Consider the following 57,671-nt stretch of genomic DNA (forward strand, 5'->3'; position numbering starts at 1 on the left):
GTTTAAAGTCGGTGCGTTGCTGGTCAATTTGGGTCATGGCATATTCGCGACATTTTTCACGAAATTCTGCCAGGTTTAATTTTTTACCCGGCTTGCCGTGTTTTTTCTCTACCTGCAGTTCAATTGGCAGGCCGTGACAGTCCCAGCCCGGTACGTAAGGCGCGTCGAAGTCGCTTAAGGTTTTTGCCTTAACAATAACGTCTTTTAAAATTTTATTTACGGCGTGACCAATGTGAATTTGCCCGTTCGCATACGGAGGGCCGTCGTGCAGAATAAATTTTGGCTTGCCCGCTTTAGCTTTACGAATTTGACCGTACAGGTCAGTTTCATACCACTGCTCCAGCATCTTTGGCTCGCGCTGAGCCAGGTTACCGCGCATTGGAAATGCTGTTTCTGGCAAGTTTAAGGTGTGCTTGTAATCACTCATGGGTCACTGTTTCCATTTCCGCATAGTTACTGACTCCGGCACGCTAATGCTTCACGTGCGCGGGCGGCATCTTTTTCAATTTGTTCTTGTAAGTGCTGCAACGACGCAAAGCGTTGCTCATTACGTAATTTGGCCACCGGTGTGACCGTCATCTGCTGACCGTACAGATTGCCTGAAAACTCAAACAAATGCACCTCCAGCTGTACTTCGTCGCCATTTAATGTTGGCCGGGTTCCCAGGTTGGCAACGCCGGAATGTATTTCTTCGTCTTTACCAAACTGAGCTGTTACTGCAAATACCCCATGTAATGGGCTTTTTAAACGTTTTAACGGCACGTTTGCGGTAGGAAAACCAATAGTCCGGCCATTTTTGCGTCCATGTACGACTTTTCCGCATATTTGATAAGGCCGCCCGAGCATTTGTTCGGCCTGTTCAAAGTCGCCTTCTTCTAGTGCCTGACGAATAGCGGTACTGCTAACGCGTTGTTGTTGCTGACGATAACTGCGGGTATCGACCACCTCAAACCCCAGTTCTTTACCGGCTTTTTGCAGTAGCTCGAAGTCACCTTCTCGTTTATAGCCAAAACGAAAGTCATCGCCCACGACCAAAAACTTAACGCCCAACTTACCCACCAGAGTCTGTTCAATAAACTCGCGGGCTGGCTGGCTGGCAAACTTCTTATTAAATTCAACAACAATATGCCGGTCGACATTTTGCGCCTGTAGCGCGAGATATTTTTCGCGCCAGTTGGTTAACCGTGCAGGCGCTTTTTCAGGCTGGAAAAGCTCTTGCGGTTGAGGCTCGAAGGTCATAACCGCGGAAGGCATACCTAACTGTTGAGCTTTTTCACGAACCTGACTCAGCACCGCCTGATGCCCCAGATGAACACCATCGAAGTTACCTATGGTCAATACGCAACCACAATGTTCAGCTCTGAGATTATGAGTACCGCGAATCAGTTCCATGCCCACACAATCTTAATGTTTTCCGGAAAAGACACGATTATAACTGATACCGAGGTGATAATCAGTACTCGCGCGCACGGAAATGTCTCGGTCTCATGCCAGTGATAACCAACACGCCAATATAAATGGCAGCGCCGAATCCTATCACCTGAGCCAAAAGCCAGGGCCGCTCAACCAACGAGCTGGTACGCCAAGCGTCAATGTCCGGGCTTAACCACAGCACACCCGCTATCATCGCAGTTGTTGCGAGAAGTACCTGTAGAATAAAACGCCCGGTGCCGGGTTGTTTCTTCAGAACCCCTTCTCGCCATAAAGTAACACCCAATAACCCGGCGTTAATAGCCGCAGACGCCGCCGTTGCCAGTGCCAACCCGACATAGCTGAATGGAATAGCCAAAGCAATGTTAAATACCATATTGGCTGCCATAGCAATAATGCCGTACTTAACCGGGCGCTTAGTGTCCTGGCGGGAGTAAAAGCCCGTTGCCAGAACTTTTACCATCATAAAACTTAGCAACCCGGTGGAATAGGCCATAAGACTGTACGATGCCATACGCGCATCGTCCGGGCTGAAGGCGCCGTGCATAAACAACACCATAAGCATCGGCTCTGCTAATACAAAAAGCCCCGCCATGGCCGGTACACCCAGTAATAGCACCATGCGAATACCCCAATCCAGCGTAGCACTAAAGTTTTCAGTCGATTTATCCACATGACGTGATGAAAGCGCGGGCAAAATAACCGTAGCAATGGCAATGCCAAACAGGCCCAGCGGAAACTCCAGCAATCGGTCGGAGTAGTACAGCCAACTTATGGAACCGGTCATTAAAAAGCTGGCAATGAGGGTATCCAGCAGTAAGTTGATTTGGCTAACCGACACACCAAAAATAGCCGGCAGCATTAGTTTGCGAATTTTGGTAACGCCCGGGTCTTTCCAGCCCCACAGTGGTTTAACTAATAACCCCGCTTTTTTCAGAAACGGTAGCTGAAATAACAGCTGGATAAAACCACCGAAAAAGACGCCCCAGGCCAGTGCATATTCCGGTTGCTCAAGCTGCGGAGCCAACCAGATAGCCGCCGCAATAATAGCTACATTCAAAAATACCGGTGTAAAAGCGGCTACGGCAAACTTGCCCAGCGTATTGAGTATAGCTCCGGCCATAGCGGCAAAACTGATAAACCATAAATAAGGAAAAGTAATGCGGAGTAAGTCGCTGGCAAGGACAAACTTTTGTCCCTGCGGGCCGTCATTCCACCAGTCTAAAAACCACCCCATACCAAAAAGCGCAGCCACAACCGGGGAAGCTACCACACCGAAAATGGTGACCACCGTCACAATGGTGCCTAAGGTGCCCGAGACCCGGGCAATAAGTAATTGCTGATCGGGCAGTTCTTTGCCCTGCTTGTACTCCGTGAGCACCGGCACAAAAGCCTGGGCAAAAGCGCCCTCAGCAAATAGCCGACGTAAAAAGTTGGGAATTTTATTAGCAAAAAAGAACACATCTGCCGCAGCGCCGGCTCCCATCAGGTTAGCAATGACCACATCGCGCACTAAACCCAATACGCGCGAGATCAGGGTCATCGCGCTGACGATAAAACCTGAGCGGAGTAAAGCTTTTGACACGAGAGATCCTTTCGGCTGACAGCTAAGTTTCTGTTTTTGATTGTAACTGAGACCAATGACGGATGCTATTTTATCAAAACGTCAGTTAAAGCACTGAGTTTTTCCCTTTTCACTGTTGACTTTTACAGCAGAAAAGGCATAATCTGCGGCCTTTATAAGAGAAGCGTTCTGTTAATGAATTTAGGAGTTCACCTTGGCTAACATTAAGTCTGCTAAAAAGCGTGCGATCCAGGCCGAGAAAAATCGCCGCCACAATGCAAGCCGTCGTTCAATGATGCGTACTTACCTTAAACGTGTAAACGCAGCTATTGAGACAAAAGACAAAGAAGCAGCAAACACTGCAATGAAAGACGTAGCTCCAATGCTGGATCGCTACGCGACTAAAGGTCTTATCAGCAAAAACAAAGCGGCACGCCATAAGAGCCGTTTGAATGCTAAGATCAAAGCACTGTAAGAAGAATTACTCACCTGGGCTTAGGCGCAGGGAACGAAAAAACCGGCTCATATGCCGGTTTTTTTATATCTGTAATAACAGTAAAGTTGCGCTATTTAGCTTAATTTTACTTCGTGTAAGCCTTAACGCCCTTTTTACTTTTGGTGATTTTGCTCATAGCTGCTCGGGCTTTTTCCTGTTCAGCTTCCAGTGTTGGCTGAATGTCCGTAAGGTATTTATCTGCTTCAGCAACGACAGTTACCCACTGCTCGGATTTTTGCCAATTGTCAGGAAGATGGTTGAGGCTTTTAATCAGTTCAGCCAGCGTTACATTAGCAGATTCAAATTCTGAATCTGCTATCTCTTGCTTCAGCTGGTCGCTTAGCTCTGTTAACTTTTCAGGCTGCATCATCTCTTTCGCACTTACGCGCCTGAAGCCTGTTGCATCTGGCTCATAGCAACATCACGTTGCTCCATGGGTATTTGATCCCAGGCACCTTTTATATCAATCATTAACCGTGCTACTTCATCAATAATCTCAATATCCAGTTCAATCGATGCGTCAGCAATACGCGTGCTCATATACATATAAAGCTCACGTAAATTACCGGCAGCATCAGAGCCTGCGGTGTCATCCAGGCTATAGCGCAAAGAGTCGACAATAGCCTGAGCCTTACTTAGATAATGACTTTTCTTTTCCAAGTCTTTTCGCTGAATAGCACCTTTGGCGTAATTCAGATTCTCTAACACACCCGCCATCAACATCTGTACCAGTTGATAAGGGTCTGCCCCTGCTACGCGAGTTTGCAGAGAACCTTTAGTGTAGCCTTTCAATTTGGCATTCATACGATATTACCTCTAATTAATCATTGTCTCTAGTGAACCCAGGAAGGTTAGAAAGCTGAGCACTTACCGCATTTCCGCGGCTTTGTAACTGGCCTACTAAAGAATCCAGTGCCTGATATTTCGCGCGCAACGTTTCTTCCATGGATTCCATACGAAGCTTGAGATCTTCACGGCTTTCAGCTACGCGATCCAGGCTTTGGTTAATAGTATCCTTGCGCAGTTCTAACGAACCACCACCACCAACGTAACCATCTAAAAAGCTATCCATACGGGAAGCCAAACCATTTTCACCGCCAAATACAGACTCTAAAGCTGCCGGATTGTTTTTCAACACTTCGCTAAAGCTCGTGACTGGATTTTCCGCTTCTAGCTTTCCTTCTTTATCCAGACCAAAACCCAAATCAAACAACGTTTGGCCTCCCTCGCCAAATGTTGAGGTCAACACATTGTTTAACTGGCCCTTTAAATTACGAACCGTTGCATCGCCCTGAAGCATGCTATTCTCGCCACCAATCTCATTTAAAGAGGCAACAGCACCGTTATAAGCTTTAACAAACGCATCAATTGATTTTTTAACGCCATCTTCGTCACGTGCAATAGAAAGTTTAGCCGTTTCTGCATCTTCGCTTTCTTTAACCGCGGTTATGGTTGAGCCCTGAATAACATCTTCAAATATATTGGTATCGTTTTTTGCCTGTATACCATCAATTTCAATAATCGCATCCGTTGCTTTATCTGCTGCAGCGATACTCATACCGCCGGCGCCACCGCCATTAGCCTGCGTAGAAATCGCATCGAACTCAGCGTTATCATTCGTAACAGTTAAGTCGTTGCCTTCGCCACTCACATTTGAGCGAAAAATCAATTTAGCTTCGGTTCCGGTATTAATAATATCAGCCGTTACACCAAAGTTATCCTGAGAAGAATTGACAGCCTTACGAATATCTTCCAGGCTTGAACCTGCTTCTATATTAAGCGTGAAGCTTTCGTCACCAGCACCAAAAGTCAATGAGCCTGCGTTGGTGTTTACTTCATCTTCCGAATTTGCAAACGCGCCATCCGCAGATACTGCTCGGCTTCCCTTTGCTAACTGAGTCACAGAAATATCAAAATTACCTACACCGGCATCTTCTGTACTCTCAACGGTTATAACATCGCCTGACTCAGGTTGTTTAACGGAAGCTTTCATGGCGCTGAATAATTCGCCACTCGACAATTTCTCTGCGGCTTCCTGAAGCTTTGATAATACCGATTTCATTTCACCAACTGCAGACAATTCTACCTGCAACCGTCCTTCTTGTTGGTCAAGCCGGTTTTGTTTTGGAACTCGTTCTGCGTTAAGTGTCGCACTAACGATACCTTCCAGGTCTAAACCTGAACGAGCACCTAATGATGAAACTAATGGCATATCGTCACCTCTTTAAATTTCGTTATCGAACAATAATCCTGCCCGACTTTCTTGGTTATCGGCCATATCTTCTATAGCTTTAGCTAACTTAACCGCAAGCTCGGAAGGTATTTGCCGAATTTTCTCACCGCTTTCGGTGTCCATAACCTCGACAACCGGCGGATCGCCTTTTTCGTCAAAGACAAACTGCAGACTGGTGTTACGAATCGTCGGAGATTTATTTATCTCTGCAACCATCTCTCCAACATTCGGTTCTTCCGACTGCGGGTTTAACTGAGCTTTATCTGTACGTTCAGCTACCTTGTCCTGTACCTCACTGACGGCATCGATCACATCTTGCTTTTGAGGCTGTTGTGTCTGAACCGATCCTTTCCCTGTTGAGAGGAGGCTGAAATCGCGGGTATCCATTGATATATCCGCCATAATAATCACCTGTTCCCTATCAAAACATCAATTAAGTTGTTAACGGACCATGAAAACATCTGTCCTTGTATGTTATCGGTATAGACTACTATAAACTTTAGTTTTTATTTGAAGTTTTTTTAACCAATACTTTTTTCGGGCAAAAATTTTCTTTCACGCATAAAAAAACGGAGCCGAAGCTCCGTTTTTATACACTATTGAGTTAACTCGGGGATTAGCCCAGTAACTGCAGTGCTGCCTGTGGACGCTGGTTTGCCTGCGCCAGGATAGTCTGTGATGCCTGCTGTAGAATCTGAGCCTGAGTCAGTTTAGCTGTTTCAGCAGCAAAGTCCGCGTCTTTGATTCGAGACTTCGCGCCTTCCAGGTTTTCAGCAATGTTCGATTGGTTACGAATCGTTGACTGGAAACGGTTCTGAACCGCACCTAAATCTGCACGTTGCGCATCAATCTGAGCAATCGCCGCATCAATCGTACCTAAAGCGTCTTGAGAGCCGTCATAAGTACTGATGTCGATTTGGCCAACTTGACTTAAAGTTGAAGCACTAGCACCAAATATCTCAGCTTCATCAGCTGTTCCATCGTTAGTGATAGAAAACGCGTCACGTGACTCTAGTTGTAACTCAGCATCTACAACTACACTTGTGTTAGTACCATCGACCGCAACTCCAGCGCCAGTAGCTCCAGCTAAAGTAACTGTGTTACCGGCTACGCCACCCGTAATTTGAACACCGTTAACATCTTCGGCATTGATGGTTAACTCACCATTGTCAACGGTTGCGTCAATACCGGCTTTACCCAGATCTTCTGACAACTTAGTCAGTGAGCCGTTGTATTTAGCCAGATCAAAGCTCTCATCACCAATGCTTAATGTACCAACGTCGGTGCTCTGGAAGTTAGTGATTTTAGCTTCAACTTCTGTCGAAGCAGTAACACCTGTGCCTGCACCATTAACTTTACTAACAATATCCATTGCTTTGTCAGTAGCAGTTACGCCGATAACTGCGTTACCGTCTGGGCCACCTAAAGTGATATCACCGGCAGTCAAACCCACGGTGAAGTCAGCTTGAGCTGCTGCTGTTTGTGTTCCCAAAGTAGTACCCGCACCAGTAACTTTGTTGTTACCGATAGCGTTTGACGCAACGTCACGAAGGCTAACAGAGATAGTTTCGTTTGCATTCGCGCCTACTTGGTATTTTTCAGTACCGAAGCTACCGTCAAGCAAGTTTTTACCACCAAAGCTGGTTGTTTCTGCAATACGAGTTAACTCTTGTTGCAGGTTACCAATTTCTTTTTGCAGTGCGCCGCGGTCAACATCAGAGTTAGAACCGTTAGCTGACTGAATAGACAGTGTACGCATACGTTGCAGGATAGTCGTTGACTCATCCAGTGCACCTTCTGCAGTTTGCGCCATAGAGATAGCGTCGTTTGCGTTACGGTTACCCTGGTTCAAGCCGTTAACTTGTGAGCTCAAACGGTTTGAAATCTGTAAGCCCGCAGCATCATCTGCAGCGCTGTTGATACGGAAGCCTGACGACAAACGTTGAAATGCTTGGTCAAGCGAGTTACCTGAGCTGATCAGCTGACGCTGTGCGTTCAATGAGCTGACGTTAGTGTTTACATATAAAGGCATAATAATGCTCCTCAGTTTCTGGCCTAAGCTTGGATTCAATCGTTGTTGCCAAGCTGGAGGAAGTGTTCGGCTTCGTGTTTCGCCTGGTTAAAGTTTCCTCTCACAAAGGGTATCGGCCGGGGTTTGGGGAGCTTTAGGATTTTTTTGAAAAATTTTGAATTTTTTATGTGGGCTAGATATTTGTTGTGTAGCCTGACATGAATGTCAGGCTACACAACATTGGTCAGATATAATCGAACAGGCTCAAGCGGCTGATACGAGTAAACACCTGTTGAGCGGCTGAGTAGATCGTTTCATTTTTCACTAAGTCGGTCATCGCTTCGGAGTAATCTACGTCAGAAATATCCGACCGCGCCTTTTTATTCACTATTTCGATATCAGCGTTACTGAGTTTAGCATTGTCCATAACATTCAAACGTGCGCCCACCGATGCTTGCGTATCGGTCAGGTCACCAATGACTGTATTAAAGTCATCAAGGGCAAAGGCTATTTCGCTTTCATGGAAACCTTTACTTTCAGGCCCTGACTCTTCCAGAACGTCGGCTAAATCACCCAACTGAGTCAATAAATTACGGGAAACCGGCTCGCCTATACTGTAACTAAAAGAGTCTCCGGCTGCTGGCATATTATCTTTATCCAGCTCCAGACTCATACCGTTATATTCAACTTTACCATCAGTAATCGTTCCCGCTACCACTGGATTCACACCGTCATCAATCTCATAGGTATCCGGACCCGTAAAATTAACAGTAAAGTTCGTGGGATCACCGGCTGCAATACGCGCTTCAGTATCGGCAATTAACGTATTACGATCGGTTACCTCTACTTTTTCAATATAGTCATTGCCACCTGTCAGTTCAAAATCGACTCGCTTAGACACATTTGAAAACGCCTTATTCCCTGGGTCATTAGCTGGCAGATAAAGGGTTGGAGACAATTGAATAGTGCGCTGCCCCTGGTCACCAACATATTGGTACGACTGCGTCGCATCATCAAACTCCATCGGCTTGGTTCGGTTCTGGTAACCCGCAAAAATATATTCACCCGATTCATCCTGCGCATTAGTTAAGTCGAAAATTGAGCTCTCAATATCGCGCAATTCAGCAGCTATGGCTTTTCGGTTCGTCTGGTCGTAGCTACCATTACCCGCTTGTACCGCCAGCGTACGGGCTTTCTGAATAGCATCCGTAATGCTGTTTAATACACTTTCTTCACGGCGCAAATTGTTTTCCAAAGTTACGGAGTTACGTTCAAACTGTTCGTTCTGACCAATTTTTTCATTCAGCGCCAACACTTGCGAGTTACCAATAGGGTCGTCTGCAGGACTTAATATCTTAGTCTGCTTAGTCAGCATCAGTTGAATTCTATCTAGCTGACTTTGTGAGGTTTGTAAGCTGTCCAGACCGCGCTGAAAAAATAAATTTGTACTTAATCGCATAGTAATTACCTCAAGGACGTCAGCAACGTCTCAAAAATAGCCTGTGACGTTGTAATGATTCGGGCAGACGCAGTATAAGCTTGCTGATACTGAATAAGATTAGCCGCTTCTTCTTCTAAATTCACACCCGCTTGCGATTCATAAAGCGCCTCAGTTTGTGACCTAATTGCTTCGGCTGAATCACGCAACACTCGATTTTGGCTGACTCGACTTCCCACATCCGATACCAAACGACCGTAACTTTCATTGAAAGTCATAGTGGGCTCGGCTTCTTCACCACCAGAACGACGAACCAGCTGCTGACGCTGCAAGTCGGCCATAGACTGCCCGTTGCTGTTGTCATCAAAGCCGTTGGTGTTGTACTCAATGATGTACTCATCACCTACCGCTGGCTCGCCATTAATATCGACTTCATAGTCAGGGTCGGCTAAACCGGCTTGACTTAAAATACCGTTAAGATCGGTCGTTCCAGTAACAGTACCTATACTATTACCATCTTTATCGAAAACTTCCAGGTCATAAGCATTACCTGTCTGGCCGGTTATTTCTATACGAGCCGGAGCACTGCCAAGTAAGGTGTTATTAGCGGTATCGTAATAATCGTCCGGGGTGTTAATTGAGTTAATTTCAATACTCGCAGCACCTTGATTATCCAGCCCGTCTTTCACCCGAATAGGGTTAGCCAGAGCAATGTCTTCGGGTCTTCTTATTGCCAGGCTAATTTCAGACGCCGCACCTTCAGCCGGCTTTGCCAGGAACTGGTCGCCAGCGTTCGCAGCCCCGGAAAGATCTAAAGAAACTCCCAGCTCAACAATATCCACTGTGCCGGGCGATGCCTGAGTGACAGTAATCGTATCGGCACCACTGACGACGGTGCCGTCGCTGTTCACCGGAACTATTTCATATTCGTCCGGGTTACCTGTTTTGGTAATACGTAAATTTTCTGACGGAAAAGATTTGCTGTTTCCTTCCAACACGCTGACGCTAATTTCGCCAGTACCGCCATTATCAGAATAAGGCAGCGCTTGTGACTCCGTTTTAGCTAGATCAAAAATTTTACTGCCTAACTGATTATCCAGGTCCATGCCTTTCTGGTTTTGAGTATTCATTGAGTCGGCAATACGAATTGCCAACTGCCCCAAACGTTTTTGGGTGGGCATTAACACTTCATCGCGATATTCCAGATAACCACCGACAGAGCCACCGACTTCATCGGTTGGCACGTAAAACTCACTGATACTGCCGCCGCTGTGCTCTTTTCTTAGCACCATCTCTAAGCGTTCAGTATCTGGGTTACTTTTCACTGCAACGGCATTAAAGCGACCATCTTCTAAAACCAGTGGCTGTCCATTTTTTAAATTAACAGCAATAGCACCGTTCTTTTGCTCAACCGTGCTGAACTGCACTAACTCGGCAAGCTCTCGCAATTGCTCGTCACGCTTGTTCAACAGGGCGTTGATATTGCCATTAGCGGAGTTTTCGCCACCTGACGACTGAATTTTCGAGTTTAGCTCGGCTAAGTTTTCTGATATCGAGTTAATACGGTCAGTCGATAGCTTTAGTCTGTCGTTGATAATGCTTTTTTGATCATTTAGATAGCTGGAAAAGTCATTAAACTTAGTTACCATAGCGTCAGCTTCGGCAAGAACTAACTGCCGGGCAGTAACTGAGCCAGGGTCATTATTTGCGTCCTGTAAAGTGTTAAAAAAGCTCTCTACAGAAGATGCTACGTTAGTGGTACTGTCACCCAGTAAGGTGTCCAGCTGCTCAGCCTGTTGAAGGTTAGCTTCGTAGTAACTGACCCTGGAGATATCGGTGCGTAACTGGCGATTAGCAAACTGATCAATCATCCGCTCCACGCGCACACGCTCAAGTCCACCGTATGAAGACTCGAAGTATTCAGTGCGCTCGCGAACATAACTGTCCGTGTTCGTATTATTAATGTTTTTACCGGTGGTTTGCAGGCTTTGCTGATGCGCTAATATGCCGTTCTTACCGATATTTAATAAGTCAAAACTCATTAATGACTCTCCAGTTACTCTGTGACCGTTATCGGCACCTAGCAAATATTATTTAGTATAGGCGGCAATTTTTTGCCGCCTGCGGCACCACTAAATTTCTTTATCTACAAAAGCCGGGTTGTTTAACACCGACTGAATCTTCTGTGCATATTGAGGGTCGGTTGCGTAACCCGCACTTTGTAAAGCCTCCGCATACTGAGCCGGATCATCAGCTACTTGTAGGGCCTGCTGGTAACGCGGATGCTCCTTTATAAAGTCAACGTAGTCCTGCAAGCTCTGTTCCACATTAGCGTATGAACGAAACGCTGCGCGCTCTTTGCGGGCGACTTCACCATCGAACTCCAGGGTGCTGACATGAGACTTGTCACCGTCCCAGCGCGTATCCGCTTTAATGTTGAACAGGTTGTTACTGGAACCGCCGTGACGCCCTGGTACCAAACGCTTGCCCCAGCCGGTTTCCAGTGCCGCCTGTGCCATCAGAACATCCGGATTTAAACCGGCTTCTTTGGCGATTTTCTCGGCATGAGGCTTTAGCGCAGCAATAAAGCTTTGCGGGGAATTAAAAGTCGCATCGCCATCGCTCAGCTTGGCGGTATTCACTCGCTGATTCCCGTAATACAGACCCGCATCAATGCCGCCCTGGTCACTGACTTTCTGCGAGGCGCTGTTCATGTCGGCGCGGTTTTTCATGCGCGGGTCGTCGAGGTTCGCGCCATTGCGATTCATTGACGCCGGAACATAACTGTCGTCACCGCCTAACTGCTTTACCATCAACTCAGCCAAGCCCAGGGTTCCCTGGCTGGACAGTTCTGAAGTCAGCTGCTGGTCATACATATCGCGGTACATATTGGTGTAACGACTGTCCAATAAATTGTCTTTCTCAAACACCGCATTGGCCTTACGCATACTGCCCATGACCATGTTCAGAAATATGGCTTCAAACTGCTGCGCGGCTTCCATCAGCGCTTCTTTATCACCTGGTTTAAACGCACGCTGACGCAGCCCGTCCAGGCTGTGCGTATCCATAGCGTGTTGCGCTTGTTTTAGATGAGAATCTGAAACCGTCATAATATTAACTGCCGTTAAATAACGATGAGTTCACCGGATAATGCACCGGCCTGCTTTAATGCTTCCAGCACGGCAATCATGTCGCCCGGGGCGGCACCAATTTGATTCACCGCTCGCACTAAATCATTCAATGTTGTACCCGGCTGGAATACAAACATGCGTGCATCTTCCTGATTTACGTCAATAATGCTCTGAGGAGTAATCGCTGTTTCGCCATCGGCGAATGGATTCGGCTGATCGACGTTCACATTCTCAGCAATGGTAACCTGCATGTTACCGTGAGCCACGGCTGCCGGTCTCAACTCGACGTTCTGACCCACGACAATGGTGCCGGTACGCGCGTTCACAATGATTTTCGCTGACGCAGATGCCTGCTGAACTTCCAGATTTTCAAGCGTCGACATATAGCTTACGCGTTGGCTTAAATCTCGGGGAGCTCGCACCCGAACCGAAGTCGCATCAACGGCCTGGGCTGTACCATCGCCAACTAAATTGTTAATGGTTTCAGCCATGCGCTTCGCGGTCGTGAAATCGGACTGATGCAAATTAAAGGTAAGATAATCGGAAGAGCCAAAGCCAGAGCGCACTTCACGCTCAACAACGCCACCATTAGGAATACGACCGACAGTCGGCGTATTAATAACTATACGAGAGCCGTCGTTACCTTCAGCCCCCAGGCCACCTACAATAAGACTGCCCTGCGCTACCGCATAAACTTCCCCATTGGCGCCTTTTAAAAAAGTCTGCATCAAAGTGCCGCCGGTCAGACCATCGGCGCTGCCGACAGAAGACACCGTCACATCAATTTTTTGTCCGGGTTTAGCAAAGGCCGGTAACTCCGCATGCACGGCAACTGCCGCGACATTATCAATTTTTGGACGTTCATTTGCCGGAATATTAATACCGAAGTTGCCCAGCATGGTACGGAAAGTCTGATCGGTGAAAGGCGTTTGTTCTCCGGTACCAGGCAGACCGACTACTAAACCATAACCAATTAGTTGGTTAGAACGAACTCCCTGAACCGAAGCAATGTCTTTTATACGCGAAGCCTGTACCGGTGCCGCAAGCATTGACAATAAACTTACCGCCAGCGCAAAAATTTTAAGCGTTCTCATACCTTACTCCTTAGAATGGCCATATCGGGCTGTTAAAGAAGCGAGTTAACCACCCCTGCTCCTGAACCTGAGCCAGACTACCGGTACCCGAGTATTCAATGCGCGCATTGGCGACACGGGTTGACGGGATTTGGTTTGCTGCTGTTATATCCTGGGGACGGATCATGCCGGTTAAACGAATGTACTCGTCACCCGTATTAATGCGCATCCACTTTTCACCACGAACAATTAAGTTACCGTTTGGCAGCACTTTTATAACTGTTACGGTAATTTCACCATTCAACTGATTACTTTGGTCTGAGCTGCCGTCACCACTGAATTCTCGAGTGCCATTAATACCGGCAGACAGCGGATTACCGCCGACGGTAATATTACGTCCAAACGCCGTGGGTGCAGCTAATTCAGCTGTACTCTCTTTTGATGTTTCCGTTGTAGCCGTTTTGCTGGCTGTCGTTTGTTCCCGCAAAGTGACCGTAATAATGTCACCTAACCGGCGAGCTTTAATATCGGAATACAAATTATCCGCGTAAGCATCCTGAAACAGAGAACCCGTTGGCACCACAGGCTGAGCACGCTCTTCCGGCAATACGGGTGCGTAATATGGGTCATCCGGCATGGGTTTATGCGGCGTTTGCACACAACCGGCTAAAACCAATGCGGTTAAAGAGAAAAGTAAAGAACGCATAAAGTCACCCGCTATTATTTAATGACGACAACAATTAAAGCTGCTGGTTAATGTAACTCAGCATCTGATCCACAGACGAAATCACTTTAGAATTCATCTCGTAGCCGCGCTGGCTCTCAATTAAGTTCACCAACTCTTCAGTCACATTCACATTCGAAGTTTCCAGCGCGCCCTGAATGGTGTTACCCATTCCGTCAACACCCGGAACCGCCTCTAAAGGAGCACCACTTACTGCGGTTTCTTTATAAAGGTTCTGTCCCATAGGTTGTAAACCGGCCGGGTTAATAAAGTTAACCAGGTTAATCTGACCAACCACTACGTTATCCGGGTTACCAGGCTGCGTAACAGTAACCTCACCTTCTTGTGAAATACTGACCGACATAGCGTCTTCCGGTATCTGAATAGCAGGCTCAATGGTATAACCATTACCCGAAGTCACAATTTCCCCTTCTTCATTTAAAGAAAATTGACCATTACGGGTATAGGAAATATTGCCATCCGGCATTAGCACCTGAAAGAAACCTTTTCCGTCAATCATCACATCAAGCGAATTGTCGGTGGTCTGCACGTTGCCCTGGGTATGAGACTTTTGCGTTGCAACAACTTTGGTACCGGCGCCCAGCATTAAACCATTAGGTAATTCGGTGTCCTGTGCAGACTGACCGCCCGGCTGGTTAATATTCTGGTACAGCAAGTCTTCAAACACTGCCCGACTCTTTTTAAAGCCAATAGTGCTGGAGTTCGCCAGGTTGTTGGAAATAACTGAAATATCGCGCTGCTGCGCGTCCAATCCGGTTTTACTTATCCATAATGCTGGGTTCATGGTCTTTCTCCTGGGCTAAACTTAGCTCATTCTCATCAGCGACTCAGAACGCTGAGCATTCTCGTCGGCCGTTTTCATTAATTTGACGTTCATTTCATACTGGCGCTGCAAGGCAATCATGTGCGTCATTTCTTCGACACTATTTACATTACTGCCTTCCAGAGCGCCAATTTGCAGTTTTACGTTGGCATCGGCGAAAGCTTGTTGGTCGTCTTTTAACTTAAACAGGCCATCGTTGCCTTTTTCCATATTACCGTTCGGCGGGTTTACTAATTTAATGCGGTCAATCACTTCCATCGCGTTCGCCGGAGCTCCCATCGGACGTATAGAGACATTCCCGTTCGCTCCAATAACCAGATTATCTATCGGCATAGGAACAAATATGGGGCCGTTATTGCCGAGCACTGTCTGCCCTGTTGAGTTTTTCAACAAGCCATCAGTGCCGACTTCAAGGCTACCATTGCGGGTATAACGTTCATTACCGCTGCCATCGTCGACTGCAATCCAGCCCTGATCTTTAATGGCAACATCCATGTTCCGGCCGGTTGTTTGTATTGCTCCACTGGCAAAATTTTGCCCGGGGCTTTCCGTCATAGAAAATACCCGAGTTGGCAAACCTTCACCAAAGGCCTGCATGGCCCGCGCCTGTTGCAAGTCGCCTTTAAACGCCGTGGTATTGGCGTTAGCTAAGTTGTTGGCACGAACAGCGACGGCGTTCATATTTTCCTTCGCGCCGCTCATTGCTACCCATAGCATCTTGTCCATAGCTGACCTCCAGCCAAAATTTTGTCATCTGCGGTTTATTATTAAGACAATGCAGATTTCGTGCCAAAAACAAAAAAGACGCCCGAAGGCGTCTTTTTAAGCTAATAACCGAGAAGTTATTATCGAATCTGAAGAATCGTCTGGTTAATGGTGTTGTTAACTTCTAACGAACGCGAGTTCGCCTGGAAGTTACGCTGGGCGGTAATCAAATCAACCAGTTCTTTGGTCAGATTAACGTTAGAGTTTTCCAGCGCTGAAGCTTCAATACCACCGAAAGTTCCGGTATTTGCTTCACCAGAAAGCGGCTCGCCAGAGTCAATACTTTCACGCCACTTGGTACCGCCAATTTGCGTTAAGCCCTGCTCATTGGCAAAGCGAACAATAGCAACCTGGCCTAAGTATTGAACATCACCATTTGAGTAGGTTGCCGCAATAAGACCTGACTTGTCGATATCAACGTTAGTCAGACGGCCTACGGTGCTACCGTCCTGATCCAAAGCAGTTACTTCAAAATCTGACGCAAACTGAGTCGGCGTTGTGGTTCCTGTTAAATCCTGAAAGTTAAACTGGATAGTTTGCGCATCAGCACCATTATTCAGGTACGGGTCGCCATCAACGTTGTTGCCTGACAAGTCGATTGAGCCTGGGTCAAAAGTATTCTGGCCTGCCGCGACATCCGGATCACCACTGCCTAAAAACTCTACTCGTAAACCGGCATAACCATTGACCGACGCATCCGGCGAGGCTGTTGCTGTGCCTGTAGGAGTCATGTCAATTTCGTCACCATCAAAAGTCGCGTAGACATCCCACTGGTTATTATCGCGCTTCACATAATAAGTAGACAACGTATGCGATTCACCTAATGAATCATAAACGGTAGCCGATGTAGAACTTTGGTAAGTACTTGGTGTTTCCGGATCAAACGGATTCGCTGCGCCATCAATTGGCGAACGACGCGCATCGACGTTAAATGCGGTAAATACATTATCAGTGCTTTGCGGCGCACCGGCGACATCAGGAATACGAATTGGCTGAGTGGTTGCCAAAGCAACTGAGGAGTTAGTGCCGCTATTACGGTCAACCTGATACCCTTGCAAATAGTTACCCTGGTTATCCACAATAAACTTATCGTCGTTCAGTTTGAACGCTCCTGAGCGCGTGTAAGTCATATCGCGAGAGCCTAAACCGTCTGTAGTGGCAAAAAAGCCGTTGCCTGAAATCGCCATATCCAGCGAGTTTTCCGTGAACTCTAATGTGCCCTGACTAAACTGCTGAGCCACTGATGACGTCAAAACACCGTCACCCACTTTCGTATTACCGGCGTTGAAAATACTGGTCGCATAAACGTCAGCGAATTCCGCACGCGACTGTTTAAAGCCGGACGTTTTTACGTTTGAAATATTATTAGCGGTTACATCTAGATCTTTCTGAGATGCGTTGATACCGCTGAGTGCAATTTTAAATGACATAAGTCACCTCTCTTGTTAGCTAATTTCAGTTACATCAGAAAGCTTGATGCCACCTAATCCTTTAAGATTCAAAACCACACCGCGGTCACCGCCGGTGCTGACACTTTGTACACGAGCGTGCATCTGTATAGGCAATTCTTCAGTTTTGCCACCAACTTGAGCATTCACCGAGAACGAATAATTACCAGCAGGCGCTTCGTCGCCGTTAGCCATTTTTCCATCCCACTCAAACTCTTTCGTGCCCTGGGGCATATCGCCAATCTCAATGGTCTTGACCGTAGCACCGGTTGAGTCCTTGATATTAATCTTCACGTTTTGTGCAGACTGGGGGGTTGCAATCATGCCTGTTACGCCGGCTCCGGTTTCCAGGTTAGCCTGGTCAGTCGGTACCAACACTTTACGCCCGACCATAGTTGACGCTTGCAACGCCTGATTTGACGTCATATCACTGGCGAACTGGTCAAAACGCTCTGAAAGCCCGGTTATTCCCTCTGCCATAGTAAAGTTGGTCATCTGAGCAATCATCTGGTCATTTTCGACCGGCTTAGACGGGTCCTGCATGCTAAGCTGCTCGGTTAACAGCCTGAAAAAATCTTCCTGCTCAAGCTTGCTCCGCTCATCTGGATCAGCATATCTGGCATCGTCTTCCTTCTTCCATTTCATATCATCTATATAGGAATTACTGCTTACGCCTTCCATTTGTTATCTCCTGCTTATCCTTGACCCAGACGTAATAAACGCTGTGTCATTGTTTTGGCAGTGTCCGCTACCTGCACGTTGGTCTGGTAGGAACGCGAAGCCGAAATCATATTGGCCATCTCTTCCATGGTGTTGACGTTGGGGCGGTAGATATAACCGCTTTCGTCCGCCATGGGATGGTTTGGTGCATATTCAATTTGCAGTGGGTCCTGGCTTTCCACTATTCCCATAACTTTAACACCCGCTTCCTGACCCGCCTGAGTCTGGTTCGTCAGGCTGTTGCCCTTGTAATTGCCGCTGGCATCGGCTAACGCGGTCGCAAAAACTGGGTTTCTGGCTCTGTAAGTTTCATCAATACTGCTGCTAATTGAGTTAGCGTTTGCCAGGTTACTGGCCGTTGTATTCAGCCGTACAGACTGCGCACTCATGGCAGAACCGGTCACATTAAAAATATTAAACAGACTCATGACTTATTATCTCCCTTGTCCGCCCAGGGCTTTCTTCACACCGCTGATGCGGCCGTCAAGAAAGTTCATGGTCATTTCATACTCCAATGCATTTTGGGCATACAAGTTTTGTTCCAACTGCACATCAACGGTGTTGCCGTCGCCGGTATCCGGTTGAGATGGAGTGCGGAACTTCTCGGTTCCCTGGGGTTTTACTTCAACGCTGAAATGCTGTTCGTGAGTACGCGCCATTTTGTGGTTTTCCATACCGCGTTGCGCTTGCTGCAACGCTTGCTGGAAGTCCAGGCCTTTGGCTTTATAGCCGGGGGTATCGGCATTGGCAATATTGTTGGCAATAAGCTCCGCCCGCTGAGTGCGTACACCCAGCGTGTGTTGCTGTATTCCCATAAGCTTGTCCATGGAAAGTGCCATATTTTTGTCTCCACAGTGTTCGATAGTGAAGACAATGCAGGAAGTGTGCCAATTTAAAGAGGGGTTATTACTTTTTCAGGCGGATATTTCCTGTAGGAAACTATTTTCTTCGGTAAATGATACCTGGCTGGCAGCGGATCATCTCAAAATCCTCAGTAAGTCCGGAAATAGACTCAGAAGCACCAAGGAAAAGATAACCGCCGGGGTTCAGCGATTGCCGGAATTGGGCAATAATTTTCCGCTTTACTTCAGGGGCAAAGTAAATAAGGACATTGCGGCAAAAAATAACATCAAATTTGCCCAGCAGAGAATAGCTGTCCAGCAAGTTCAAATGACGGAAATGAATAAACTGTTTAAGCTCGTCTTTTACTCTCATGGAGCCGGCTTTCGTTTCGGCGTCCGTAAAAAACTTCTTTCGCCGTTCAGCCGACAAACCACGCGCAAGTGCCAGGCTATCGTACTCGCCAATGGCACACTGCTCGAGTACCTTATTGGAAATATCGGTTGCTGTTACTTTTATGCCAGCTCTTAGCCCACCCGGGTTCTTCGCCTTATACTCTAAGTACGTCATGGCAATAGAATAAGGCTCCTGCCCCGAGGAACAGGCGGCAGACCAAATCTTTAAAGGCCCGGCGTGATTTTTATATTCAGGGAGAATACGGTCATTCAAAATTTCAAACGGGTAAGTGTCACGAAACCATAAGGTTTCGTTGGTTGTCATGGCATCAATAACAGCCGCCCGCAAAGCCCGTTCACTTAGCTTCATTGAACGTTTTACAAGCTCCGCCAGCGAATCGATATTAAACCGGCCCATTAAAGGGCCTAACCGACTCTTCACCAGATACAGTTTACTCTCACCCAACACGATACCGCATTGATGCTCAAGGAACTGACGAAATTCCTGATACTCCGATAAACTTAATTCGCGATTTATCACGTTATATAAACAACTTCCGTTTCAGTTTCATTCGTTTCGTAGCCTGACGTTTAACGTCAGGTTCAATATTCTTACCCGGCACCTAAGTTTGCTACGAGACCGTAGCCTGACGTTCACGTCAGGTCGAATATCGCACCTGATGCAATAGCATCAGGCTACGCAATAACTTCTGTATTAAGCCATTTTTGTACGGCGGTCGCCAGTTCATCGGGATGAAACTTAGCAATAAAGTCATCGGCGCCCACTTTCTTCACCATAGCCTGATTGAATACACCACTCAATGATGTATGCAAAATAACATGGATATCACGTAAATCTGGGTCAGCTTTTAACTCGGCGGTAAGCGTATAACCGTCCATAACCGGCATTTCTACATCGGAGACCAAAACGGGCACATGAGGATGCACTAAGCCCCCCACTTCCTTGGCTTTATCTTTTAAGTAATCTAACGCTTCTTTACCGTTCTTTTTAACTTCGAGCGTAATACCCAAAGACTGCAATGCACGTTTTATCTGGTTACGGGCAACCGAAGAGTCATCCGTAATCAAAATGGTTAAATCTTCTTTTGCAACATTGATAGGTGCATTCGCAACTTCTTCGCTGACATCCATATTAGCCGGCATAATATCAGCTAAAATGCGTTCCACATCAATAATTTCAATTAATTCATCTTCCACTTTGGTCACCGCGGTAAGATACGCATCTCTTCCGGTACCTTTGGGCGGCGGCATCACATCTTCCCAGTTGATGTTAATGATGCGATCAACCCCTTCAACCAAAAAGCCCTGAATGGTTCGGTTGTACTCAGCAATAATGACGAAACGATTCTGAATATCGGTTAGCGCCCGACCACCGGTCGCCATACTCAAGTCAATAATAGATATAGCCTGACCACGGATGTGCGCAATGCCACGAACCAGAGGGTTACGATTAGGCATTGCGGTAAGTTTAGGGCATGGCAATACTTCGCGTACTTTAAATACGTTAATGCCGAAGCGTTGTTTCCCATTTAGGTGAAACATTAATAGTTCCAGCCGGTTTTGACCGACCATTTGTGTGCGTTGATTCACTGAATCGAGAATGCTAGCCATTGTTCACTCCTGTTATGTGGCAGGCTACTTCTACTTCGGCACGGTATTTGCTTACATCTACATTAACCATACTGAAACCATCGAACTGCCGATCTTTTGACGTTATACCGTTTTTTTCGGCACTCGAACAGATAACCTTAACGGATAACATCAGGAATTTTTATGATAGTACGTAAATCGCTGCTGATCAGTTCGATTTTTTTTATAACTTGTGGCATTAATTCCGTTAACGCAAAAACGAGCGGTTCAGATGAAAGTCTGCGCTTTAATTACAAAGCGTTACAGGAACTGGCTCACAATTATGTGGAACAACGGGTTTCAGCGCCGGATAATGGTCGTGTGGAAGTCGTTGCCAATAACCTCGACCCGCGCATGGCTCCCAAAATTTGTTCGCAGCCACCAAAAGTAGGCCTGGCAACTAACGCCAACCTCGACAGCTACACTACCATTGAAATTGAATGTGTAGGCAAAACTAACTGGCGCACCTATGTGCCTGTTCGAATTTATCGCTACAAAAATGTTGTTACCGCAGCCTCACCTATGGCTCCGGGTCAAATGATAAGCGAGAGTGATTTAGTGTTTTCCGAAGTTGACCTTAACCGGGTTCGCTCAAATGTGTTTACTGACATGACGGCTTTAGTTGGAGCCCGCATTAAAAAGCGCATTGCTGCAGGTCAGGCAATAAGTGCCAGCGATACATGTCTTGTATGTGAGGGGCAAAGCGTTACAATAGTTGCACAAGATAAAACGTTGCGAATTACTGCCGCCGGAAGAGCCCTGGCTGATGGTCTCAAAGGTGAATCGGTTGTTGTTGAGAACGCACGGTCGAACAAATCAATACAAGCGGTTGTCACAGGACTAAACGAAGTGACTGTTAATTTATAAAATGCTTAATCAGAACCTGACGTGAGCGTCAGGCTACGTACTAAAATTTTTATTAAAGTATTTTTAAGTGTGGTCGATAAGTAACCGAGACATATTATCTAGCGAGGCTAAAAACCATGTCAATTAACATTAACAATGCCGGGCTGAAAAATGCCAACATTGATAGCAAATCCAGCAACCGTCAAGTACAGAGCGATGCTCCGGCTAAGCCTGCTGCGGTTTCGCAAAAAGGTGGTGAGGCCGTTTCGTTAACCAGCGAAGCGCAACAACTGAGTGGCTTACAGGAAAAAGCAATGAACAGCAGCGGCATTGACCAGGCCAAAGTTGATAAAATTAAAGCCGACATTGAAAGCGGCTCGTACAAAATTAACGTTGAACAACTGGCCAATAAACTGGCTCAGTTTGAGTCTGACCTGTTCAGTAACGGCAGCAACGAATAATGACCGTGTTGGCGCCTGTTAACGATATATTACAGGATATGGCAGACTCGCTGGAAAACCTTGCGTTGTTACAACAACGTGAGCTTAATGCCATTGTCGAGCGCCAACACGCTGATGTTAATGCTATTGCCGACGCCAAAGAAAAAACGCTTATCCATATTAGCGAACTCGACCAGCAATTGGCTCAACACCCTGACAACGAACAGTTAAAAGACGACGCGGACTTAGCTGAAGCGGTTGCTGCTATTAAGGCCACCCTCTCTGACGTTCAGCATCAAAGTCAGGTTAATGAACGCGTGGTGCAGTCAACGCTAAACAGTATTGAGCAGTTAAAACAGTCCATTTTACAGTCCGCACGAAAAGATACCCTTACCTACAATAGTAAAGGTAAAATCCGTTAAAGATTTTGCCAGTCCAGCCGTTATAACCATAAGTACTTTGTTCAATCAGAGGTCGTTATGGCTAAGCATTTACTCTCTTTAGCTCTACTTGCATCTGCGCTGTTATTAAGCGGCTGTAGTGCTTACAACAAAATTGTGTACGATCAAAAGCACGTTGAATGGGAAACCCAAACCCCAAGTGAATTTCCAGTGCTGAATGCGGTTGGCTACGCCCCTATTGAAACTCAGCAAGGCGAAAATGCACAGCTAAAAGACTTAAACGCCATGCGCGCCTCTAAGTTAGCCGCTTACCGCGAGCTTGCTGAACAAGTCTATGGCCAACGCATCGCCGGTAGTAGCTCGGTGGAAGACTGGGCCTTAAACCGCGACAGTTTTCAGGCCTCTGTAGACGGAGTGATTCGTGGTGCAGAAGTGGTTAAGACCTATACTGTTGGAGACTACTACGCGACTGAGTTGCGTCTTGATTTCGAAAAGGTTCACCGCCTGTATCAAAGCACCAACCGTCAGCAGAAAGTGAAACGCGTTGTCTATTATTAAGCGCCACTTTTATTGAGTTAAACATGGCAGGGTTTTTGCAGTTAATTCCGATAGTAAAGTAACGACTAAAAACTGACACTTGGGATGCATTAACACCATGAACTGGAAAACCCTGCTACTTATCATCTCTGTTTTCTTTATTGCTATGCCAAGCGAAGCGCGTTGGGTGGAAGCTCAGGGCACTGCCCGCATTATTAATGGTGACACCAATGCCGCACGCGAAAAAGCCATCGAAAACGCCCTTCAGCAGGCATTGTTAACCTCTGGTGGTAACATCTCCAGTATTCAGCAAGTGGTTGACGGCGTTTTACAAAACACCGAAACCCAGTGGAATAGCCAGGGCAATGTTGACCAGGTGACCATAGTTCGCGAAGAAGTTCGCGACGACCGCGTTATTGTTCTGCTTCGTGCGGACATCTGGAACCGCGAAGGCGACTGCACCCGCAGCAGCTACAAAAACTCCGTGACCGTTGTTCCTTTTGAACTACGCGACCGCGCCCATGGTACCTGGGGACAAATTTGGGAAATAGGCAAAGTAGCGGCCGAGCGTTTAGCCCGTGAATTAGGCGGTGTTGGCAGCCAGTTGCAGATTGCCCACACCCTGCACCGTCACGCCGGTTTAGACCGGGCTCTCAGCGGCCTGAACCTGGAAGAATTAGGTCGTATGTCCCGCAGCATTGGTTTAGCCAACGACAGTCAGTTTGTTATTTTCGGCATGTTCGACGACCTGGCCATGATGGATACTAAATCTAGCTGGTTTTGGTCCAGCGACCCCGATCGCCATTACGCATTAACACTTTACCTTCTCGATGCCACCACCGGGCAGCTAGTAACCCGTGCACGAGTTGAGAACACCCAACCCTGGACCTTTGATCGCACCACCAATGTGGATGTTGCTACTGCACAATTCTGGAATGAACCTTTTGGTGCAGCACTGGATAGCGGCCTGCGCGACTTAGCTTCCGGCGTAAAAGAACAGGTGGTTTGTAAGCCGGTGCGCGCCAGAATTATTGCCGTTGATGAAAACACCGTTCAATTCAACTTAGGTGAAAAGCACGGCGTACACACCGGCGATAAGCTAAAAATTGTGCAACCCAGCCATTTTACCGATGATCAGGGACGTTATCGTCAGAAGTGGCAGGTGAGTGAATTTGAAGTTGAGGTGTCCCAGGTGCAGCAGTCCACCGCCGTCGCTAAGTTGACGAAAGGGAACATGCTGCACAACGTTCAGGTGAACGACTGGGTGGTACCGGTTAACTGAGGGTGAAACCAGCGACAGCTTCTGGCATAATTCGCGGCACGTCCCCGTAGCTCAGCAGGATAGAGCAGCCGCCTCCTAAGCGGCAGGTCGCAGGTTCGACTCCTGCCGGGGACGCCATGTCTATTAATTCCGGGTAAAGGGGATCTTCAATAACCCCCAAAGTTTAGTGGTGAGTTTTGCGTCGCGGTATTCGTTCAGGCCAATATCGACATTGTCGGAGCCTGCCTTTGGCTTTGCAGTGAAGCTACGAAAGAGATGATCCCACCAACTGACACTGAAACCGTAGTTACTATTGGTTTCTTCTTTTTCTGTACTGTGGTGAATGCGGTGCAGCTCCTGGGTAATGAGTACTTTGCGCACGAGCTTTTCCACAGGTTTGGGCAGTGCCACATTGCCATGATTAAACAAGGAGCAGGCATTAAGAATAATCTCAAATACAATAACGCCTAACGCCGGAGCGCCCAACGCAAGAATGGCGGCCGCCTTTATGAAAAAACTCAGCACAATTTCGGCCGGATGAAATCGCAACCCGGTGGTAACGTCGAAGTCCGGATCGGCATGGTGCACCCGGTGCATTCGCCATAATAGAGGAATGCGGTGGAACAATCGGTGCTGCCAATAGATAACGATATCCAGTAAGACAATGCTGACTCCCATCGCCAACCAAAAGGGCATTTCTGTGCCCGCCTTGCTTAAGTAATGGAAAAGCCCCCAGCCGTTTTCTGATGCGACAAGCGCCACTCCGGTCAGGCCAACGGGCGCAATAATTCTCAGCAATACCGTATCGACGGCAACTATGGCGAGGTTTGCCGGCCAGCGCTGTTTACGGCTATAGCGGGGCTTGCGCTTAGGCGAGAAAAATTCCCACAACACCATAATAAGCAATACGCCAAGAAAAATAGTTAAGCGCCAGGCCGTTTCAGACATTGGTGCTCTCCGGCTTTGCCCCTGGCTGTTTCAGTGTGCGGTAACCGGCAACAATGCGGGTTATTGCGGTAAGCCAGCAGGCGGCAGCGAATATATAGGCCAGTACGGAAAAGTGCTGTGGCCATAAACAAAACGCCACAAAAGCTAAAATGGTTTCAAAACCTTCGGTTAAACCGCCCATATAATGCAGCGACTTATTCGGATATTCCGGGTTTTCAATACCGCGCTTTCCGGCAATGCAGGCAAAGGCCAGAAAGGTAGAGCCAGTCCCCATAAAAGTGACTAACAACAAGCCTGAGGCAATGGCGTTCTGTTCGGGCGACGCCAATAAAAAACCAAATACCACAGCACTGTAAAAAATGAAATCCAGCACAATATCGAGAAAACCACCGGCATCGGTTAACTGAGTGCGCCTTGCTACGGCGCCGTCCAGACCGTCGCACAGGCGGTTTAGTAAAATAGCGGCCAGCGCGAATTCATAAAGCTCAAAAGCTAAAAATGGCACTGCCAGCAAACCGATGATAAAACCCGTTATGGTGACCTGATCAGCGCTAACGCCGACACGAACTAATAATCGCGCCGGGAGGTCGAGAATTTTTCGGGTTGCCGGAAGTAGCTTAGGGTCAAACATTAGCGACGTCTCCTTTTACCTCAGTGCCATGTATTTCAAGCACACGACCGCAAGCATCGGCGCCGTCATGGGTGACTAATAAGGTTGGCATTTGTTTGTCTTTGAGTTGTGCAAAGGTCCACTGCCTGACTTCTTCTCGCAGACTGGTATCTAATGATGAAAACGGTTCGTCCAGTAACATAGCCTGCGGTTCTGCTAATAATGAGCAGATTAATGCGATTCGCGCATACTGCCCGCCGCTTAAGCTGTCGGGGTAAACAGCCCATTTATCCGTTAGCCCCAGATTGTTCAGCATGGCGAGAGCTTTGTCTTTTTGTTGCTGACGGTTTAATAGTGAACGGGGCTTTTGCGCAAAATAGCAGTTCTCTTCAACCGTTAAGTGCGGAAATAAACCACCTTTTTGAAACATCATGCCCAGTTGGCGTGCGGCAATTGAGTGCTCGCCGATATCTTCGCCGTTTAACCTTAACTCGCCCTGAATATGAAAGTTAGGCAAGGGTTCGCCAAGCACCCAGCGCAGCAAGGTCGACTTCCCCACACCACTGGAGCCCATCAGCGTGACAATTTCACCTTTTTCGACCGTCAGTTCATTCAGACTGAATAAAGGCTCAGTGCCATTTTTTGTGCGCCTTTTTATTTCGAGGTTACGAATGTTCAGCATAACTTTTTGTCCTGATGAGTCCGACAGCAATAAACACCACCAGTGGCAGTAGCATTTGTAGCAGCGCATAAAGGCTGCCAATACGCCAGTCCCCGCCGCTGGCAACGCTAACAGCTTCGGTGGTTAAAGTGGGCGTTAAGCTCTGCCCCAGCCATTGCGTTGGCAGGTACTGAGCAATACTAACCGAAAAGGCGACCGCAAAAGCCACTGCTATGGGCTGCTTTAGCATGGGTAGCATAATTCGCCACCAGGCGGCCCGGTAGCTATACCCCAAACTTTGAGACCGGGTTAGCCACTGCTCGTTAAAGCGGGTGTAAGCCCCGTGCAAAACCAGGTAGGCGTAAGGCAGAGTATATACAGCATGTGACCAGAACACCCACCACGGCTGCCAGCCACTACTCAATTGCCCGCCAACTAGCCGTTGCCAACCAAGCACCAGAGGCACCTGCGGAATAAACAAAGCCACAAGCACCGGCCAGTAAAACGAAGCGGCGGCTTTCTGTCGTTGCCGTTGTAGCAGAACAATTGCAGCTACCGTACCAACCAACGCACTGAGCAGCGCCAGCCATAAGCTATTCACTGTTGGCTCTGCTAAGTAAGCCCACTCCGTTTGCCAGCGCTCAAGGTTTAATTCAGCCGGCCACAAGTTTGGGTAAAACCAGTGTGTCGCTAAGCTCTGCATGGCTAAAACAACAATAACCCCCAACGACAGTACACCCAGAAGAATCCAGGTATAACGGCTGGCTTTATGTGTGTTGAGTTTTGCCCGTTGGGTTACTTTTTTACCTAGTACGAAGCGACGGTACAGAGCATAATGCCGCGCATTGATTAGCAGAAGTACCAAAGCCATAACCATTAAAACCCATGCACCGGTTATTGCCTTAACCTGACTACCGGCAGAGAACTGAAAACTCCATTCATACACACGCTGCGCAAGCACGCCCGGTGTGTTACTGCCCACTAACAGCGGAATATCGACCACTGACAGCGAGTAAATAATGACAGCCGCCATAGGCAGCGTTAAACGCCGTAAAAGTTCCGGCGTAACAATGCGCCACCAGGCTTGCCGTTCGCTGTAACCATAGCTTTGCGCCTGCGTCATCCATGAATTAACGGGCAACTGTTTTAGCTGAGCCGATATCATTAGTAGTAAAAATGGCAGCTCTTTTAAAATTAGAACCACCATAACCGTCACTAACGACTTTTCGGATAATGGCCAGCTTGCCGGTGGTGCCGGGAACACTCCGCTGACGCTTTCCACTAAACGTATCAGCCAGCCGGACGGGCTCATTAACAACATAAGGCCGACCGCAAAGGCCACATGCGGAATGGACAAAAGTGGAGACAGGAGTTGCTGCAGACGAACGTTTTTTAATAATACCGGAGCCATCCACAGCGCTAAATAGCAAGCAACTAGTGGCGCGGCTACGGCGAGTATAAGGCTTGAAGCTATTGAATCGTAATCTGCCAGCAGCTCAGTTAAGGCTACTAAGTTGACGCCGGTTTCAGGGTCAAATGACCTAATCAGCAGAAAAAGCACACCACTGCCAACCGGCAGAATAATGAGCAATAACCAGACAACTACTGATAACGTGCGGACCATTCCCGCTCCAGATACTCCTGCCAACTGGCATGAAAGTCGTCGGTGGGTTCCAGCAGCGAAGAGCCTTGCGCACTTTTAAGAACGGAAGGATCACCCCAGCGATTGATATCGGCTTTTCGTTGCTGCGCTTTTTCAGACAATAAAAACTCGATAACCGCTTTCGCGGTTTCGGGGTTATTGGAACTGTTCGGCACCGCCAAATAATGGTTATTGGTTATGGCTTTGTCTGACAACGTATGACGCTCAACGCCCGCAGGCAACCGACCATGATTTACCAGGGTTTTATAATCATTGGGATTAAAGCTGACCGCCATCAGTAACTGGCCATTTGCCAGATATGATATTTGCTCACCAGCTGAGGAAGGAAAATTCTCGCCCTGCTGCCATAACAATGGGTGCAGTTTGTCTAAATAGCGCCATAAAGGCTCTGTTAGTTCATTTGCATTGGTGCTATTCACCGGCTGCTGAAATAGGTCGCGCTGTTGCGGACACAGAGACAACAACAACGATTTTAATAAGGTAGTGCCATGAAAGTCCGGCGGTTTGGGGTAGCTGATGCGCCCTTTATTTTCCCGGGCGGCGTTAAGTAGGCTCTCGGCGCTCACCGTTTTTTTGGCGAAAAGCCCGGGGCGGCTAATAAGGTTAAATTGCCCAACGCCCCAGGGCACTTCCAGCCCATTCACCGGTTCGCCGAAGTCAGTTTGCCAGTTAAGCTCCGGGTTAATATTATTCATTGCCTTAATTTCACCGGCAATGGAACGCAAAGCGCCAGCTTCTTTAAGTGCATGGAAATTTTCACCGTTTATCCAGATAATATCCGCATTGGAATGACCGTCGATAATCTGCTTAACCACCTCAGAGGCGTCCGCCACTTTATTATGGCGCAGCTGAATGCCCTGCTCTTGCAGTTCTTTTTGCGCCCAACGTAAGTAACTGTTTACTTCCGGCGAGCCACCCCAGGCATAAAAGTTAACCACTTCTGCCTTTAAAGGTAAGGCGGAAAAAAGTGTCACTAGCAATAAACTGATGGCAGCAGTAAAACGCATTTTAACTCCGGCGCCAGCGATGAAACTTCTCAACCCATGTTAGCAACTTCTGCGGCGCATTGGCGCGCTTCCACTCACCGGCCACATATTTATTCGCCTCCGCCAGGGTCGGATAACTGTGTATGGTGCCCAGTATTTTATTCAGGCCAATGCCGTATTTCATGGCCAGCACATATTCAGCCAGCAGCTCACCGGCCTGCGGGCCAACAATATTCACACCCAGCAATTCGTCTTTACCGGGTTTAGTCAGTACTTTCACCCGGCCGTAGGCGCTGTCATCGGCAATGGCGCGATCTAGCTCGCCTATATCATACTCAGTCACTTCATAAGGTTTATCGGCTTTCTTCGCCTGCTGCTCGGTTAAACCCACGTTGGCGACCTGCGGCGAGGTATAGGTTACCCAGGGAATGACAGAGTAATCTGCCCGGAAAGTTTTGAAAGGATCAAACAAGGCATTTACCGAGGCATACCAGGCCTGGTGCGAGGCAACATGGGTGAGCTGATAAGGCCCTGCTACATCGCCACAGGCGTAAATATTAGGGAAGTTGGTTTGCAAAAGCTCATTGGTACTGACTGTTTTATTGGTTTGCACGCCAAGCTCTTCCAAACCAAAGCCTGTTATATTCGGTTGCCGCCCCAGCGCAATTAGCACCTTGTCGAAGGGTATCTCAACGTCTTTGCTCTGGTCGGCATTCTGGTTATCAACACTTTCGTTATCAACCGTCTGCTCAGCAATAAGCACCGACTCGCCATTATGTTGTTCAAAACGCAACGCTTTGTGGTTCAGCCTAATATCAATGCCTTCTGCCGTTAAACGCCGCGTTAGCAGTTCTACTGTGTCGGCATCTTCCGGGCCCATAAGCCGCTCGGCCATTTCCACCTGAGTAACTTGTGAACCTAAACGCTGAAACGCCTGAGATAACTCACAACCAATAGGCCCGCCGCCCAATACCAATAAGCGTTTAGGCAGTTCATCTAACTCCCAGAGCGTGTCTGAGGTTAAATAGTCGACCTTATCCAGCCCTTCAAAATCTGGCACTAACGGCTTCGCCCCGGTCGCGATAATAATACTGCGAGTGGTTATGCGTTTGGTTTCACTCTTACCTTCGACATTGCTGGTCACTTCAACTTCCCAGGGTGAAACAATGCGCGCATCGCCTTGCTCAACGTCTACTCCCAATTTGGTGTAGCGCTCAACCGAGTCGTGCGGCTCAATGTCTTTTATAACTGACTTCACCTGTTGCATAACCTGTTTGAAATCAACCGAGACCTCACCAACGTGAACCCCCGCACTTGAGGCGTTACGCGCATTATGAGCAAGTTCGGCCACATGAAGTAAAGCTTTTGAAGGTACACAACCGGTATTCAGGCAGTCACCACCCATTTTGTGCTTTTCAATTAAGGTAACCTTTGCTTTTACTGTGGCCGCTATGTAAGCACTGACTAACCCTGCTGAACCGGCGCCAATAACCACCAGATTATTGTCAAAAGACTTAGGCTTTTTATAGCCTTTAAAGGCTTTACGACGTTTCACAAAGGCCAGTACCGCTTTGGCAATTAACGGGAATATGCCCAATAGTACGAAAGCACCGATTAAGTCGGCCGAGATAACGTCACCCAGGCTGGATATCTGCGCCAACTGAGTTCCCGCATTAACGTACACAGCGGTACCCAGCAGCATACCCACCTGGCTTACCCAGTAAAAAGTCCAAGCTTTTATTTTGGTCAGACCCATAACCAGATTAATAACAAAGAACGGGAACAGAGGAACCAACCGCAGGCTGAGTAAGTAAAACGCGCCATCGCGCTCCATTCCGCGATTAATGGCGGTTAAGCGATCTCCAAATTTTTCCTGAACCCAGTCGTGCAGAATAAAGCGGGCACTTAAAAAGGCCAGAAAGGCACCGAGAGATGCTGCAAAGCTTGCAAGCAGCAAGCCCCAACCCAGCCCGAATATAGCGCCCGCGCCCAGAGTCAGAATAGTCGCACCGGGCAATGATAACGCCGTGCTAGCCACATAAACAACAAAATAAATGGCGAATACCTGAAATGGGTAATCAACAAAAAGCTGATTAAGCTGCTGTTGCTTTTCTTTCAAAACATCAAGAGATAAGTACTGCGTCAGGTCGAACGCAAACGCACTGATAAATAGTGCAACAATAATCAACAGCAACAACAGCTTTTTCAATGACATAAAGATTAATCCAGTCGTTTCTGAGCGCTAATATACACTCTGTTTTTATCACGTTTGCCTAAAGCTACAACCGTAACCACAAGCTCGGAATCTCTTACTTGATAAACCAATCTATAACCCAGTTTTCGCAATTTCACTTTGTAACAGTTATCCATTCCCTTTAAGCGAGACGCCGGGACATGAGGTGATTCAAGCCTCTGCTTGAGTCTGGCTTTAAATTGCGCCTGAACATCCTTGTTCAACTTTTTCCATTCTTTATAAGCTGAACGTTTAAACGTCAGCTTATAACTCATCGATGTTCACCTCGACTTCATCTTCATGCTGGCGTTTTTTAACTAACTCCAGTAAATCCCTATCTTCCAGCTCTTCCATCAACGCTTCATAGGTTGCTGCCGGAATGCAATAAAATGCGGGCTGATTCCGATTCAGTACAGCCACCGGCTCACCGTGACTCTCTTCAACAACCGCCATTGGGTTCTTTTTCAACTCACTAATGCTAGTTGAGTTGCGTGCATAAATGGGTCTAACCGTTTTCATAAGACCTCCTAAAAGACTTTTAACAGGTCTTATTATAGGTCATTTAATCTGCTTTTCCAGTTTTAAAATTTGTAATCAACGCTCAAACGCGCGTGTCTTGGCTGCGACGGAAAGGCCAGGGTTGCACCAAAATAACCGCCTTCAAATACCGGTGACCAGTTGTCCTGATCTGTTACATTAAACACGTCAATACGGGCGCTTAACTGTTCATTAAAGCGATAACGTGCGTTCAGGTTTAGCGTATGCTGGTCGCGTATAAATACCGTTTGCAGGTAATCTAACGGGTAGTGCTTGGTATAGCTTAAATCGCCACCTACCGACCATTCGGACGTTATCCGCCAACCGGCAACTGCTGACGCCTGTACTTCGGGAATGCCCTGTAATTGCTTGTTTGACGCAGGAAACGCGGTGAAATTAGGCGAGCCAACACCTGTACCTTCAATAATATCGGAGCGTGAATCATCAAACACATCAGCCACCTGACCTGTACCCTGCGATGCCGTAGAGTTGTCATAGTGCGCATCAATATAACTGGCTGCAAGAGTTAACCAGTAACCGGTTTCGTGCGTTCCTGTGGCTGAAGAGAAATGCCATTGAGTCTCGAAACCCTCGGTGCGAATACCGCTGTTAGAGCCATCACGGTTGCGTAAGCTTCGCTTCTGGTCAAAGACCACAGCATCCGCGTACCAGCGGGCATCACTTGGCGCGTATTTCACACCCAGTTCATAAAGCGAGTTCTCTGTGGCAAAGTTTTGCGAATCAATTTCACCGTCGGCATTTAATACCGTACCGCCCGCCATCGCGTTAGACGTAGAGTCACTCTCATATGCGGTTGCGTAGAATGTCAGATCCGGCGTCCAGTTATACTGCGTTGATAAACTCATCGCCGTTAGCCAGTCACTGTAGGTATCGCTTGCCGCCTGAACACCCTGTGGTGGAATTGGGTCTTTTGCGTCCACGTCGTAATAATCGGCTCTGACGCCACCGGTAACGCGCCATTTGTCCGTAATATCCAGTTCATGCTGTGCAAAAATGCCCCATTGGTAGCTTTTTGAGTCGGTGGTGTCTGACGTAATAAAATCGCCCGCGCCATCGCCGTCAATATCGTACTGGCTACCCGGTGATACCCAGAGAGCCGGACGCAGCTCAATTAAACGCGCCTTTTGTTCATTGGTTAACGGAATACGCCGATTGCTGAGCGGGCCCGTCAAGTCAATAGGGTTATCCGCCTCGGTTGAAAACTGGCTGTAACCCAGTACATCGTTAATTCGTAAGTTAACGCCTACTACCGTTTTCTTGTTTATGTGCAGCTCGGTGCGGTTTTCAAAGGTGTGAGCGTCATCAATAATTTCAACAAAGCTGTTTTGGTTAATGCCTTCGCGAGTTAAATACTGATAATACGTGCGGTTAACCAACACCATGTCATCGTTCAGCCAATGCTGAAGCTTTGCGTGTAACAGAGTAGTTTCAGCGGTATTAGTGTCGAGCGGGTCGGTTAACGTGGTACTGCGGTCAATTCGAGCCTCTCCGGTTGGGCTGACAACAGCCCCGGCCCCCGGAACCCTCGAACCATTTGGCTGAACACCCTGCCCGGTAATGTACAAATTATGATCTATCAGGTTTTGCGTCGGCCGGTTAATGCCTGCGTTGTCTGTCCAGTCAACATCGTAATACTCTAAGGAAATATCCAGCAGCGTGTCGTCGTTAGGCGCAAACTTATACGCCAGCAAAAGGTCATTACTGCGGTGCTGATGAAAGTCGTAAAAACTGTCTTCATCCACATATTCGGCGCTTACTCGCAGCCCTTGCTCGCCCTCTTTTAACACCCAATTATGGTCTAGCTGTAACCGGTACTGCTCCCACTCGCCAAATTGGGCTTTCAAGGTTGAGTCCGACTCAGTCAGACGAGCGGTTTTGGGCTGCAAATTGACAAAACCGCCCACGCGTTGTGTGGTGCCCAGCATGACCGGTGGCGCGCCTTTAACAACAGCGATACCTTCAATGGCGTTAAACGACATGGGAATACCAAGCCCATTGTTACCGGCCTGACGGCGCATGCCCGCTTCAAATAACTCGCCAAGCTGGCCGCGAATGGTCGGCAGCGAAGGATTACCAAAACCCGCCGCAGCAAAACTGTTAGGCGCAAAGCGCGCAATATCATGTAAGTCATTAATGGCAGCTTCTTCCATTAACGACGCACTAATAGCCGTGGCAGCGCGGGGGATTTCCTGCAGGCTTTCCGCTAAACCGAACAAACCCTCGGTTGTTTCTTCCGATGGCAGCACGACACTTCCGTCATCGCGACCAATAACTTCAATAACTTCCATTGGTTTTTCTTGTGCCACCGCCGTTAACGGCAAGAACCCCAGCCACCACCACTTTTTCATTCTTGTATTTCCTTATTAAACCAAATGACTTACTAAACGAAACTAAAAGCGTTATTTGTTGCGCCAGTCAGTTACGTTTATCGCCAGAAATAAGATCGTTCTTCTGAAGATATTAACCTTCAGAAATCAATGGCAAAGGCTCAAAACCTTTACTCTTGAAACGCATCACGCATAATAGTCAGTATTCACTACTTAAGCCTATAGCGGAATGACAAAAACAACAGGAAACCCAACTCAAACAACGGAAGCTCTTAACGAACTACTAGAGCAAGTTGCCCGGGGTACCGAACTGCACTTTGAATCAGGCCTTTGCGGCCACTGGACCTTAATGGCCAAAGAGCCGGGAAAAGTAGCGTTTCATGTTGTCACAAATGGAGACTGCTGGTTTGGTTTACCAGGTTCTTCGGTCGAACCAATAAAACTAAGTGCGTCAGACATTATTTTCGTTAATAAAGACGTTTCTCACTTTCTGAGTAAGACTCAAATTCCCTCTGACATAAGCGAATCCGATATTCCCAAGTATTGTCAGCGCGACCATGAGCAATCTGGTGTTGTTTGTTACGACGTTAACTCCGCTCCAGGAGCAAATGATACTCTCTTTCAACTTCTCCCTCCCTGGCTCATTCTAAAACAAGCAGACCAACATCAGCAGCTATCACATATTATTGAATTAATCAGAGCTGAGACAATTAATCAGTCTCCCGGATACCAAACCGTGATTAGTCGGCTAAGTGACGTTCTCTCCCTGAATCTGCTGCGGCAAGTCATTGATGAGGATGAATCTCTTCGAGGCCCTTTAGCTGCTCTGAGTGATCGCCAGTTGCGTACAGTCATTATGGCCGTGATTAACGAGCCGGGCGCGGACTGGACTGTAGAACGACTGGCAGAACTCGCTTATTTATCAGTCAGTGCGTTTGCAGAAAGGTGTATAAAGAAAACAGGCGTAACCCCCAAAAAACTCGTCGACCAACTCAGGTTACAACGGGCACGCATAATGCTAAGTAGCTCGCAGCTATCGATGGACTTGATTGCAGAGCAACTTGGCTATCAATCGGCAACAGCCTTCAGCCGCTTTTTCAAAAAGTATGCGGGTCTCTCCCCTGCAGAGTACCGCCACCAAACTTACTATTAGTTAATTCGTCTTAGCACGCAAAAACACCTGTCTTCATGACTAAAACAGCGGGAATTGGTTTAGTCTACTTTTATTTTTGAGCTTTTATTCTATATTCGTACTCACAACATTAAATACAACTTAAAAGCGCAGGAGTAAAATATGAGTGACTTTAAACTGCATGACAAAGAATCAGCCCCCGAGGAAAGCAAGAAGTTACTAGAAGGCTCTGAAAAAGCTTTCGGTATGATCCCCAATTTGCACGCTGTCATGGCTGAAGCACCCGGTATTCTGAACGCTTACCAACAAGTGCACGAGCTTTTCGTGAATAGTAGCTTTGACAAAGACGAGTTAACGGTTGTCTGGCAAACCATCAATGTTTTCAACGAATGCCATTACTGCATTCCAGCTCATACTGCTATTGCAAAAAATATGGGGGCCGATGATTCTATTACTGACAACATTAAAGCCGGTAAGCCCTTAGGCGATGACAAATTGGAAGCACTGCGCCAGTTTACTCTAGTCATGCTTGAAAAGCGCGGTAACGCCGACGAAAGTGAGCTTGAGTCTTTTTATAACGCCGGCTACGGACAGCGTCAGGCCCTTGAGGTTACTTTGGGAATTGCTCAGAAAACGATGAGCAACTTTACAAACCACATTGCAAATACACCTATAGATGAACCATTTAAAAAGTTCGCCTAGCCAGATGCGATGGCACCAGGTGAAACACTAAAACCAACAACGGAAACAACTATGAGTCAGTCACTAGAACAAAAATTTCCGTGGGCGCTGTTGGCGCTGCGGGTCGGTATTTTTATTGTTATGTTTGTGTGGGCGCTGGATAAGTTTGTGAACCCGGGGCATACCGCCGCAGTGTTCGAAGGCTTTTATGGAATAAGTGGTTTGTCTTCGACTTTAGCTGCTGTACTGGGCGGACTTCAAGTGGCTCTTTGTCTGGCTTTTATTGCTGGATTATGGAAAACGATAACCTACGGTTTAATATTAATTATGCATGCCGTGTCGACTTTTTCCTCATTTCCACAATACCTGGACGCCTTTAACAACCTTTTGTTTTTTGCGGCATGGCCAATGTTAGCCGCTTGTATCGCACTCTTTATGCTACGCGAGTATGATACCAAACTGAGCCTTTAAGATGGAGCGACTATGCGAGTCATATTTTTTGTTCTGGCTATGAGCTGGCAAGTGGCTGCATCCGCGCAGTCATTTGACCCGTCCCATACCGCCTTTACTGATGTTCTGAATGATCATGTTGAGGTGTATGATGACGGTTTAAAGTCTGCGGTTAATTATCGCGATTTGGCTAAAAACCGTCAGCCTCTGGACAATTATCTCGCATCGCTGTCTGCAGTTGAGCCCGTACAGTATGAAAGCTGGACGCAGGAGCAGCAACTGGCCTTTTTAATCAATGCATACAACGGTTTCACCCTGCAGCTTATTATCGACAATATCGATAAATTTGAGTCCGGCGAGGCTGATTCTATTCGCAATTTAGGCGGGCTATTTTCCAGCCCATGGGAGAAGTCGTTTTTTACACTACTAAGTGAGAAGCGTACTTTGGATTGGGTTGAGCACGAAAAAATTCGGGTCGATTTTGACGAGCCCCGCATACATGCCGCTTTAGTCTGCGCAGCAGTAAGCTGCCCTAAGCTGCGCGCAGAAGCCTTTACTGGTAAGAATCTGGAGGCTCAGCTAGAAAACCAGATGGTCACTTTTTTAAGCGACCGAGATAAAAACGGTATTGATGATAAAGGCATTTATCTGTCGAAGATTTTTGACTGGTACCGGGAGGATTTTGACGGGCTTCGAAACTACCTGAGAACCTATTCAGGGGCTCTTTCCGATGGTTCAGGTAACGGTGATAATATGAACTTCCAGTCTTTAGATATTCGTTTTGTTGATTATAACTGGAAGTTAAATAACTTAGAAAACCGCTAAAAATGTCAAACTGTTAAATTTCCGTTGACCCAAACCCAATGTGGTGACGTAATAGCAGGCAACATTACTTTAAGGGTGTCTTTATGAAAGCGTTACACGGTTTATTTATTCTTCTGGGTTTATTATCTGTCGTGCTGCTGGCTATATCAGGGCCTTTATACAAAAGCGGAACAGCCGAGCTAGGCACGGCATTCTTATTACTGCGCTGGGCTGCTTATATTGGTGCGGCAACCTTCGTGCTTAACATTATCTGGTACTTTATTCGTCGCCCACAAGGGCTGGTTGCTGGCCTTAGTGGTTTAGCCATTATTGCCGGAGGCTTTGCTTTTTATATGCCTTTCAGTCAGTACCTGAAAGCACAGAATGTCCCTGCCATTCACGACATAACAACTGACACACAAAACCCGCCTGAGTTTGTTGCCATAGCCCCGCTACGTGCAGATGCATCCAACCCGGTTAAATATGCCGGAGAAGAGACCGCGAAAAAACAGCGTCAGGCTTATCCTGAGTTAAGAACTTACGAGTCACTGGAGTCGCCGAATGAACTCTTCTCGGCTGCATTGTTGGCTGTCGATAAAATGGGCTGGGAGTTAGTGGAAAGCTCAGAAACAGAAGGCAGAATTGAAGCTACGGCAACCACTACTTGGTTTGGTTTTAAAGACGACGTAGTGATAAGAGTTCGCAGTACAGTAGATGGTAGCGAGTTAGATATTCGCAGTAAGTCACGTGTGGGCCGTAGCGATGTGGGCAAAAATGCTGAGCGCATTCGTGAGTTTATGTCTTTATTGAAGCCCGAATTACGCTAATAGAAAGTATTACATTGGAAAGTATTGGGCCTGACACAAAGCGTCAGGCCCTTTCTATTTATGGAGCCTTGCGAAGTACCGGTTGCCCATAGTTTTCGTCCAGCTGTCTAACCGCCGACTCCGGAATAAATACCTGAGCCACACTGGCTACTTCTTTGGTATTGATATTCACTAGTCGGGCGTTAGCCATAACGCCATCCCGGTGATGAGACAAAGTACCGACCAATACATGAGTAATTGGCATAATCTCATCGAGTTCCAGATAGTCACGAGTTAACGCAAAGTCACCTTTTGGAGTCACCCGGATAAAGTCAGTCGCTTTAAAGTCGAGAACGCTTAGCTCACGACTGTGTAGCTCCTGCACCAATTGCTCTGACAGCACCATACTTAACGGTGAGCTTTTGTCATATTGGCCAGTTACTCCAACTAAATTGGTTATACCCACCTTCGCGCTATTCAACCGGATGCTGGCGTTCTTGACCAACTGTTCGGCAAGCTCAGCGCTGTATCTGGCACTGTATGGCTGAGTATAAATTTCTTCTGCTGCCGCTTTATCTTCCTTGCTCACTTCAGTTTGCGTGACCTCATGCTTAGCCGGCAACACAGTGCAAGCACCGAGAGATAACGCAGTAAAACTTAAAAGAATGAATAACTTCATGACAGTGACTCTCTCTAATTACGCTGTAAACGACCGTTAACTAATTCAGTTTGCTTATTTGGCCAATACAAATGCTTAGGAACATAGCGGTTAGCCGCGGCTAACACTTCTTGATTACGACGGTCGACAATACGCAAATTAACCATGGTTCCGGCATCCTTACGAGACAGAGTTCCCACCAGAACCCAGTCAATTTCAGGATGTTGTTCAAGCTCATCTACGTCACGGGAAAGCAGCGTTGCCCCCTCTTCTGCGACAGAGATGTAAGATTGGGCACGAAACTCAACCAGGCTTAAATTACGCTCTTTAAGATGCGCATAGATGCTTTCGCTTAATTGATGGCTGAGTTCGTTTAACGAGTCACCCGCTTGCGGCTGCTCAAGCGTTTCCGCCAGCACCCAGCGAGTTACACCTATGTAAGACCCATAGTGAGAATGATTGTCGTGCGAAAGCTGACTCGCGAGCTGCTCTGCTAAGTCGTCGCCGATAGCTTCGTGGGGGTTGTTAGCATGGGCTGAAACAGAGTTAGCTGTAAACAGAGTCATTGCGACGAAGGCATAAAACGTAGAACGAAGAAACATAAACGCACCTGAATTAAAACGCTAATGTTTCTTTATCGGCAGACAGGGAGGAAGATTTAGTTATTGTTTCACTGCAAACGGCTTTTCCGTTCTTCTATCAACTGGATGAACATCTATTAAGTATCCATCATAATAAACAAAGGTCATTATTACAGTGATGATTTCGTCTGCAGCTTCATATGCCAGTGTAGTAGCTTCTGAGCAAGCGCCTGACGAGCAAGGCGCTGGCGGGACTTCATCGATGACACCAGAAGACCTGCTTTTTTTAATAAATTCTGATTCGCTCACCAACACAGCGGAACTATCAAGTTCAAATGTTTGACTGGTAATAACGTCTCTTTCCCCCTCCCAAACAGCCACAGTGGCTTGGTCAATTTTTTTGTCATGAAAAATATCACTGCAAGCTGTTTTTTCACAAGATGGAAGTCCATCCGAGCCGGCATTTGCAAAACTGACTAACAATATACTAAGTGCAGTTATTATTAACGGGTGAACTTTGAGGGACATATGACTCTCCTTGTACTAATAGCTAAATGTAGAAAAATCTTTGATTTAGCGTAGTTCTTACGGCGGCCTTTTCAATAAAAACATGTTAATCACTGGTTTAGGCTTGGCTCACTATAAAAAGCCAAGCCTATTACTTCTCTTAATTAAGGTGTTTATTGAAAAACTGGACTAGTCGAGGGTAAAGCTCAAATTTATTTTCTTCCTTTTGAAAGCCATGCCCTTCTTCTCTAACTAACGTTTTATAGTTAATACCATGCTTATCAAAAGCTTGCGTAAGCTGTTCAAAATGACTCATAGGCACTCGAACATCTTCGCTACCGTGAACCAAAAACACAGGTACCTTAATATTGTCAGCTTGATAAACTGGTGAATTAGCTCTCAATTCGGATTCGTTTTCGCCAATAACCTCACGCAAGTATTTAACGCCGGAATCTGATTCTGGTATGTCTCCATCCTCATACATTAATGGAAGAGAGTACACTCCTACATAGCCAACAGCGCACTGATATAAATCAGGCTCCCTGATCACACCCATTAAAGACGAGTAACCACCGTAGCTTGCTCCGTAAATACAGATTTTGCCTTCGTCTGCGTAACCATTTTCTATCGCCCAATGCGTTGCATCAGTCACATCATCTTGCATTTTTCGCCCCCATTCGCCGTATCCAGACTCCAGGAACTCTTTTCCGTAACCACCTGAGCCACGGAAATTTATTTGTAATACGGCAAAGCCATTTGCTGCAAAATACTGGTTCTCGGTGTTAAACCCCCAATAATCACGAACACCGTGTGGCCCGCCATGAACTTTTACAATTAGCGGTGCAGGCGCATCGCTCTTTTTCTTCGGCATGGTCAAATATCCATTCAGCTCGACGCCATCTCGTGCGTTAAAGCGAATAGGTTGCATGTTGGCCATTTGGCTCGATTTTAAGTTCTCCAACCGCGCAGCGATAAACTTCGCTTCCAAGGTCTCGGTATCAAACAAATAAAATTCACCAGGATTCACATCAGAACGGGTATAAATAACTGCTTGCTTCTGATCTTTTGTTGCGCTTGTAATAGTTACGCGTTGCCCACCAAAGGCCTTACTAATTGATTGCAATAATTTAGTTGCTTTACTGCTCTCGATATATTCTCGGGTAAAAGTATCGGGCACAAACTCAAAACCAACCACGTTACCATCCAAGCCCTTAACCACACTATTCACATCAGAATTTGAATCATGGGTTAGCTGCTCAATCGCACGCGTTTTCGTGTCAAACTTATAGACTTCCTGCACATTTGAGTCCATGTCCGAAAAAATATACGTATAGCGATTGTCATCGGAAAAGCCAGCAAACCGCAGCGTATCGCCGGGTACAAACGAGTCAATGGTTAACCGCTCCCAGCTATCGCCTCCATATGGTTTAAAATATAAATTCGAACTACCTTGGCCAAACTCATCATCACTTGACTCTTCGTACGCGTAACCTAGGCGCAAATTACCTTCGTTGTCAGCGAACAACTGCTGTGAATTATCTGGCTGATCAGCTATATAGCGTATTTTTCCCGTATGGATATTGATAATATGGGATTTCGGCTGACCTTTGTCACGCCAAAAGTAGCGAGCGATCAAAATATGATCCGGGTCGTTAGGTAATAAGCTTAATAGTTCAAAGCCCGCAACATCCCAGGTGAAAATTTCTTTGCGCAGACGCCCATCAGCATTTGCCGCATATAAATTCGGGAAGCCTTCGCGGTCATCATACAAACCAACTCGCGTGCGAGCTTGAAAGATAAACCGCTCATCAGTGACCCAATAAACTTCTGAGATTCGTTTGTTTTCACCGACTTCGAAGCTGCTAATTGGTTTGTTAGTAGCACGGTCAATCACGACTAGTCGGTCACGATCACCAGCATCAGAGTTAATCAGGTAATACTCACCAGTTGGTGAAATTTTAAGCTCATTGTAGACAGTATTTGAAAAAAAATCTTTTACGTTTACTGCGTTGGGTCGGTCTTGTTGTTCCGCATGTACAACTGTTGGCATGAAGGCAAGTGACAAAAATCCCACTATAAAAACCATCGTTATAACTCTAATAATCGTCATTAGTTACTCCACGATCGAACGACAATTAAAAAAGCCTAGTTTCGAAAAAATCCGAAACCAGGCCTTTTACTCGCTAAACTCTTTAAATTAACAGAGCCTCACTTTGTTTTCTAACACTCAACTTCCTAGAAGTTTTGAGTATAACGTAAGTAAGGTACACGACCCCACGGATTGTAGATTTCGGAATCGTAGCTAGTACCGAACAACGATGCATCAGCTGGAGCACGGTCAGTTAAGTTGTTAACACCAAAAGAGACAGTCGCATCCCATGGTGTAGCATAATTAACTTGCACGTTGTGGACAGTCCAGCTTGGAATGTTATAAGTATCGATGTACGTAGTACCATCTGTGTACTGGATGTTCCAGTTTACAGAAAAGTCACCAACGGCCAGTGCGTTGTTCAATGACGCGCGTAGTTCGGGAGCCCCGTACTTACCAGCATCGTTTTCACCACCATTGGCCGAGTAGTTATTTACATAACTAGCCTGGAAGTTGTTGGTTAAAGTACCGAAACCTAAGTCAAAGTTAGTGCGTGTGGTGAAGTCAAAGCCATCAGTCTCAACGCTACCGATGTTAACCATACCTAACTGTGCACCAACTATTGCGTTGTCCACATCGTTACCAGCAAACGCGACACCAACACCCAATGATGGGTCAGGAATAGTCGTACCTTGCTGGAATTGGCTGATACCTGATGGACACAAGGTACCTTCACCACGTAAACAGTTAGCAGCTTGTTGTAAACCGATGCTACTGATGCTGTTAGTGATTTCAATATCGTAGTAATCAACGCTCATGTTTAGCCAATCATTGGCTTCCCAGACGATACCTAAGCCTAACTGTTCTGAGTTCTCTGATTCGAGGTTTACGTTACCTAAGCTATAGGTATTAACCTGGACACTTGAATCGCCAGTACAAGGTGCACCATTTTGAGCAATACACGTCGCTTCATCGTTGGTATATGCAGCACTAAACGCTGGTTCAGAAGTCAAGTCGCTCAAAGTAGGAGCACGGAAACCTTCGCCCCATGAACCTCGAACCAATACGCTGTCGGTTGGACGCCAGCGAACCGCTACTTTCGGAGAGAAGTCACTACCGTAGTCACTATAGTCATCGTAACGACCTGCGACTTCAATATCAACTGAATCCAATACTGGGAACAACATTTCTCCATAAAGCGCAGTTACATCACGTTCGCCCCCTGCTGATGCACCTGATGAACCAGACACCTGACCCGCTGCAGACAACAAATCATACTTATCTTGGTACTTTTCTTCACGATACTCAATACCGAAAGCAGCAGAAGAAACGCCAGCAGCCATCTCAAACATGTCAAAGTTTGTGTTCGCGTATAACTCTTTAACAGTCGAGAACATGTCACGGCTAGTTGTAGTAGTCATACCCAATGCAGATGGATCACCTTCAACGGCGTTACCTGTATCTGGGTCATAAACAGTAAATGGGTCGTAAATGTTATAAGTACCGTCAGCAATTAACGGTTGCGCCAGACCTGCAACAACATAGTTATTACCTAAGTTGATTGCACGTGACGTTACATAACGAGCACCGAAGTCAAGGCCGACGTTACCGATCATACCTTTAAAACCACCATCGAAGCTGGTCGTGGTGTTTTCTACGTTGTTGTCACGCGGGCCTAATGCCGCAAAACGATGATACAAAGACAGTGTTTCGTCAGCAATGCTCTGATAATACGGATCAGCTGCATTCGAGTTGTAACCGTCTAAATTACCTGGGTGGTTCGGGCTATCTGGAGTAATCTCGATAGCGCCACCTGGCCACGGTGAAGAAGGTAGTGGTGCAAAACGACCAAAACTTTCTACTTTGTTCAAGCTCCCGCTGAAATACACATTCCAGTCATTGTTGATCTGATAGTCACCACGACCAAATAGTGAAGTATTCTTTACACTAGTCAAATTCGCAGAACTTGCAGCATGGTTAAACCCACAGTTGTCATTGGGTTTCATGAAGAACAAGTCACTGTCATCACCATTGGTACATAAGCCAGGTACCGCAGTACCGAATTCGGGGTGTTCTAAACGGTTATTGGCACCAACACTAGGGGCATGCCCAGTGACTGGGTCTTTAATACCAAAGTTATTAGAATAGTTCGAACCTGGTGGATTTTCTGGATCATACCAGTAGTCGCGGTCACGAGTGAAAATAACGTCACGTTTGTTCATTGAAGCACCAAGTAATACGCGGCTCTTCGCGTTTGAGCTACCGATTACTATGCTCATTTCTTCAGTGTCACCACCGTCGTTAGTCGGGCGACCAACACCGTAAGTAACACTGACACCTTCGAAGTCCTTACGTGTAATGACGTTCACAACACCACCGATTGCATCAGAACCGTATACAGCAGAAGCACCGTCACTCAATACCTCAATACGCTCAACTGCTGCCATAGGAATAGAGTTCAAATCCTGCCCTGAGCCCAAAATAGGTGAGGTCGGTGCACGGCGCCCATCTATCAAAATAAGCGTTCGACCCGCGCCTAAACCACGTAAACTCACTTGCGCTGCACCACCACCAGAACTACCCGAAGTAGACTGATAAGAACCGAACGAGTTGAAGTTAGTATCACGCATATAGTCAGCAACAGAAATATCACCGCTGGCTTCAAGCTCAACACGATCAATTACCGTTACCGGCAATGCACCTTCCATATCAGTACGGTTCAAACGCGAACCAGTAACCTGGATACGCTCTACTTCTTCTTCCGCATTCACGTCTGTTTGCGCGTCTTGCGCAATTGCTAATGCAGGAAAACCTAAAGACGCAGCTACTGCTGCTGCCGTTAAGCTTTTACGAAATGTCATATTTTTCATGAGTAAAAACTCCCTGGAACGTTTTTATTATATCGCTTCTTTTATAGAAGCTGTTTAGAATCTAACAGGAAGTTAAAAGGTTGTAAACTTTTAGTGTTAATTTTGTTGTTATTGTTTGGTAAGTGTTAAACAAGGCTTCAAATAAGCCTTGTTGTTTTTTTCATTTAGAGGCCGTAACGCAACTACCAACCACTCCCGTTTCAGGAAAGGCGACGGTCTGAACCGTTACATTTTTAAAACCCGCGCTTTCGAAAAGTGCTGCAGTATTAGCTATATCACCTAATTGCTCGGTTGCTCTTAGCAAACTAACCAACCGGGCTTTGTGTTCATTTATCGCGTTGATATAACCCGAAAGTACTCTGTGCGATTCGTCTGACTTACCCTCTGCCGCGGCCTGCAACGCGTGTTTTGTTGCCGGAACGAAGTTCATAGCCTGAAAAGCGCCGTATCGCTCATATTTTTTAGCGAATTGGTTTAGGTTGTGTTGTTCCTGTAGCGCAGATTTTGGCAAATTATTGGGGCCATGTTTTAACAAAGCTTCCTGAAGCGGCATTACCGATTTCTTAAGTTGTTTAAGCACAGAAGGGATAAATTCAAACAGTGCTTTACTATTTTTATAGATATTCGATTCGGTTGAGTGCACTAAGGCAATAACACTCCCGCCACGCTTAAGCTGCAGGTATAAATTTTCAAGCCCGGTTTGCATATCACCATATTCAAGACCAAAGTGAGAAACGAAAGTGCCCACTTTTTTATTCGATGGCAGTTTAAAAGCTTCATAGGGCGTCTCGGCGTGTAGCTTCAGCGTATCATTAAAAGGCTTTAGCTCTGCTGAATCTATTCCCAGCACATCCAGCTTTTTTCCTTTTTCTTGCGAATATTCTGTTAACCAATGCACAACAATACCGTTACCAGTACCTACGTCCACAATTGGTTGTTTAAGCTCATTTTCATCCATGCGTTCAAACCAAAATTTTCGCATTTGGTAGGCCTGTAGGCGTGCTTTGCCATCCAAAAAGCTGGCTTTTGCACCTTTTTGCCAATAGTCACTCCACGGATTTTTTGTTGTTTTCATTGTTATACACTCCAGTACTACTGCAACGATACTTTCATGCTACCACAAAAAAGCCCGGCTCAAAGAGCCGGGCTGCTGTTTTATAACGCTCTAAAAAGACTATTAGAAGCGGAAGCCAACACGTGCATACCAGTATTGACCCGCTGTATCGTAAGAGGTGTTCAACGTATTCATATCGTTGTTGTTCGATACGTACGGAGGTTGCTTGTCGAACAAGTTACGAATACCCAGCGTAAAGGTTGTCTCTGAATTAAAGAAGTAAGACGCTTGCATGTCATGGTAGATGTAACTACCTACTGAGCTGCTCAAGTCGCTGCTATCGTAGTTGACATCATCAACTCCAGATTGGAATCGTGAGATCCAAGTGACAGCAACATCCTCAACTTTATAAGACGCGGTGAAGTTAGTACGCCATTTTGAGAAAGCAGCGATACGACCTGCGAAGTTAGAATCAGCACCGAAATTACCGGCGAGTTCCAAGGGAGCAGCACCTTCCTGAACCTGATAGTTATAGTCCTTCAGGTATGTACCATCAAGACGCAAGTTTAGAAGGCCTCCGGCAACTTCATCATTCCAGTTAACGTCAAAATCAATACCAGACGTTTCAAACGTTGAAATGTTTTGAGTCGTTGCATCGGTACCAGCTAACGTACCCTGCGCATCGCGATAATCAGAAGAAGGCCAGCTTTTCGTATCAACGGCCTCTGGTCCTAGAATTAAATCGCATGATGCAGAAGAAAAGTTTTCACTTGTGTAACACTGCTCAGCAATCAAGCTTATATCTGGTGCGCCGATGCCGTTTTCAATTTCGATATCGTAGTAGTCGATAGCGACATTTAAATTATCCATAAACTCTGGTTGATAAACTACACCCAGCGTGAAGCTATCAGAAGTTTCTGGTTTCAGATCTGCATTTCCAGATAAAATGGTTGCTGACTGGCTAGTTTTGGGAGTGAAATCACTATCTAACCCATCGGCCTTACAGTTAGCATCCAGAATATCATTGCTGCTGTCGCCATACTCAGTGCAGGGATCAACGTACCTAGAGAATGAAATAACCTGAGGACTGTTCAAGTTATCAATAGTGGGGGCACGAAACCCTTCCGCGATAGTTGCACGCACCAATAAACCATCTTTAGGAACGTACTCAAGACCAAATTTAGTAGTAGTTTGTGCGTCGAGGAAGTTGTAATCGGAACGTCTTACAGCAGCCGATAAATCTAAAGATTGTACACCGGGTAAATCACGCAGTAGTGGTGCATCTACCTCAATATAAGCTTCTTCCACATCATACGAGCCTTCTGATGGAATACCTGGCGTGCTATAAATCTGACCAATCGCGGCGGCACCGTCTGGTTGGTTTTCATAAGATTCCCAGCGTTTTTCAACACCAGCAGCCCATGCAATAGAGCCTGCAGGTAATGACCAGCTACCTGTGTCACCAGTTAAGTTCGCCATAAACTGTTTGGTGGTGCCACGAACAACAGGAGAATTGGCAATCAGAGCATAATCCATCATTTCATCAGTCAATGAATCGGCCTCGAAAGGGTTCCATATTCCCGGACACTCTTCGTCGCTATTGCAAAGTTCTTCATCAAGCAACGTATTGAAACGTGTACGGTTTGCTTGATTATACTCTACCGTTGTATCTACATAACGAGCATAATTATATGAAATATCCCAGGACCAACCGTTATCCAGGTAGCCTTCGAAACCTAATACCATTCGATAATCTGAGAAGTCCTGTGTATATTCCCGGCCACCAGTTTCAGTCAGTCGACGGTAAACCGATAGGTCTTTTCCAGTTTTATTATATTCAAAGTCCGCGTCAACTGGCGCGCCCCAAAAAGTACCTGTTGGCGCTAATAGCTGATTAGATTGACGATTCGCGTAACCACCCTCTAAGAACACGCGTAAATCGCGAGTAATATCGTAATTAGCTACCGCGTTAATGGTAAATAGTTCTTGTGGTGATTTTAAGTAAGAATCAGTTGCGTAGTTATAACCGTCTTTTTGCGCATTAAACAAACGCTGTTCACCAGTCTGAGGGTCTAGTACGTATGTTTTCTTTTCTCCTGTTGGTACAAAAGAACCGAACTCATTTATTGTAGAACCATCAAAGACGGCCTTGCCATTTTTCTCAGCGAGCGGAATGCGTGAAAAATCACGGTCAGCCTGACCGATTGCATTACGGTTTTGGTATTCAAGACCCAAAACAACACTGCCTTTACCACTTGACGTACCAATAACACCTGAAAGCTTAGTGGTTTCACCATCACCTTCACCAGTTAAGTCGTACTGGGCACTAAACTCCGCACCTTCAAAATCTGTCTTGGTAATAAAGTTGATAACACCGGCAATGGCGTCAGAACCGTATATAGTGGAAGCGCCGTCACGCAAAACTTCTACACGCTGAACCATAGCCATAGGAACGGCGTTCAGGTCACCTGATGCATAGCGACGACCATTAATAAGAATGAGTGTTCTTGCACTTCCTAAACCGCGAAGGTTTGCTGTTGCGTAACCGCCAGAACCATTGTTTGTACTGGAACCGTTCATGGCTCCGTTCATGGAAGGAAGATTATGGATAAAGTTTTCCATAGTGGTAAAACCAGAAGCTTCAATAGCTTCGGCGTCGAATACAGAAACCGGACTTGCGGTTTCCATGTCGGTACGCTTAATACGCGAACCTGTAACCTGAATGCGCTCAACATCGTTAGCGCCTGAGTCTTGTGCTGCAACAAATGCAGGAAAGCCTAACGTCGCAGTAACAGCCAAAGCTGTTACGCTTTTACGGAAGGTATTAGTATTCATTAAAATTACTCCCTGGAACATTATTTTTGAGTTGCTTGATTGGCGAAAGCAACCTGAAACCGATGGTAGCCTGACTACTAATTGTTCGACCACCCGTTTTCGGTAACAACCTTTTAACGCTGTAAGGAGTTCATTTCAATAGGCACTTAGGTCTTTTCTTATAGCGCCGGAACTGACTGCTCAAAAAATAACCTTGACGCCTATTAAGCATTCTTTTTTATTAATAAAATTAACGAATGTATCTATAAAAAACACATATGTTTACTAATTGTAAAATGTTGATTTTAATGAATTAATCAATACTTTTTATTAACAAATTTAAAGGAGATTTAGACATGTTGAACCCGTAACATTGCGCCAAAAAAAGCTCAGCGCAAGCAACGGTATCGGTCAGTGCATGGTGAGCATGATAATCAGGTAAGTTGTAGCGTTTACGACAGGCACTAAGAGCCAGTTGGCCGCCGTAAATAGGTTGATGAGGGTTGCGTTCAAGCTTATGTTTTTCGAACGCTAAGGTGTCGAATATAGCCAGGGGTTTAAAAGGTATACCGTACTGCGCTTCTATATGTTTCAGAAAACGCCAGTCCATACCTTTGTGGTGACAAACTAACACGGCATCATTCAAAGCACGGCTTAACATAGCAAAGGTTTGTTTAGGCTCGGAGCTATGCAGAAAGTCTTGCCTGGTTAAACCATGAATGGTCGGGCTCTGGCCGAGTTCAAGCTCTTGTCCGTGAGCGAAAACATGATACTGAGCGTTACCCAGGTGCATCACAGGCGGATGAATGCTCATCCAGGCAATCGATAAAATTTGATGTTTTTTCGGATCCAGTCCGGTGCTCTCAATGTCTAGCGCCACGTATCGCAGGCTTTGCCACGGCTGTTTTAACTTCTGTCGCCTGTCGTACCAATGAGCAAGTTTTTGCAGCCACTGAGACATAATTAGTACCCTTGCCGGCTAAACTTCAGACCAACGCCTTGTTGCGCTTCTTTTATAATTTTAAAAGCGGTCTTTAACTGGCGCCTTGAAAGCGTGCTCAGTTCATCAGGGTCTATGGCATTCTTTGGTTTGTCGCTGCCCCATACTTTTAACTGATGGTTCAACCTGAGCTGCGTCAAAAACTCCCAGGCTTCCAGTAGTGACTGGTTATCGCGACGATTTAACAAGCGGCTACCTTTTAACGCGTTTAAACGTGCAGCAGTGCCTGGTGACGTAATTCCGGCCTGCAATGAGTAAATACGTGCTATATCATTAATTAATGCAATGCCGTAACGTTTAATATCTATGGTATCGCCGTCATCGGTATCCTCTGTGCGTAAGCGGTTAAACAACCCTAAAGGTACGGCTATGCGGTTAACCAGAATGGCTAGATTTCCCAGAAACATTTCATTCTTCGCTAAGCTCGCAATCTGTTCGCGGTATTCTTGATAAAATTTCCCCGGGCCAACAACCGGCCTGCTGTCAAAAAATATCTGACAATACATAAGTGCTTTTGGTGTCGGGCTTTCAATCCAGTTCCGGAAACGTTCCTTCCATTGGTTAATGGTCCCCCGGCACTCAGGATTAGATGCCATAATATTTCCGGGGCAAGATGGGATACCACACTCATTCAACCCTTCGCAGACGTAATTTCCTAAACCGGCAAACCAGTCTTTTTGCTTATCGGACAAACCATTGCTAAGCAAAAGACCGTTGTCCTGATCTGAACTTAAAGTTTGATCTTCTCTGCCCTGTGAGCCAAATGCTAACCAGCTATAAGCGGCTGGTGCGGCGCCGTTTTCCTGCTCATACAGCTGTATTAGCTGACGTGTCATGCCGTCAGTAACCGATGCCATAAGCCGACCTAAAACAGATGTTTGCTTTACGCGGCTGGCAAAGGTCTGTAGATATTCCGGAAGCTTCTGCGCTTCCTCTATTAATTGAGACTTACTACCTGCCTTACGAATGGCACTAATCAGAAAGACTGGATCGCTGCGTTGCTGACGAATTAAGTCGGTTGCCGTTACCATCCCTACGGGTTGGTTCTGGTCATTAACCACCGGTAAGTGATGAATATTACTGGAGGTCATAGTGGTTAACGCATCCATTAACGAGCGATTTTCGTAAACCGATTCCGGCAGTTGTGTCATTACCGACGAAACGCGCACATCCAGCGGTAAGCCTTCAGCCACTACCCGGTTTCTTAAGTCTCTGTCCGTTAAAATACCGACCAATTGGGTGTCATCAACGACCAAAACAGACGATATACCATGGCTAGCCATTAACTTAGCCGCTTCTTGCACTGACGTGCTGCTGGATAAACTAACCGGAGGCATGGACACAACACTGCCAACTGTCTGCTCACTCCAGTCACTATCAGTGCCGTCATCACTTTTTTGTTCCGTTAATAAACGTTGACCATGAGCCCTTATAAAGTACTGCTCGAAAGATTTTGACACATTGCGAAGCCGATCAAACGCCGACTGTGGCAACACATAAACAATACCGTCTTCTATCGCCTGTAATTTATTAACCACTTCACGGCCTGATAGCAAAGACGGATAGCCAAACAAATCGCCGCTTTCCAAACGCTCTATCAGCCGCCCGTCTGCCCCTCTTAAATCAAAAACACCTGAGCGCACGATGAACAGAGCCGGCTTCATATCTTTTAATATATCGTTGCAGTTCTGATCATTCATATAAACCGACGGCAACTGCGATACAGCCCAGCTTCTTTGCTCTTCCGCTAACGTATCAAAAGGAGGGCAGTCTTTTAGAAATGAATTAACTTCCATGGCTAATCCTAATTTATAGAGAAGCAAATTTCAGTTTTGTGTATTAACTTGAGTTAGTCAATAAAAAGCCCAGCACTAGGCTGGGCTTCAATTAGGATACATCTCGTTAGTGAGGCTTAGCTTCACCGGACCCTTTTGGATACCGTATAGACTCAACCAGTTCCTGAATTTCTTCCGGAGCGTCACCAGTAAACTTATGCACGACAACTGCTACAACAAAGTTGATGATCATGCCTAAGGTCCCAATACCCTCAGGGGAAATTCCGAATAACCAGTTTTCTTGAGTATTCAGCTCGGGAGCGACGAACTTGAAGTACACGATATAACTGAAGGTAAACAGTATACCCACAACCATACCAGCTATCGCTCCTGTGCTGTTCATACGTTTATGGAATACACCCATGATTATCGCAGGGAAGAAGCTTGCTGCGGCTAAGCCGAAGGCAAAAGCGACCACCTGCGCCACGAAGCCGGGCGGGTATATACCAAAGTAGACTGAGATGACAATTGCCGTCGCAGCTGCAACCCTGGCATATAACAACTCCTGCTTATCCGTTATATTCGGCGCCAAATTTCGTTTCAGTAAGTCGTGCGAAACGGAGGTTGATATAACCAGTAGAAGGCCTGCTGACGTAGAAAGTGCTGCGGCAACACCACCTGCTGCAACCAAAGCGACAACCCAGGCCGGCAATTCGCCAATTTCAGGATTCGCCAATACCATGATGTCACGGTCAATGGTCATTTCATTGCGTTCATCACCTGAGTAAAACATTTTGCCGTCGTTGTTGTTGTCTTCCCACGTGATAAGACCTGTTTTTTCCCAGTTTTTAATCCAGCTTGGGGCGTTATCGTATTCAACACCTTGTAGGTCTGGGCCATTGATGGTGTTGAAAATATTTACTTTAGCAAACGAAGCAATAGTCGGTGCTGTTAAGTAAACCACTGAAATAAATGTCAGAGCCCAGAAAGCTGAACGGCGTGCATCACGTACTTTCGGTACTGTAAAGAAACGCACGATAACGTGAGGCAGACCAGCGGTACCTACCATCAATGCTGCAGTAATGAAGAACACATCAACTTTACTTCGCACACCTTCAGTGTATTCGGCGAAACCTAGCTCGGTCGATAATCCATCCAGTCGTTCAAGTAAGAACTGTCCCGAGCCTGGAACCCCGTCAGCTATTGTGGCGCCAAATCCCGTCTGCGGCAGTACGTGACCGGTCATCATTAAAGACAAGAATACCGCAGGCACTATGTAAGCAAACATCAATACAATATATTGTGCTACCTGAGTGTAGGTTATCCCTTTCATACCACCCAATACGGTATAAAAGAATACGATTATCGCACCAATGATAACGCCGGTTGCGATGTCAACTTCCAGGAAGCGGGAGAATACGACACCAACACCTCGCATTTGCCCTGCAATGTAAGTAAAGCAGATCAAGATGGCACAGATAACTGCAATGGTACGTGCCGTTTGAGAATAGTACCGATCACCGATGAAGTCAGGAACAGTAAACTTGCCAAACTTGCGTAAATAAGGAGCAAGACACATAGCTAATAGAACATAGCCACCAGTCCACCCCATTAGGTAAACAGAGCCATCATAACCAGCAAAGGCTACGATACCCGCCATTGAGATAAAAGAAGCAGCTGACATCCAGTCAGCGGCCGTTGCCATACCATTGGCAATAGGGTTAACTCCGCCGCTTGCTACATAAAAGTCATTAGTTGAGCCGGCACGTGACCAAATCGCAATACCTATGTATAGCGCGAAAGTCAGGCCGACGATTATAAAGGTGAGCGTTTGAATATCCATAGCGCCTTAGTCCTCGTGTACATTGTATTTGTTATCTAACGCGGCCATGCCTCTCACATAAATGAAGATAAGCACGATGAAAGTCAGAATGGAGCCTTGCTGTGCGAACCAGAATCCCAGCTTGAAGCCGAAGAAAGTGATTTCGTTAAGCACGTCCACCAATATAATTCCAAAGCCATAGGAAACGACAAACCATACAATTAGCAGCTTGAGCATCAAGCTGAGGTTTTCTTTCCAATACGCTTTGGCATGGGATTCGCTTTCGAATGCCATAACGTCCCCTCCAGTTGTTCAACATTATTGTTTTAGGTCGATAACAAATGTAAATGCAATTGTTAACAAGGGGAATAGGACTTTGGTCGTAGCTGATTGAAAGGAGAATTCAGACATAAAAAAAGCCCCCAGCGTGAGCTGAGGGCTTCTTAGAATAAAAGTCTGGCGGTGACCTACTCTCGCATGGGGAGACCCCACACTACCATCGGCGCTGGTGTGTTTCACTTCTGAGTTCGGAATGGATTCAGGTGGTGCCACACCGCTATGGCCGCCAGACATAAACTGTCACAACATGTAAAAACTGACTGCTTTTTTAAGTAAAAGCCACTCTGTTGAATTCACTATCTCACCTGATGTGAACATCAGGCTACTTATTCGGTACAGTCGCTCGCTTGTGCGTAACGTCCCAAACACCTTGGGTGTTGTATGGTTAAGTCTCACGGGCAATTAGTACGGGTTAGCTCAACGCATTACTACGCTTCCACACCCCGCCTATCAACGTTGTAGTCTCCAACAACCCTTCAGAGCACTCTAAGTGCTAGTGACAGCTTATCTTGAGGCTCGCTTCCCGCTTAGATGCTTTCAGCGGTTATCGATTCCGAACGTAGCTACCGGGCAATGCCACTGGCGTGACAACCCGAACACCAGAGGTTCGTCCACTCCGGTCCTCTCGTACTAGGAGCAGCTCCTCTCAACTCTCAAACGCCCACGGCAGATAGGGACCGAACTGTCTCACGACGTTCTAAACCCAGCTCGCGTACCACTTTAAATGGCGAACAGCCATACCCTTGGGACCGACTTCAGCCCCAGGATGTGATGAGCCGACATCGAGGTGCCAAACACCGCCGTCGATATGAACTCTTGGGCGGTATCAGCCTGTTATCCCCGGAGTACCTTTTATCCGTTGAGCGATGGCCCTTCCATTCAGAACCACCGGATCACTATGACCTACTTTCGTATCTGCTCGACGTGTCTGTCTCGCAGTTAAGCTGGCTTCTGCCATTGCACTAACCGTACGATGTCCGACCGTACTTAGCCAACCTTCGTGCTCCTCCGTTACTCTTTGGGAGGAGACCGCCCCAGTCAAACTACCCACCAGGCACTGTCCACAACCCCGATAAGGGGCCTATGTTAGAACATCAAACATACAAGGGTGGTATTTCAAGGATGGCTCCACGTCAACTAGCGCCAACGCTTCAAAGCCTCCCACCTATCCTACACATGTAGGTTCAATGTTCAGTGCCAAGCTGTAGTAAAGGTTCACGGGGTCTTTCCGTCTAGCCGCGGGTACACAGCATCTTCACTGCGATTTCAATTTCACTGAGTCTCGGGTGGAGACAGCGTGGCCATGGTTACACCATTCGTGCAGGTCGGAACTTACCCGACAAGGAATTTCGCTACCTTAGGACCGTTATAGTTACGGCCGCCGTTTACCGGGGCTTCGATCAAGAGCTTCGTCCGAAAACTAACCCCATCAATTAACCTTCCGGCACCGGGCAGGTGTCACACCGTATACGTCCACTTTCGTGTTAGCACAGTGCTGTGTTTTTAATAAACAGTCCCAGCCACCTGGTCACTGCGACCACCAGCAGCTCATGACGCGAAGTCAATCACCACCAGTGGCGTACCTTCTCCCGAAGTTACGGTACTATTTTGCCTAGTTCCTTCACCCGAGTTCTCTCAAGCGCCTTAGTATTCTCTACCTGACCACCTGTGTCGGTTTGGGGTACGGTCAATGTTCATCTGAAGCTTAGAGGCTTTTCCCGGAAGCATGGCATCAATGACTTCGCACCCGTGGGTACTCGTCTCGTGTCTCGGCCTTAAGGACCCGGATTTACCTAAGTCCTCAGCCTACGCACTTTCACCGGGACTACCAACGCCCGGCTCACCTAGCCTTCTCCGTCCCCCCATCGCAATGAACATCGGTACAGGAATATTGACCTGTTTTCCATCGACTACGCGTTTCCGCCTCGCCTTAGGGGCCGACTTACCCTACCCTGATTAGCATGGGATAGGAAACCTTGGTCTTCCGGCGTGGGAGTTTTTCACTCCCATTATCGTTACTCATGTCAGCATTCGCACTTCTGATATGTCCAGCAGTCCTCTCGAACCACCTTCGCCCACTTACAGAACGCTCCCCTACCCCGCATACCTAAGTATGCAGCCGCAGCTTCGGTGTATGGCTTAGCCCCGTTACATCTTCCGCGCAGGCCGACTCGACTAGTGAGCTATTACGCTTTCTTTAAAGGATGGCTGCTTCTAAGCCAACCTCCTAGCTGTCTCTGCCTTCCCACATCGTTTCCCACTGAGCCATAACTTCGGGACCTTAGCTGGCGGTCTGGGTTGTTTCCCTCTTCACGACGGACGTTAGCACCCGCCGTGTGTCTCCCGGATAGTACTCATTGGTATTCGGAGTTTGCATGGGGTTGGTAAGTCGGGATGACCCCCTAGCCCAAACAGTGCTCTACCCCCAATGGTATTCGTCCGAGGCTCTACCTAAATAGATTTCGGGGAGAACCAGCTATCTCCGGGCTTGATTAGCCTTTCACTCCTAGCCACAAGTCATCCCCTCATTTTTCAACATAAGTGGGTTCGGTCCTCCAATTGATGTTACTCAATCTTCAACCTGCTCATGGTTAGATCGCCCGGTTTCGGGTCTATACCCTGCAACTCAACGCCCAGTTAAGACTCGGTTTCCCTACGGCTTCCCTATACGGTTAACCTTGCTACAGAATATAAGTCGCTGACCCATTATACAAAAGGTACGCAGTCACGGGACGAACCCGCTCCTACTGCTTGTACGTACACGGTTTCAGGTTCTGTTTCACTCCCCTCGCCGGGGTTCTTTTCGCCTTTCCCTCACGGTACTGGTTCACTATCGGTCAGTTGGGAGTATTTAGCCTTGGAGGATGGTCCCCCCATATTCAGTCAGGATATCACGTGTCCCGACCTACTCGATTTCACTTATCATGCACCTTCACATACCGGGCTCTCACCGTCTGTGGCTCCGCTTCCCATCGGATTCTGTTAGCACAAGTTAAGCTTAAGGGCTGCTTCCCGTTCGCTCGCCGCTACTGGGGAAATCTCGGTTGATTTCTTTTCCTCCGGGTACTTAGATGTTTCAGTTCTCCGGGTTCGCTTCCTGGCACCTATTGATTCAGTGCCGGATACTCTGTAAACAGAGTGGGTTTCCCCATTCGGAAATCCATGACTCAAGTGCCTCTTACTGGCTTATCATGGCTTATCGCAAGTTAGTACGTCCTTCATCGCCTCCAACTGCCTAGGCATCCACCGTGTACGCTTAGTCACTTAACCATACAACCCGAAGGTGTCTGGCATACGTGACCAAGATTGTTTGTTCTCGCTGTACACAAGTTCGATACGCCTCTACCAAATCAGTTTGTTCAAGTAGAGTGGCATTTCTTACTTTTAATATTACAATCAGCTTTTCATGTTGTTAAAGAGCACGTAACACTAAGTTACCGGTAAACATTCTTATTAAAGAGTGCTTAACGCTAACGGTTACGAAGAGAAGAAATGGTGGAGCCAAGCGGGATCGAACCGCTGACCTCCTGCGTGCAAGGCAGGCGCTCTCCCAGCTGAGCTATGGCCCCGTAATGGGTTTTCCACACACCCCGATAAGGGAATTTCAAGGTTAGGCAAGGCGAGAGGGTGCAAAGCATACATCAGTATGCGAGTACCCGAACAACGCAGCATAACCGCAGAAATGGTGGGTCTGGGCAGACTTGAACTGCCGACCTCACCCTTATCAGGGGTGCGCTCTAACCAGCTGAGCTACAGACCCAGTTTCTTCTCTGTCTATATCAAGCCTGCAAACTGTGTGGACACTTACTCACACGGATGTGAGGTAGACAAAAAATGCAGGACGCAATTTTTTGTGTACACAAAAGATAAGCTGTTTTGTAAGGAGGTGATCCAGCCGCAGGTTCCCCTACGGCTACCTTGTTACGACTTCACCCCAGTACATGAACCACACCGTGGTGATCGTTCTCCCGAAGGTTAAACTAACCACTTCTGGTGCAGCCCACTCCCATGGTGTGACGGGCGGTGTGTACAAGGCCCGGGAACGTATTCACCGT

General features: G+C 46.9%; 52 protein-coding genes, 3 tRNA genes, 3 rRNA genes and 1 pseudogene (2 of these 59 only partly in view). 12 read left to right on the forward strand and 47 right to left on the reverse strand.

From position 1 onward, the window contains the following. The 3 genes from ileS to murJ form a co-directional block, all read right to left on the reverse strand. Window positions 1-427: the beginning of an isoleucine--tRNA ligase gene (gene ileS / locus IL_RS05780; RefSeq protein WP_011234379.1), read on the reverse strand. 2,408 nt of this gene lie to the left of the window's left edge; the window shows 427 of its 2,835 coding nt (coding positions 1-427); it begins with the start codon at window positions 425-427; its stop codon lies off the left edge, out of view. Between the two features lie 26 nt (window positions 428-453). Further along, window positions 454-1,392: a bifunctional riboflavin kinase/FAD synthetase gene (gene ribF, locus IL_RS05785; RefSeq protein WP_011234380.1), complete on the reverse strand. Its 939-nt coding sequence runs from the start codon at window positions 1,390-1,392 to the stop codon at window positions 454-456. A gap of 61 nt (window positions 1,393-1,453) precedes the next feature. Further along, window positions 1,454-3,016, reverse strand: coding sequence for a murein biosynthesis integral membrane protein MurJ (gene murJ, locus IL_RS05790; RefSeq protein ID WP_011234381.1), 1,563 nt, complete (start codon window positions 3,014-3,016; stop codon window positions 1,454-1,456). 193 nt (window positions 3,017-3,209) lie between these two features. On the opposite strand from murJ, the gene rpsT reads away from it, so the two are divergent. Next, a complete protein-coding gene (gene rpsT / locus IL_RS05795) occupies window positions 3,210-3,470 on the forward strand; it encodes a 30S ribosomal protein S20 (RefSeq protein WP_011234382.1) in 261 nt (86 codons plus the stop codon). Window positions 3,471-3,576: 106 nt separating this feature from the next. Here rpsT and IL_RS05800 read toward each other — a convergent pair whose 3' ends face one another. The 19 genes and pseudogenes from IL_RS05800 to IL_RS05885 form a co-directional block, all read right to left on the reverse strand. Then, a complete protein-coding gene (locus IL_RS05800; protein ID WP_011234383.1) occupies window positions 3,577-3,861 on the reverse strand; it encodes a hypothetical protein in 285 nt (94 codons plus the stop codon). Between the two features lie 11 nt (window positions 3,862-3,872). Continuing rightward, window positions 3,873-4,295, reverse strand: a complete 423-nt coding sequence (gene fliS, locus IL_RS05805; protein WP_011234384.1) for a flagellar export chaperone FliS — start codon at window positions 4,293-4,295, stop codon at window positions 3,873-3,875. A gap of 16 nt (window positions 4,296-4,311) precedes the next feature. Next, window positions 4,312-5,703, reverse strand: coding sequence for a flagellar filament capping protein FliD (gene fliD / locus IL_RS05810; RefSeq protein ID WP_011234385.1), 1,392 nt, complete (start codon window positions 5,701-5,703; stop codon window positions 4,312-4,314). A gap of 12 nt (window positions 5,704-5,715) precedes the next feature. After that, window positions 5,716-6,126: a flagellar protein FlaG gene (locus IL_RS05815; protein ID WP_011234386.1), complete on the reverse strand. Its 411-nt coding sequence runs from the start codon at window positions 6,124-6,126 to the stop codon at window positions 5,716-5,718. A 214-nt stretch (window positions 6,127-6,340) separates the two neighbouring features. Continuing rightward, on the reverse strand, window positions 6,341-7,096 hold the full coding sequence (locus IL_RS13830; protein WP_272940784.1) for a flagellin: 756 nt from the start codon (window positions 7,094-7,096) through the stop codon (window positions 6,341-6,343). A 249-nt stretch (window positions 7,097-7,345) separates the two neighbouring features. Beyond that, window positions 7,346-7,756, reverse strand: a pseudogene (locus tag IL_RS13770) (flagellin); the annotation flags it as partial. 223 nt (window positions 7,757-7,979) lie between these two features. Beyond that, on the reverse strand, window positions 7,980-9,194 hold the full coding sequence (gene flgL, locus IL_RS05825) for a flagellar hook-associated protein FlgL (RefSeq protein ID WP_011234388.1): 1,215 nt from the start codon (window positions 9,192-9,194) through the stop codon (window positions 7,980-7,982). A gap of 5 nt (window positions 9,195-9,199) precedes the next feature. Further along, window positions 9,200-11,215, reverse strand: coding sequence for a flagellar hook-associated protein FlgK (gene flgK / locus IL_RS05830; protein ID WP_011234389.1), 2,016 nt, complete (start codon window positions 11,213-11,215; stop codon window positions 9,200-9,202). A gap of 90 nt (window positions 11,216-11,305) precedes the next feature. Beyond that, window positions 11,306-12,283 carry a flagellar assembly peptidoglycan hydrolase FlgJ gene (gene flgJ / locus IL_RS05835; RefSeq protein WP_011234390.1) on the reverse strand — a complete coding sequence of 326 codons (978 nt, stop codon included), beginning with the start codon at window positions 12,281-12,283 and terminating at the stop codon, window positions 11,306-11,308. Window positions 12,284-12,297: 14 nt separating this feature from the next. Then, complete coding sequence (locus IL_RS05840) at window positions 12,298-13,398, reverse strand: flagellar basal body P-ring protein FlgI (protein ID WP_011234391.1); 1,101 nt, start codon at window positions 13,396-13,398, stop codon at window positions 12,298-12,300. 10 nt (window positions 13,399-13,408) lie between these two features. After that, a complete protein-coding gene (flgH, locus tag IL_RS05845; protein WP_011234392.1) occupies window positions 13,409-14,083 on the reverse strand; it encodes a flagellar basal body L-ring protein FlgH in 675 nt (224 codons plus the stop codon). Between the two features lie 34 nt (window positions 14,084-14,117). Continuing rightward, on the reverse strand, window positions 14,118-14,906 hold the full coding sequence (gene flgG / locus IL_RS05850) for a flagellar basal-body rod protein FlgG (RefSeq protein WP_011234393.1): 789 nt from the start codon (window positions 14,904-14,906) through the stop codon (window positions 14,118-14,120). Between the two features lie 21 nt (window positions 14,907-14,927). Continuing rightward, a complete protein-coding gene (locus tag IL_RS05855; RefSeq protein ID WP_011234394.1) occupies window positions 14,928-15,671 on the reverse strand; it encodes a flagellar basal body rod protein FlgF in 744 nt (247 codons plus the stop codon). A gap of 119 nt (window positions 15,672-15,790) precedes the next feature. Beyond that, window positions 15,791-17,140, reverse strand: coding sequence for a flagellar hook protein FlgE (flgE, locus tag IL_RS05860; protein WP_011234395.1), 1,350 nt, complete (start codon window positions 17,138-17,140; stop codon window positions 15,791-15,793). A gap of 15 nt (window positions 17,141-17,155) precedes the next feature. Beyond that, entirely contained in the window at window positions 17,156-17,839 is a 684-nt protein-coding gene (gene flgD, locus IL_RS05865; RefSeq protein ID WP_011234396.1) for a flagellar hook assembly protein FlgD, read from the reverse strand. A 14-nt stretch (window positions 17,840-17,853) separates the two neighbouring features. Next, window positions 17,854-18,306, reverse strand: a complete 453-nt coding sequence (gene flgC / locus IL_RS05870; RefSeq protein WP_011234397.1) for a flagellar basal body rod protein FlgC — start codon at window positions 18,304-18,306, stop codon at window positions 17,854-17,856. A gap of 6 nt (window positions 18,307-18,312) precedes the next feature. After that, window positions 18,313-18,717, reverse strand: a complete 405-nt coding sequence (gene flgB / locus IL_RS05875) for a flagellar basal body rod protein FlgB (RefSeq protein ID WP_011234398.1) — start codon at window positions 18,715-18,717, stop codon at window positions 18,313-18,315. A gap of 100 nt (window positions 18,718-18,817) precedes the next feature. Further along, window positions 18,818-19,654, reverse strand: a complete 837-nt coding sequence (locus IL_RS05880; protein ID WP_011234399.1) for a CheR family methyltransferase — start codon at window positions 19,652-19,654, stop codon at window positions 18,818-18,820. Window positions 19,655-19,809: 155 nt separating this feature from the next. Further along, window positions 19,810-20,745 carry a chemotaxis protein CheV gene (locus IL_RS05885; protein WP_011234400.1) on the reverse strand — a complete coding sequence of 312 codons (936 nt, stop codon included), beginning with the start codon at window positions 20,743-20,745 and terminating at the stop codon, window positions 19,810-19,812. Window positions 20,746-20,907: 162 nt separating this feature from the next. On the opposite strand from IL_RS05885, the gene flgA reads away from it, so the two are divergent. From flgA to IL_RS05915, 6 genes are all read left to right on the forward strand, one after another. Next, window positions 20,908-21,630: a flagellar basal body P-ring formation chaperone FlgA gene (gene flgA / locus IL_RS05890; RefSeq protein ID WP_011234401.1), complete on the forward strand. Its 723-nt coding sequence runs from the start codon at window positions 20,908-20,910 to the stop codon at window positions 21,628-21,630. Between the two features lie 116 nt (window positions 21,631-21,746). Further along, window positions 21,747-22,070, forward strand: a complete 324-nt coding sequence (gene flgM / locus IL_RS05895) for a flagellar biosynthesis anti-sigma factor FlgM (RefSeq protein ID WP_011234402.1) — start codon at window positions 21,747-21,749, stop codon at window positions 22,068-22,070. Beyond that, complete coding sequence (gene flgN / locus IL_RS05900; RefSeq protein WP_011234403.1) at window positions 22,070-22,471, forward strand: flagellar export chaperone FlgN; 402 nt, start codon at window positions 22,070-22,072, stop codon at window positions 22,469-22,471. The genes flgM and flgN overlap by 1 nt, the downstream gene beginning before the upstream one ends. Before the next feature lie 57 nt (window positions 22,472-22,528). Continuing rightward, on the forward strand, window positions 22,529-23,008 hold the full coding sequence (locus tag IL_RS05905; protein WP_011234404.1) for an LPP20 family lipoprotein: 480 nt from the start codon (window positions 22,529-22,531) through the stop codon (window positions 23,006-23,008). 97 nt (window positions 23,009-23,105) lie between these two features. Further along, window positions 23,106-24,269: a flagellar assembly protein FlgT gene (locus IL_RS05910; RefSeq protein ID WP_011234405.1), complete on the forward strand. Its 1,164-nt coding sequence runs from the start codon at window positions 23,106-23,108 to the stop codon at window positions 24,267-24,269. 40 nt (window positions 24,270-24,309) lie between these two features. Then, a tRNA-Arg gene (locus IL_RS05915) sits at window positions 24,310-24,386 on the forward strand. Between the two features lie 6 nt (window positions 24,387-24,392). Here IL_RS05915 and IL_RS05920 read toward each other — a convergent pair. The 9 genes from IL_RS05920 to IL_RS05960 form a co-directional block, all read right to left on the reverse strand. Continuing rightward, window positions 24,393-25,196, reverse strand: coding sequence for a sterol desaturase family protein (locus IL_RS05920; RefSeq protein WP_011234406.1), 804 nt, complete (start codon window positions 25,194-25,196; stop codon window positions 24,393-24,395). Further along, a complete protein-coding gene (locus IL_RS05925) occupies window positions 25,189-25,827 on the reverse strand; it encodes a CDP-alcohol phosphatidyltransferase family protein (protein WP_011234407.1) in 639 nt (212 codons plus the stop codon). Before IL_RS05925 ends, IL_RS05920 begins: the two co-directional genes overlap by 8 nt. Next, window positions 25,820-26,488, reverse strand: coding sequence for an ATP-binding cassette domain-containing protein (locus tag IL_RS05930; RefSeq protein ID WP_011234408.1), 669 nt, complete (start codon window positions 26,486-26,488; stop codon window positions 25,820-25,822). The genes IL_RS05925 and IL_RS05930 overlap by 8 nt, the downstream gene beginning before the upstream one ends. Beyond that, window positions 26,472-28,091: an ABC transporter permease subunit gene (locus IL_RS05935; RefSeq protein ID WP_011234409.1), complete on the reverse strand. Its 1,620-nt coding sequence runs from the start codon at window positions 28,089-28,091 to the stop codon at window positions 26,472-26,474. The genes IL_RS05930 and IL_RS05935 overlap by 17 nt, the downstream gene beginning before the upstream one ends. Next, window positions 28,070-29,137 carry an ABC transporter substrate-binding protein gene (locus tag IL_RS05940; RefSeq protein WP_011234410.1) on the reverse strand — a complete coding sequence of 356 codons (1,068 nt, stop codon included), beginning with the start codon at window positions 29,135-29,137 and terminating at the stop codon, window positions 28,070-28,072. The genes IL_RS05935 and IL_RS05940 overlap by 22 nt, the downstream gene beginning before the upstream one ends. 1 nt (window position 29,138) lies before the next feature. Beyond that, window positions 29,139-31,331, reverse strand: a complete 2,193-nt coding sequence (locus tag IL_RS05945) for an FAD-dependent oxidoreductase (protein ID WP_011234411.1) — start codon at window positions 31,329-31,331, stop codon at window positions 29,139-29,141. A gap of 5 nt (window positions 31,332-31,336) precedes the next feature. After that, entirely contained in the window at window positions 31,337-31,624 is a 288-nt protein-coding gene (locus IL_RS05950) for a type II toxin-antitoxin system RelE family toxin (RefSeq protein ID WP_011234412.1), read from the reverse strand. Then, the gene (locus IL_RS05955; protein ID WP_011234413.1) at window positions 31,614-31,868 is read right to left on the reverse strand and encodes a type II toxin-antitoxin system Phd/YefM family antitoxin; all 255 of its coding nucleotides are present in this window, start codon (window positions 31,866-31,868) and stop codon (window positions 31,614-31,616) included. The genes IL_RS05950 and IL_RS05955 overlap by 11 nt, the downstream gene beginning before the upstream one ends. A 62-nt stretch (window positions 31,869-31,930) precedes the next feature. Next, window positions 31,931-34,255 carry a TonB-dependent receptor gene (locus IL_RS05960; RefSeq protein ID WP_011234414.1) on the reverse strand — a complete coding sequence of 775 codons (2,325 nt, stop codon included), beginning with the start codon at window positions 34,253-34,255 and terminating at the stop codon, window positions 31,931-31,933. A gap of 208 nt (window positions 34,256-34,463) precedes the next feature. Here IL_RS05960 and IL_RS05965 point away from each other — a divergent pair, with 208 nt between their 5' ends. The 5 genes from IL_RS05965 to IL_RS05985 all read left to right on the forward strand — a co-directional run bounded on the left by IL_RS05965 (window position 34,464) and on the right by IL_RS05985 (window position 38,128). Further along, window positions 34,464-35,387, forward strand: coding sequence for an AraC family transcriptional regulator (locus IL_RS05965; RefSeq protein ID WP_011234415.1), 924 nt, complete (start codon window positions 34,464-34,466; stop codon window positions 35,385-35,387). A 141-nt stretch (window positions 35,388-35,528) separates the two neighbouring features. Then, the gene (locus tag IL_RS05970; protein ID WP_011234416.1) at window positions 35,529-36,068 is read left to right on the forward strand and encodes a carboxymuconolactone decarboxylase family protein; all 540 of its coding nucleotides are present in this window, start codon (window positions 35,529-35,531) and stop codon (window positions 36,066-36,068) included. A 51-nt stretch (window positions 36,069-36,119) separates the two neighbouring features. Next, window positions 36,120-36,518 carry a hypothetical protein gene (locus IL_RS05975; protein WP_011234417.1) on the forward strand — a complete coding sequence of 133 codons (399 nt, stop codon included), beginning with the start codon at window positions 36,120-36,122 and terminating at the stop codon, window positions 36,516-36,518. A 12-nt stretch (window positions 36,519-36,530) separates the two neighbouring features. Beyond that, complete coding sequence (locus IL_RS05980) at window positions 36,531-37,322, forward strand: DUF547 domain-containing protein (protein WP_011234418.1); 792 nt, start codon at window positions 36,531-36,533, stop codon at window positions 37,320-37,322. Between the two features lie 83 nt (window positions 37,323-37,405). Beyond that, complete coding sequence (locus tag IL_RS05985) at window positions 37,406-38,128, forward strand: DUF1499 domain-containing protein (RefSeq protein ID WP_011234419.1); 723 nt, start codon at window positions 37,406-37,408, stop codon at window positions 38,126-38,128. Window positions 38,129-38,186: 58 nt separating this feature from the next. Here IL_RS05985 and IL_RS05990 read toward each other — a convergent pair whose 3' ends face one another. The 16 genes from IL_RS05990 to IL_RS06065 all read right to left on the reverse strand — a co-directional run. Next, entirely contained in the window at window positions 38,187-38,786 is a 600-nt protein-coding gene (locus IL_RS05990; RefSeq protein ID WP_011234420.1) for a FlgO family outer membrane protein, read from the reverse strand. A gap of 14 nt (window positions 38,787-38,800) precedes the next feature. Next, window positions 38,801-39,367 carry a FlgO family outer membrane protein gene (locus tag IL_RS05995; RefSeq protein WP_011234421.1) on the reverse strand — a complete coding sequence of 189 codons (567 nt, stop codon included), beginning with the start codon at window positions 39,365-39,367 and terminating at the stop codon, window positions 38,801-38,803. 60 nt (window positions 39,368-39,427) lie between these two features. Further along, entirely contained in the window at window positions 39,428-39,874 is a 447-nt protein-coding gene (locus tag IL_RS06000; protein WP_011234422.1) for a hypothetical protein, read from the reverse strand. A gap of 139 nt (window positions 39,875-40,013) precedes the next feature. Beyond that, window positions 40,014-41,963, reverse strand: a complete 1,950-nt coding sequence (locus IL_RS06005) for an alpha/beta hydrolase family protein (RefSeq protein WP_011234423.1) — start codon at window positions 41,961-41,963, stop codon at window positions 40,014-40,016. Window positions 41,964-42,088: 125 nt separating this feature from the next. Further along, on the reverse strand, window positions 42,089-44,812 hold the full coding sequence (locus tag IL_RS06010) for a TonB-dependent receptor (RefSeq protein ID WP_011234424.1): 2,724 nt from the start codon (window positions 44,810-44,812) through the stop codon (window positions 42,089-42,091). A 160-nt stretch (window positions 44,813-44,972) separates the two neighbouring features. Beyond that, entirely contained in the window at window positions 44,973-45,887 is a 915-nt protein-coding gene (locus tag IL_RS06015) for a hypothetical protein (protein WP_011234425.1), read from the reverse strand. 102 nt (window positions 45,888-45,989) lie between these two features. After that, complete coding sequence (locus IL_RS06020; RefSeq protein ID WP_011234426.1) at window positions 45,990-48,701, reverse strand: TonB-dependent receptor plug domain-containing protein; 2,712 nt, start codon at window positions 48,699-48,701, stop codon at window positions 45,990-45,992. A 292-nt stretch (window positions 48,702-48,993) separates the two neighbouring features. Beyond that, on the reverse strand, window positions 48,994-49,641 hold the full coding sequence (locus IL_RS06025; RefSeq protein ID WP_011234427.1) for a 3'-5' exonuclease: 648 nt from the start codon (window positions 49,639-49,641) through the stop codon (window positions 48,994-48,996). 2 nt (window positions 49,642-49,643) lie between these two features. Next, the gene (locus IL_RS06030; protein ID WP_011234428.1) at window positions 49,644-51,476 is read right to left on the reverse strand and encodes a DUF294 nucleotidyltransferase-like domain-containing protein; all 1,833 of its coding nucleotides are present in this window, start codon (window positions 51,474-51,476) and stop codon (window positions 49,644-49,646) included. A gap of 106 nt (window positions 51,477-51,582) precedes the next feature. Beyond that, window positions 51,583-53,298 carry a sodium:solute symporter family protein gene (locus IL_RS06035; RefSeq protein WP_011234429.1) on the reverse strand — a complete coding sequence of 572 codons (1,716 nt, stop codon included), beginning with the start codon at window positions 53,296-53,298 and terminating at the stop codon, window positions 51,583-51,585. 6 nt (window positions 53,299-53,304) lie between these two features. Further along, window positions 53,305-53,571, reverse strand: a complete 267-nt coding sequence (locus tag IL_RS06040) for a DUF4212 domain-containing protein (protein ID WP_011234430.1) — start codon at window positions 53,569-53,571, stop codon at window positions 53,305-53,307. Window positions 53,572-53,731: 160 nt separating this feature from the next. Further along, window positions 53,732-53,847, reverse strand: a 5S ribosomal RNA gene (rrf, locus tag IL_RS06045). A 150-nt stretch (window positions 53,848-53,997) separates the two neighbouring features. Next, a 23S ribosomal RNA gene (locus tag IL_RS06050) occupies window positions 53,998-56,886 on the reverse strand. Window positions 56,887-57,109: 223 nt separating this feature from the next. Then, a tRNA-Ala gene (locus IL_RS06055) sits at window positions 57,110-57,185 on the reverse strand. Window positions 57,186-57,299: 114 nt separating this feature from the next. Then, window positions 57,300-57,376: transfer RNA gene (locus tag IL_RS06060), tRNA-Ile, on the reverse strand. A 119-nt stretch (window positions 57,377-57,495) separates the two neighbouring features. After that, window positions 57,496-57,671: ribosomal RNA gene (locus tag IL_RS06065) — 16S ribosomal RNA — on the reverse strand (it continues 1,368 nt past the right edge of the window). Together the 16S, 23S and 5S rRNA genes with 2 tRNA genes alongside form the textbook arrangement of a ribosomal RNA operon.

Origin of the sequence: Idiomarina loihiensis L2TR (assembly GCF_000008465.1) — a bacterium.
GTDB classification, from domain to species: domain Bacteria; phylum Pseudomonadota; class Gammaproteobacteria; order Enterobacterales; family Alteromonadaceae; genus Idiomarina; species Idiomarina loihiensis.

Excerpts from the sequence above, each read along its gene's own strand:
- ribF (WP_011234380.1), bottom strand. The coding sequence starts at position 1,392 with ATGGAACTGATTCGCGGTACTCATAATCTCAGAGCTGAACATTGTGGT.
- IL_RS05800 (WP_011234383.1), bottom strand. The coding sequence starts at position 3,861 with ATGATGCAGCCTGAAAAGTTAACAGAGCTAAGCGACCAGCTGAAGCAA.
- fliS (WP_011234384.1), bottom strand. The coding sequence starts at position 4,295 with ATGAATGCCAAATTGAAAGGCTACACTAAAGGTTCTCTGCAAACTCGC.
- fliD (WP_011234385.1), bottom strand. The coding sequence starts at position 5,703 with ATGCCATTAGTTTCATCATTAGGTGCTCGTTCAGGTTTAGACCTGGAA.
- IL_RS05815 (WP_011234386.1), bottom strand. The coding sequence starts at position 6,126 with ATGGCGGATATATCAATGGATACCCGCGATTTCAGCCTCCTCTCAACA.
- IL_RS13830 (WP_272940784.1), bottom strand. The coding sequence starts at position 7,096 with ATGGATATTGTTAGTAAAGTTAATGGTGCAGGCACAGGTGTTACTGCT.
- flgL (WP_011234388.1), bottom strand. The coding sequence starts at position 9,194 with ATGCGATTAAGTACAAATTTATTTTTTCAGCGCGGTCTGGACAGCTTA.
- flgK (WP_011234389.1), bottom strand. The coding sequence starts at position 11,215 with ATGAGTTTTGACTTATTAAATATCGGTAAGAACGGCATATTAGCGCAT.
- flgJ (WP_011234390.1), bottom strand. The coding sequence starts at position 12,283 with ATGACGGTTTCAGATTCTCATCTAAAACAAGCGCAACACGCTATGGAT.
- IL_RS05840 (WP_011234391.1), bottom strand. The coding sequence starts at position 13,398 with ATGAGAACGCTTAAAATTTTTGCGCTGGCGGTAAGTTTATTGTCAATG.
- flgH (WP_011234392.1), bottom strand. The coding sequence starts at position 14,083 with ATGCGTTCTTTACTTTTCTCTTTAACCGCATTGGTTTTAGCCGGTTGT.
- flgG (WP_011234393.1), bottom strand. The coding sequence starts at position 14,906 with ATGAACCCAGCATTATGGATAAGTAAAACCGGATTGGACGCGCAGCAG.
- IL_RS05855 (WP_011234394.1), bottom strand. The coding sequence starts at position 15,671 with ATGGACAAGATGCTATGGGTAGCAATGAGCGGCGCGAAGGAAAATATG.
- flgE (WP_011234395.1), bottom strand. The coding sequence starts at position 17,140 with ATGTCATTTAAAATTGCACTCAGCGGTATCAACGCATCTCAGAAAGAT.
- flgD (WP_011234396.1), bottom strand. The coding sequence starts at position 17,839 with ATGGAAGGCGTAAGCAGTAATTCCTATATAGATGATATGAAATGGAAG.
- flgC (WP_011234397.1), bottom strand. The coding sequence starts at position 18,306 with ATGAGTCTGTTTAATATTTTTAATGTGACCGGTTCTGCCATGAGTGCG.
- flgB (WP_011234398.1), bottom strand. The coding sequence starts at position 18,717 with ATGGCACTTTCCATGGACAAGCTTATGGGAATACAGCAACACACGCTG.
- IL_RS05885 (WP_011234400.1), bottom strand. The coding sequence starts at position 20,745 with ATGGCTAGCATTCTCGATTCAGTGAATCAACGCACACAAATGGTCGGT.
- flgA (WP_011234401.1), top strand. The coding sequence starts at position 20,908 with ATGATAGTACGTAAATCGCTGCTGATCAGTTCGATTTTTTTTATAACT.
- flgM (WP_011234402.1), top strand. The coding sequence starts at position 21,747 with ATGTCAATTAACATTAACAATGCCGGGCTGAAAAATGCCAACATTGAT.
- flgN (WP_011234403.1), top strand. The coding sequence starts at position 22,070 with ATGACCGTGTTGGCGCCTGTTAACGATATATTACAGGATATGGCAGAC.
- IL_RS05905 (WP_011234404.1), top strand. The coding sequence starts at position 22,529 with ATGGCTAAGCATTTACTCTCTTTAGCTCTACTTGCATCTGCGCTGTTA.
- IL_RS05910 (WP_011234405.1), top strand. The coding sequence starts at position 23,106 with ATGAACTGGAAAACCCTGCTACTTATCATCTCTGTTTTCTTTATTGCT.
- IL_RS05920 (WP_011234406.1), bottom strand. The coding sequence starts at position 25,196 with ATGTCTGAAACGGCCTGGCGCTTAACTATTTTTCTTGGCGTATTGCTT.
- IL_RS05925 (WP_011234407.1), bottom strand. The coding sequence starts at position 25,827 with ATGTTTGACCCTAAGCTACTTCCGGCAACCCGAAAAATTCTCGACCTC.
- IL_RS05930 (WP_011234408.1), bottom strand. The coding sequence starts at position 26,488 with ATGCTGAACATTCGTAACCTCGAAATAAAAAGGCGCACAAAAAATGGC.
- IL_RS05935 (WP_011234409.1), bottom strand. The coding sequence starts at position 28,091 with ATGGTCCGCACGTTATCAGTAGTTGTCTGGTTATTGCTCATTATTCTG.
- IL_RS05940 (WP_011234410.1), bottom strand. The coding sequence starts at position 29,137 with ATGCGTTTTACTGCTGCCATCAGTTTATTGCTAGTGACACTTTTTTCC.
- IL_RS05945 (WP_011234411.1), bottom strand. The coding sequence starts at position 31,331 with ATGTCATTGAAAAAGCTGTTGTTGCTGTTGATTATTGTTGCACTATTT.
- IL_RS05950 (WP_011234412.1), bottom strand. The coding sequence starts at position 31,624 with ATGAGTTATAAGCTGACGTTTAAACGTTCAGCTTATAAAGAATGGAAA.
- IL_RS05955 (WP_011234413.1), bottom strand. The coding sequence starts at position 31,868 with ATGAAAACGGTTAGACCCATTTATGCACGCAACTCAACTAGCATTAGT.
- IL_RS05960 (WP_011234414.1), bottom strand. The coding sequence starts at position 34,255 with ATGAAAAAGTGGTGGTGGCTGGGGTTCTTGCCGTTAACGGCGGTGGCA.
- IL_RS05965 (WP_011234415.1), top strand. The coding sequence starts at position 34,464 with ATGACAAAAACAACAGGAAACCCAACTCAAACAACGGAAGCTCTTAAC.
- IL_RS05970 (WP_011234416.1), top strand. The coding sequence starts at position 35,529 with ATGAGTGACTTTAAACTGCATGACAAAGAATCAGCCCCCGAGGAAAGC.
- IL_RS05975 (WP_011234417.1), top strand. The coding sequence starts at position 36,120 with ATGAGTCAGTCACTAGAACAAAAATTTCCGTGGGCGCTGTTGGCGCTG.
- IL_RS05980 (WP_011234418.1), top strand. The coding sequence starts at position 36,531 with ATGCGAGTCATATTTTTTGTTCTGGCTATGAGCTGGCAAGTGGCTGCA.
- IL_RS05985 (WP_011234419.1), top strand. The coding sequence starts at position 37,406 with ATGAAAGCGTTACACGGTTTATTTATTCTTCTGGGTTTATTATCTGTC.
- IL_RS05990 (WP_011234420.1), bottom strand. The coding sequence starts at position 38,786 with ATGAAGTTATTCATTCTTTTAAGTTTTACTGCGTTATCTCTCGGTGCT.
- IL_RS05995 (WP_011234421.1), bottom strand. The coding sequence starts at position 39,367 with ATGTTTCTTCGTTCTACGTTTTATGCCTTCGTCGCAATGACTCTGTTT.
- IL_RS06000 (WP_011234422.1), bottom strand. The coding sequence starts at position 39,874 with ATGTCCCTCAAAGTTCACCCGTTAATAATAACTGCACTTAGTATATTG.
- IL_RS06005 (WP_011234423.1), bottom strand. The coding sequence starts at position 41,963 with ATGACGATTATTAGAGTTATAACGATGGTTTTTATAGTGGGATTTTTG.
- IL_RS06010 (WP_011234424.1), bottom strand. The coding sequence starts at position 44,812 with ATGAAAAATATGACATTTCGTAAAAGCTTAACGGCAGCAGCAGTAGCT.
- IL_RS06015 (WP_011234425.1), bottom strand. The coding sequence starts at position 45,887 with ATGAAAACAACAAAAAATCCGTGGAGTGACTATTGGCAAAAAGGTGCA.
- IL_RS06020 (WP_011234426.1), bottom strand. The coding sequence starts at position 48,701 with ATGAATACTAATACCTTCCGTAAAAGCGTAACAGCTTTGGCTGTTACT.
- IL_RS06025 (WP_011234427.1), bottom strand. The coding sequence starts at position 49,641 with ATGTCTCAGTGGCTGCAAAAACTTGCTCATTGGTACGACAGGCGACAG.
- IL_RS06030 (WP_011234428.1), bottom strand. The coding sequence starts at position 51,476 with ATGGAAGTTAATTCATTTCTAAAAGACTGCCCTCCTTTTGATACGTTA.
- IL_RS06035 (WP_011234429.1), bottom strand. The coding sequence starts at position 53,298 with ATGGATATTCAAACGCTCACCTTTATAATCGTCGGCCTGACTTTCGCG.
- IL_RS06040 (WP_011234430.1), bottom strand. The coding sequence starts at position 53,571 with ATGGCATTCGAAAGCGAATCCCATGCCAAAGCGTATTGGAAAGAAAAC.